At 72.0% G+C, this 55,356-nt stretch carries 61 protein-coding genes and 1 tRNA gene (2 of these 62 running past the window's edge); 44 read left to right on the top strand and 18 right to left on the bottom strand.

Annotated features, from left to right (window positions below):
* Both G339_RS0120735 and G339_RS0120730 read right to left on the bottom strand, forming a co-directional pair.
* Positions 1–325, bottom strand: partial view of a hypothetical protein gene (locus tag G339_RS0120735; protein ID WP_019632986.1) — the 5' portion only. 284 nt of this gene lie to the left of the window's left edge; only the first 325 of its 609 coding nucleotides appear in the window; its start codon is at positions 323–325; its stop codon lies off the left edge, out of view.
* Positions 326–378: 53 nt separating this feature from the next.
* Entirely contained in the window at positions 379–1,215 is an 837-nt protein-coding gene (locus tag G339_RS0120730; RefSeq protein ID WP_019632985.1) for an undecaprenyl-diphosphate phosphatase, read from the bottom strand.
* A gap of 390 nt (positions 1,216–1,605) precedes the next feature.
* Between G339_RS0120730 and G339_RS0120725 the strand changes: the two genes are divergently transcribed.
* Genes G339_RS0120725 through G339_RS0120715 form a run of 3 tightly spaced genes read left to right on the top strand, consistent with a single transcriptional unit; the run spans position 1,606 to position 3,796 of the window.
* Entirely contained in the window at positions 1,606–2,466 is an 861-nt protein-coding gene (locus G339_RS0120725) for an isocitrate lyase/PEP mutase family protein (RefSeq protein ID WP_019632984.1), read from the top strand.
* Entirely contained in the window at positions 2,463–3,500 is a 1,038-nt protein-coding gene (locus tag G339_RS0120720; protein ID WP_019632983.1) for a bile acid:sodium symporter family protein, read from the top strand. Before G339_RS0120725 ends, G339_RS0120720 begins: the two co-directional genes overlap by 4 nt.
* A complete protein-coding gene (locus tag G339_RS0120715; RefSeq protein ID WP_019632982.1) occupies positions 3,497–3,796 on the top strand; it encodes a hypothetical protein in 300 nt (99 codons plus the stop codon). Before G339_RS0120720 ends, G339_RS0120715 begins: the two co-directional genes overlap by 4 nt.
* Positions 3,797–3,845: 49 nt before the next feature.
* Here the strand turns inward: G339_RS0120715 and G339_RS0120710 are convergent, their stop codons facing one another.
* Together G339_RS0120710 and G339_RS0120705 are read right to left on the bottom strand one after the other, a co-directional pair.
* Positions 3,846–4,703, bottom strand: a complete 858-nt coding sequence (locus G339_RS0120710; RefSeq protein WP_019632981.1) for a haloalkane dehalogenase — start codon at positions 4,701–4,703, stop codon at positions 3,846–3,848.
* 13 nt (positions 4,704–4,716) lie between these two features.
* On the bottom strand, positions 4,717–5,151 hold the full coding sequence (locus G339_RS0120705) for a nuclear transport factor 2 family protein (protein WP_019632980.1): 435 nt from the start codon (positions 5,149–5,151) through the stop codon (positions 4,717–4,719).
* Between the two features lie 91 nt (positions 5,152–5,242).
* Here G339_RS0120705 and G339_RS0120700 point away from each other — a divergent pair, with 91 nt between their 5' ends.
* A complete protein-coding gene (locus G339_RS0120700; RefSeq protein WP_019632979.1) occupies positions 5,243–5,773 on the top strand; it encodes a MarR family winged helix-turn-helix transcriptional regulator in 531 nt (176 codons plus the stop codon).
* A gap of 1,048 nt (positions 5,774–6,821) precedes the next feature.
* On the opposite strand, the gene G339_RS0120695 is transcribed toward G339_RS0120700, so the two are convergent.
* The 4 genes from G339_RS0120695 to G339_RS0120680 all read right to left on the bottom strand — a co-directional run bounded on the left by G339_RS0120695 (position 6,822) and on the right by G339_RS0120680 (position 11,565).
* Entirely contained in the window at positions 6,822–7,718 is an 897-nt protein-coding gene (locus G339_RS0120695; protein WP_019632978.1) for a hypothetical protein, read from the bottom strand.
* Between the two features lie 63 nt (positions 7,719–7,781).
* A tRNA-Lys gene (locus tag G339_RS0120690) sits at positions 7,782–7,854 on the bottom strand.
* A gap of 165 nt (positions 7,855–8,019) precedes the next feature.
* Positions 8,020–8,886 (bottom strand): ADP-ribosylglycohydrolase family protein, encoded by an 867-nt coding sequence (locus G339_RS0120685; RefSeq protein ID WP_019632977.1) that lies wholly within the window; start codon positions 8,884–8,886, stop codon positions 8,020–8,022.
* Between the two features lie 18 nt (positions 8,887–8,904).
* Positions 8,905–11,565: a helix-turn-helix transcriptional regulator gene (locus tag G339_RS0120680; protein WP_019632976.1), complete on the bottom strand. Its 2,661-nt coding sequence runs from the start codon at positions 11,563–11,565 to the stop codon at positions 8,905–8,907.
* Positions 11,566–11,785: 220 nt separating this feature from the next.
* Here G339_RS0120680 and G339_RS39020 point away from each other — a divergent pair, with 220 nt between their 5' ends.
* On the top strand, positions 11,786–11,956 hold the full coding sequence (locus G339_RS39020) for a hypothetical protein (protein WP_019632975.1): 171 nt from the start codon (positions 11,786–11,788) through the stop codon (positions 11,954–11,956).
* A 79-nt stretch (positions 11,957–12,035) separates the two neighbouring features.
* Here G339_RS39020 and G339_RS0120670 read toward each other — a convergent pair whose 3' ends face one another.
* Together G339_RS0120670 and G339_RS40895 are read right to left on the bottom strand one after the other, a co-directional pair.
* Positions 12,036–12,512: a C40 family peptidase gene (locus G339_RS0120670; RefSeq protein WP_019632974.1), complete on the bottom strand. Its 477-nt coding sequence runs from the start codon at positions 12,510–12,512 to the stop codon at positions 12,036–12,038.
* A 994-nt stretch (positions 12,513–13,506) separates the two neighbouring features.
* Entirely contained in the window at positions 13,507–13,635 is a 129-nt protein-coding gene (locus G339_RS40895; protein ID WP_019632973.1) for a hypothetical protein, read from the bottom strand.
* A 234-nt stretch (positions 13,636–13,869) separates the two neighbouring features.
* Here G339_RS40895 and G339_RS0120660 point away from each other — a divergent pair, with 234 nt between their 5' ends.
* The 13 genes from G339_RS0120660 (at position 13,870) to arfB (ending at position 26,932) form a co-directional block, all read left to right on the top strand.
* Entirely contained in the window at positions 13,870–14,643 is a 774-nt protein-coding gene (locus G339_RS0120660; protein ID WP_019632972.1) for an SDR family oxidoreductase, read from the top strand.
* 8 nt (positions 14,644–14,651) lie between these two features.
* Positions 14,652–15,416: a crotonase/enoyl-CoA hydratase family protein gene (locus G339_RS0120655; RefSeq protein WP_019632971.1), complete on the top strand. Its 765-nt coding sequence runs from the start codon at positions 14,652–14,654 to the stop codon at positions 15,414–15,416.
* 146 nt (positions 15,417–15,562) lie between these two features.
* On the top strand, positions 15,563–16,633 hold the full coding sequence (locus G339_RS0120650) for a hypothetical protein (RefSeq protein WP_019632970.1): 1,071 nt from the start codon (positions 15,563–15,565) through the stop codon (positions 16,631–16,633).
* A 129-nt stretch (positions 16,634–16,762) separates the two neighbouring features.
* Positions 16,763–17,488: a response regulator transcription factor gene (locus G339_RS0120645; protein WP_019632969.1), complete on the top strand. Its 726-nt coding sequence runs from the start codon at positions 16,763–16,765 to the stop codon at positions 17,486–17,488.
* Between the two features lie 38 nt (positions 17,489–17,526).
* Positions 17,527–18,930, top strand: a complete 1,404-nt coding sequence (locus tag G339_RS0120640) for a sensor histidine kinase (RefSeq protein WP_019632968.1) — start codon at positions 17,527–17,529, stop codon at positions 18,928–18,930.
* Positions 18,931–19,133: 203 nt separating this feature from the next.
* Entirely contained in the window at positions 19,134–20,054 is a 921-nt protein-coding gene (locus tag G339_RS0120635; RefSeq protein ID WP_019632967.1) for a S1C family serine protease, read from the top strand.
* A 399-nt stretch (positions 20,055–20,453) separates the two neighbouring features.
* The gene (locus G339_RS0120630) at positions 20,454–20,780 is read left to right on the top strand and encodes a hypothetical protein (protein WP_157407919.1); all 327 of its coding nucleotides are present in this window, start codon (positions 20,454–20,456) and stop codon (positions 20,778–20,780) included.
* Between the two features lie 2 nt (positions 20,781–20,782).
* A complete protein-coding gene (locus G339_RS39015; protein WP_157407918.1) occupies positions 20,783–22,138 on the top strand; it encodes a WXG100 family type VII secretion target in 1,356 nt (451 codons plus the stop codon).
* Complete coding sequence (locus tag G339_RS34695) at positions 22,135–23,328, top strand: S8 family serine peptidase (RefSeq protein ID WP_019632964.1); 1,194 nt, start codon at positions 22,135–22,137, stop codon at positions 23,326–23,328. The genes G339_RS39015 and G339_RS34695 overlap by 4 nt, the downstream gene beginning before the upstream one ends.
* A 13-nt stretch (positions 23,329–23,341) precedes the next feature.
* Complete coding sequence (locus G339_RS0120615; RefSeq protein ID WP_157407917.1) at positions 23,342–23,806, top strand: hypothetical protein; 465 nt, start codon at positions 23,342–23,344, stop codon at positions 23,804–23,806.
* The gene (locus tag G339_RS38025) at positions 23,806–25,419 is read left to right on the top strand and encodes an alpha/beta hydrolase (protein ID WP_084693342.1); all 1,614 of its coding nucleotides are present in this window, start codon (positions 23,806–23,808) and stop codon (positions 25,417–25,419) included. The genes G339_RS0120615 and G339_RS38025 overlap by 1 nt, the downstream gene beginning before the upstream one ends.
* A gap of 35 nt (positions 25,420–25,454) precedes the next feature.
* On the top strand, positions 25,455–26,000 hold the full coding sequence (locus G339_RS39010) for a hypothetical protein (RefSeq protein WP_157407916.1): 546 nt from the start codon (positions 25,455–25,457) through the stop codon (positions 25,998–26,000).
* Between the two features lie 506 nt (positions 26,001–26,506).
* The gene (gene arfB / locus G339_RS0120600) at positions 26,507–26,932 is read left to right on the top strand and encodes an alternative ribosome rescue aminoacyl-tRNA hydrolase ArfB (RefSeq protein WP_019632961.1); all 426 of its coding nucleotides are present in this window, start codon (positions 26,507–26,509) and stop codon (positions 26,930–26,932) included.
* A 535-nt stretch (positions 26,933–27,467) separates the two neighbouring features.
* Here the strand turns inward: arfB and def are convergent.
* Both def and G339_RS0120590 read right to left on the bottom strand, forming a co-directional pair.
* Positions 27,468–28,001 (bottom strand): peptide deformylase, encoded by a 534-nt coding sequence (gene def / locus G339_RS0120595; RefSeq protein ID WP_019632960.1) that lies wholly within the window; start codon positions 27,999–28,001, stop codon positions 27,468–27,470.
* Positions 28,002–28,064: 63 nt separating this feature from the next.
* Positions 28,065–29,048, bottom strand: a complete 984-nt coding sequence (locus tag G339_RS0120590) for a DivIVA domain-containing protein (protein WP_019632959.1) — start codon at positions 29,046–29,048, stop codon at positions 28,065–28,067.
* 277 nt (positions 29,049–29,325) lie between these two features.
* Between G339_RS0120590 and G339_RS0120585 the strand changes: the two genes are divergently transcribed.
* The 5 genes from G339_RS0120585 (at position 29,326) to G339_RS0120565 (ending at position 36,906) form a co-directional block, all read left to right on the top strand.
* Entirely contained in the window at positions 29,326–29,850 is a 525-nt protein-coding gene (locus G339_RS0120585) for a gamma carbonic anhydrase family protein (RefSeq protein WP_019632958.1), read from the top strand.
* Positions 29,851–29,890: 40 nt separating this feature from the next.
* The gene (locus tag G339_RS0120580; RefSeq protein ID WP_026341631.1) at positions 29,891–34,363 is read left to right on the top strand and encodes a hypothetical protein; all 4,473 of its coding nucleotides are present in this window, start codon (positions 29,891–29,893) and stop codon (positions 34,361–34,363) included.
* A 184-nt stretch (positions 34,364–34,547) separates the two neighbouring features.
* On the top strand, positions 34,548–34,718 hold the full coding sequence (locus tag G339_RS39520; RefSeq protein WP_019632957.1) for a hypothetical protein: 171 nt from the start codon (positions 34,548–34,550) through the stop codon (positions 34,716–34,718).
* Positions 34,719–35,128: 410 nt separating this feature from the next.
* The gene (locus tag G339_RS0120570) at positions 35,129–35,746 is read left to right on the top strand and encodes a DUF47 domain-containing protein (protein WP_026341630.1); all 618 of its coding nucleotides are present in this window, start codon (positions 35,129–35,131) and stop codon (positions 35,744–35,746) included.
* Entirely contained in the window at positions 35,743–36,906 is a 1,164-nt protein-coding gene (locus G339_RS0120565) for an inorganic phosphate transporter (protein WP_019632955.1), read from the top strand. The genes G339_RS0120570 and G339_RS0120565 overlap by 4 nt, the downstream gene beginning before the upstream one ends.
* A gap of 74 nt (positions 36,907–36,980) precedes the next feature.
* On the opposite strand, the gene G339_RS0120560 is transcribed toward G339_RS0120565, so the two are convergent.
* A complete protein-coding gene (locus tag G339_RS0120560; RefSeq protein ID WP_205625597.1) occupies positions 36,981–37,586 on the bottom strand; it encodes a hypothetical protein in 606 nt (201 codons plus the stop codon).
* Positions 37,587–38,025: 439 nt separating this feature from the next.
* On the bottom strand, positions 38,026–38,274 hold the full coding sequence (locus tag G339_RS0120555) for a hypothetical protein (RefSeq protein ID WP_019632953.1): 249 nt from the start codon (positions 38,272–38,274) through the stop codon (positions 38,026–38,028).
* A gap of 249 nt (positions 38,275–38,523) precedes the next feature.
* Between G339_RS0120555 and G339_RS0120550 the strand changes: the two genes are divergently transcribed.
* The 8 genes from G339_RS0120550 (at position 38,524) to G339_RS34685 (ending at position 42,052) form a co-directional block, all read left to right on the top strand.
* The gene (locus G339_RS0120550) at positions 38,524–39,387 is read left to right on the top strand and encodes a helix-turn-helix domain-containing protein (RefSeq protein ID WP_026341628.1); all 864 of its coding nucleotides are present in this window, start codon (positions 38,524–38,526) and stop codon (positions 39,385–39,387) included.
* An 11-nt stretch (positions 39,388–39,398) separates the two neighbouring features.
* Positions 39,399–39,611, top strand: coding sequence for a DUF397 domain-containing protein (locus tag G339_RS38020; protein WP_338028942.1), 213 nt, complete (start codon positions 39,399–39,401; stop codon positions 39,609–39,611).
* A gap of 126 nt (positions 39,612–39,737) precedes the next feature.
* The gene (locus G339_RS0120545; protein WP_026341627.1) at positions 39,738–39,941 is read left to right on the top strand and encodes a DUF397 domain-containing protein; all 204 of its coding nucleotides are present in this window, start codon (positions 39,738–39,740) and stop codon (positions 39,939–39,941) included.
* 126 nt (positions 39,942–40,067) lie between these two features.
* Positions 40,068–40,271, top strand: a complete 204-nt coding sequence (locus tag G339_RS0120540; protein WP_019632950.1) for a DUF397 domain-containing protein — start codon at positions 40,068–40,070, stop codon at positions 40,269–40,271.
* Between the two features lie 186 nt (positions 40,272–40,457).
* The gene (locus G339_RS38015) at positions 40,458–40,658 is read left to right on the top strand and encodes a DUF397 domain-containing protein (protein ID WP_026341626.1); all 201 of its coding nucleotides are present in this window, start codon (positions 40,458–40,460) and stop codon (positions 40,656–40,658) included.
* Positions 40,658–40,900, top strand: coding sequence for a DUF397 domain-containing protein (locus G339_RS0120530; RefSeq protein WP_338028943.1), 243 nt, complete (start codon positions 40,658–40,660; stop codon positions 40,898–40,900). Before G339_RS38015 ends, G339_RS0120530 begins: the two co-directional genes overlap by 1 nt.
* Before the next feature lie 123 nt (positions 40,901–41,023).
* Complete coding sequence (locus G339_RS38010; RefSeq protein ID WP_084693341.1) at positions 41,024–41,269, top strand: DUF397 domain-containing protein; 246 nt, start codon at positions 41,024–41,026, stop codon at positions 41,267–41,269.
* 6 nt (positions 41,270–41,275) lie between these two features.
* Positions 41,276–42,052 (top strand): protein-L-isoaspartate O-methyltransferase family protein, encoded by a 777-nt coding sequence (locus G339_RS34685; RefSeq protein ID WP_084693340.1) that lies wholly within the window; start codon positions 41,276–41,278, stop codon positions 42,050–42,052.
* A 112-nt stretch (positions 42,053–42,164) separates the two neighbouring features.
* Here G339_RS34685 and G339_RS34680 read toward each other — a convergent pair whose 3' ends face one another.
* Entirely contained in the window at positions 42,165–42,797 is a 633-nt protein-coding gene (locus G339_RS34680; protein ID WP_019632945.1) for a TetR/AcrR family transcriptional regulator, read from the bottom strand.
* Positions 42,798–42,882: 85 nt separating this feature from the next.
* Between G339_RS34680 and G339_RS0120510 the strand changes: the two genes are divergently transcribed.
* The 6 genes from G339_RS0120510 to pstB all read left to right on the top strand — a co-directional run bounded on the left by G339_RS0120510 (position 42,883) and on the right by pstB (position 49,334).
* Positions 42,883–43,344, top strand: coding sequence for a nuclear transport factor 2 family protein (locus G339_RS0120510; protein ID WP_019632944.1), 462 nt, complete (start codon positions 42,883–42,885; stop codon positions 43,342–43,344).
* A gap of 913 nt (positions 43,345–44,257) precedes the next feature.
* A complete protein-coding gene (mshD, locus tag G339_RS0120505) occupies positions 44,258–45,121 on the top strand; it encodes a mycothiol synthase (RefSeq protein WP_051107908.1) in 864 nt (287 codons plus the stop codon).
* Positions 45,122–45,456: 335 nt separating this feature from the next.
* Positions 45,457–46,554 (top strand): phosphate ABC transporter substrate-binding protein PstS, encoded by a 1,098-nt coding sequence (gene pstS, locus G339_RS0120500; RefSeq protein WP_019632942.1) that lies wholly within the window; start codon positions 45,457–45,459, stop codon positions 46,552–46,554.
* Between the two features lie 101 nt (positions 46,555–46,655).
* Positions 46,656–47,651: a phosphate ABC transporter permease subunit PstC gene (pstC, locus tag G339_RS0120495; RefSeq protein ID WP_019632941.1), complete on the top strand. Its 996-nt coding sequence runs from the start codon at positions 46,656–46,658 to the stop codon at positions 47,649–47,651.
* The gene (pstA, locus tag G339_RS0120490) at positions 47,648–48,523 is read left to right on the top strand and encodes a phosphate ABC transporter permease PstA (protein WP_019632940.1); all 876 of its coding nucleotides are present in this window, start codon (positions 47,648–47,650) and stop codon (positions 48,521–48,523) included. The genes pstC and pstA overlap by 4 nt, the downstream gene beginning before the upstream one ends.
* Before the next feature lie 34 nt (positions 48,524–48,557).
* The gene (gene pstB, locus G339_RS0120485) at positions 48,558–49,334 is read left to right on the top strand and encodes a phosphate ABC transporter ATP-binding protein PstB (RefSeq protein WP_019632939.1); all 777 of its coding nucleotides are present in this window, start codon (positions 48,558–48,560) and stop codon (positions 49,332–49,334) included.
* Positions 49,335–50,048: 714 nt separating this feature from the next.
* Here the strand turns inward: pstB and G339_RS0120480 are convergent.
* The gene (locus tag G339_RS0120480) at positions 50,049–50,765 is read right to left on the bottom strand and encodes a winged helix-turn-helix transcriptional regulator (RefSeq protein ID WP_026341624.1); all 717 of its coding nucleotides are present in this window, start codon (positions 50,763–50,765) and stop codon (positions 50,049–50,051) included.
* A gap of 236 nt (positions 50,766–51,001) precedes the next feature.
* On the opposite strand from G339_RS0120480, the gene G339_RS0120475 reads away from it, so the two are divergent.
* The 7 genes from G339_RS0120475 (at position 51,002) to G339_RS0120450 (ending at position 54,557) form a co-directional block, all read left to right on the top strand.
* Positions 51,002–51,262: a MoaD/ThiS family protein gene (locus G339_RS0120475; RefSeq protein WP_026341623.1), complete on the top strand. Its 261-nt coding sequence runs from the start codon at positions 51,002–51,004 to the stop codon at positions 51,260–51,262.
* A 165-nt stretch (positions 51,263–51,427) separates the two neighbouring features.
* Positions 51,428–52,120, top strand: coding sequence for an LmeA family phospholipid-binding protein (locus tag G339_RS0120470; protein WP_019632936.1), 693 nt, complete (start codon positions 51,428–51,430; stop codon positions 52,118–52,120).
* Between the two features lie 60 nt (positions 52,121–52,180).
* Positions 52,181–52,606 carry a TlpA family protein disulfide reductase gene (locus G339_RS0120465; RefSeq protein WP_019632935.1) on the top strand — a complete coding sequence of 142 codons (426 nt, stop codon included), beginning with the start codon at positions 52,181–52,183 and terminating at the stop codon, positions 52,604–52,606.
* A 128-nt stretch (positions 52,607–52,734) separates the two neighbouring features.
* The gene (locus G339_RS41145; RefSeq protein ID WP_353819285.1) at positions 52,735–52,800 is read left to right on the top strand and encodes a putative leader peptide; all 66 of its coding nucleotides are present in this window, start codon (positions 52,735–52,737) and stop codon (positions 52,798–52,800) included.
* A gap of 109 nt (positions 52,801–52,909) precedes the next feature.
* Positions 52,910–53,347 carry a DUF4395 domain-containing protein gene (locus G339_RS0120460; protein WP_019632934.1) on the top strand — a complete coding sequence of 146 codons (438 nt, stop codon included), beginning with the start codon at positions 52,910–52,912 and terminating at the stop codon, positions 53,345–53,347.
* Positions 53,344–54,183 (top strand): sulfurtransferase, encoded by an 840-nt coding sequence (locus G339_RS0120455; RefSeq protein ID WP_019632933.1) that lies wholly within the window; start codon positions 53,344–53,346, stop codon positions 54,181–54,183. Before G339_RS0120460 ends, G339_RS0120455 begins: the two co-directional genes overlap by 4 nt.
* Before the next feature lie 65 nt (positions 54,184–54,248).
* The gene (locus tag G339_RS0120450; protein WP_019632932.1) at positions 54,249–54,557 is read left to right on the top strand and encodes a DUF1416 domain-containing protein; all 309 of its coding nucleotides are present in this window, start codon (positions 54,249–54,251) and stop codon (positions 54,555–54,557) included.
* A 64-nt stretch (positions 54,558–54,621) separates the two neighbouring features.
* Here the strand turns inward: G339_RS0120450 and G339_RS0120445 are convergent, their stop codons facing one another.
* A complete protein-coding gene (locus G339_RS0120445) occupies positions 54,622–54,951 on the bottom strand; it encodes a hypothetical protein (RefSeq protein ID WP_051107902.1) in 330 nt (109 codons plus the stop codon).
* A 155-nt stretch (positions 54,952–55,106) separates the two neighbouring features.
* Positions 55,107–55,356 carry the final stretch of a S8 family peptidase gene (locus G339_RS0120440; RefSeq protein ID WP_019632930.1) on the bottom strand. The gene runs 968 nt beyond the window's last position, so only the last 250 of its 1,218 coding nucleotides appear in the window; its start codon lies beyond the right edge, outside the window; it ends in the stop codon at positions 55,107–55,109.

Here is a 55,356-nt window from a genome sequence, read left to right as displayed (position 1 = left end):
TCGCGGCGTACAGCGCGGACGCGACCTCCTGCAGGTCGTCGGGCATGTCGTCGAACGACGGGTCCGGACTGTAGACGACGACGGCGGGCCGGTCGCCCCGGCCGGGCCGCAGCAGCGCCCGGTGCGCCTGGACGACGCTGCCCCACACGACGGTGCCGGTGGCGAGGAGCGCGTCGTGCCCGCGCAGGACGTCCCACAGCTCGTCGGCCGGGCGCGCCCGCAGCCAGAGCGGCGCGCGGACGCGCAGCGCGCGGTCCACCGGGCGCGGCGGCGGTCCGAAGCTCGCCCGGCAGCTTTCGATGATCTCGCGCCCCGCCCGCTTCATGACCCGGACATTAGCCGCCAAGTGCGGCCGAACCAGTTTCGGGGTGCCGGGCGTCAGGGGCTGAGCGTCCCGGCGGCGAGCAGCCCGGCGAGCACGGCGGCGACGCCGAGCCGGTACACGATGAACGCCGTGAACGAGTGGTGCGCGACGTACCGCAGCAGCCACGCGATCGAGGCGTAGGCGACGGCGAACGAGACCACGGTCCCGACCGCGAGCGCCGCGACGGAGGTGTCGCCGCTCGCCGCGTCCTTCAGCTCGTACAGTCCGGCCCCGGTCAGCGCGGGCAGCGACAGGAAGAACGACAGCCGCGTCGCCGCGGGCCGGTCCAGCCCGCGCAGCAGCCCCGCCGACATCGTCGCGCCGGACCGCGAGAAGCCGGGGAACAGCAGCGCGAGGATCTGGGAGGTGCCGATGATGAGCGTGTCCGCGGCGGTCGCGTCGGCCTCCGTCCGGCGGCGGCGGCCGAACCGCTCGGCGACCGCGAGCACGGCGCTGCCGCCGACGAGCGACGCGGCGACGACCCACAGCGACGCCAGCGGCCCGTCGATGAGCGGCTTGGCGAGCAGTCCCGCGACGACGATCGGGATCGTCGCGAAGATGATCCACCAGGCGAGCCGGTAGTCGTGGTCGTCGCGCGCGGCGGGCCGCGCGACGCCGCGGAACCACGCGCGGACGAGCCGGACGATGTCCGCGCGGAAGTAGACGAGCACGGCCGCGATGGCCCCGACCTGGATCACCGCCGTGAAGCCGACGACCGACGGGTCGCCGACGTCGATGCCCATCAGCCCCTCGCCGATCTTGAGATGCCCGGTGGACGAGACCGGGAGGAACTCGGTGAGCCCCTCCACGACCCCGAGCACGACGGACTGCCACACGCTGATACCGCTCACCGGGACGCCTTTCGCTGCCGACCGGTCGCCCAGTGAACCGCCTTTTCGCTGGTGAATTGACCGGAAAGCCGGGTGCGTCATGGTTTGTTGTCGAGGCGTTCATCCGCCGTTCACCGAAAACGCGCCGCCTCCCGTGATCAGAAAATCTCGGAAAGATGGGCGGGTCTTTTCCGTCGATGCCGGGACGAAGTCGGGCCATCCGCGCGAAGAGCCGAAGGCGAACGCGCCTGTTTTTGTAACGAACTAACGGTTCGATGGGCCAAGCTTTAGCCGGGGTATGGGTAACTGAGGTCGACGCGGAATGGCTTTGCAATCCGCGTTTCCGGGACGGGTTCCACGCCCTTTTCCCGATGGCCCCCGTCCGCGCAACGCGAGACCAAGGAGTGATCAGTGAATTACGGAGACGCGCTTCGCCGCGAGATCATGTCGGAGGGAGTGACCCCGCTCATCGGGGTCTTCGACATGTTCTCCGCCTCCGTCGCCGCAAAACACTACGACGGCCTCTTCGTGTCCGGCTTCGGATTCGCGGCCTCGCACTACGGCCTGCCCGACATCGGTTTCATCGCCTGGCCGGACATCGTCGCGTTCGTCCAGCGGCTGCGGCTCGCCTTCCCGCGCCGGCACCTGCTGGTGGACATCGACGACGGGTACGTCGACCCGGAGGTCGCCTGCCACGTCGTCGAGCAGCTCGAGGCGACCGGCGCGTCCGGCGTCATCCTGGAGGACCAGCAGCGCCCCCGCCGGTGCGGGCACGTGGACGGCAAGCGCGTGCTGCCGCTGCCGGAGTACCTGGAGAAGCTGGAGATGGTGCTCGCCACCCGGCGGGACCTCGTCGTCGTCGCGCGCACCGACGCCACCGACGAGGAGGAGATCCTGCTGCGCGCCAAGGCGCTCGCCGAGACCGACGCCGACGTCGTGCTCGTCGACGGCGTCCGCAGCGTCGAGTGGGTCCACCGGGTCCGGGACGTCATCGGCGGCAAGCCGCTGCTGTTCAACCAGATCGCGGGCGGCAAGTCGCCGCGGCTGTCGCTGTCGGAGCTGGCGGCGCTCGGCGTGAACGTCGCGATCTACAGCACGCCGTGCCTGTTCGCCGCGCAGACCGCGATGGACGACGCCATCGCCCGGCTGAAGGACGACGACGGGCGGCTGCCCGCGGTCACCGCAGGAAGCGTCGGCGTGAAGGAATCGCTCGAACTGCTGGAGCGCAATATCAGCCGGCACCACCCGAAGGCGGAAAAGGTCCTGGCGTGACCTTTCCCGAGGTCGTGGGGAGAGCGGCGCGGGGCATTTCCGCGACGCTGGCGCGACTCCGCGTCGATCCCTACATCGCGGCGATTCTCTGCACCGTGGGAATCGCCGCGATGTGCCCGGCGCGGGGCGTCACAGCGAACTTTCTCGACCGCGCCGGGACCGTCGCGATCGTCGTGCTGTTCTTCTTCTACGGCGCGCGGCTGTCCACCGCCGAGGCATTGCGCGGGCTGCGGCACTGGCGGCTGCACGCGGCGATCACGACGGTCACGTTCGCGGTCTTCCCGCTGCTGGCCGTCGCGTGCGCGCCGCTCGCCCCGGCGGTGCTGCGCGAACCGCTCTACGCGGGGATCGTGTTCCTGTGCGTGCTGCCGTCCACCGTGCAGTCGTCGATCACCCTGACGTCGATCGCGCGGGGGAACGAGGCGGGCGCGATCTGCAGCGCGTCGCTGTCGAGCGTCCTCGGCGTCGTGCTGACGCCGGTGCTCGCAGCGGCGCTGATGTCGGCGGGCGGCGGCGGGTTCTCGCTCGGCTCCGTCGGCGACATCACCGTCCGGCTGCTGCTGCCGTTCCTCGCCGGGCAGGTCGCGCAGCGGTGGATCGGGGACCGCGTCCGCGCGCGGCGGCGGCTGCTGTCGCTGTACGACCGGGCCGTCATCCTGCTCGTCGTCTACACCGCGTTCAGCCTGGGCGTCGTCGCCGGCGTCTGGCGCGGGCTCGCGCCGCGCGAACTGGCCGCGCTCGCGCTCGTCGTCGCGGCGCTGCTCGCCGTGGCGCTGGCCGTCGCGGCGCTGCTCGCGCGGGCCGCGGGATTCTCCCGCGAGGACCGCATCGCCGCGCTGTTCTGCGGGTCGCAGAAGAGCCTGGCCAGCGGCCTGCCGATGGCGTCGGTGCTGTTCGCGGGCGCGGCGCTCAGCACGGTCGTGCTCCCGCTGATGCTCTACCACCAGATGCAGCTCCTGGTGTGCTCCTGGCTGGCGCAGCGCTTCGCGGCGCGCCCGGCCGCACTGCCCGAACCCGTCCGCGCGGCCGCGTGACCGCCGCGCACCCGATCGAGAGGAATCCGTTCATCATGCTCGTCAAGGCGCTCGCGTCCGTGCTCGCCGCGGGGCTGCTCACCCTCGGCCCGGCGGGGGCGGCGGCCGCGGCGTCCAGTCCCCGCGACGTCAACATCCACGCGTTCAACTTCACCAACAGCGGTGAGGACGCGGGCAACGACAGTTGGCTGGAGGTCGACCGCTCGCTCAACCTCGCCAAGGGCGACGGGAGTCCGGGCAGCGACATCATCAACCGGACGACCGGGTCCGCGCCGGTGATGTCGCCCGGCAAGTAACTCTGGGCGCGGCGGCGTCCCGGGACGTCCCCGGGGCGCCGCCGCTCGTTCAGTCGCGGAGCCCGTGCCGCGCGGACCAGGCCGAGATCGCGGCGGCGATCTCCGCCGGGCGGTCCTCGGGCGCGTGGTGCCCGGCCGTGCCGCACGGGACGGTCTCCAGCGCGGCGATGTTCTCCGCGCACCACCGCGCGGCCGCCGCGTCGATGAGCAGGGACGGGGCGCCCTCGAACGTCATCAGCAGTTTCGGGACGTCCGTGCTCTTGGCGAGCCACGCGTCGTACGCCTCGATGCGGGCGACGAGTTCGGCGGGTTCGCCGCCGAGCGGGAGCTGGCGCGCCCAGGCGAGGATCGGCCGACGGCTCTCGCGGGTCGGGTAGGGGGCGAGGTAGGCGTCCAGGTCGGCGTCCGCGACGGGTGTGCGGACGCCGCCGGTGAACGCCGAGCGCAGGAACCGGTTCTCGTCCAGGACCATCGCCTCGCCCGCGGGGGAGCGGACCAGCTCGAAGCGCTCGCGCGCCTGCGGGGACAGGTCCGTCCAGCGCATGGGCCGGACGATGCTCTCCAGGAACGCCGCGCCGCGCACCCGGTCGGGGTGGCGGGACGCCCAGTCGAACGCGAGCGCGCCGCCCCAGTCGTGGCCGACGAGGACGACGCCGTCCAGGCCGAGCGCGTCGAACCAGGCGTCGAGGTAGCGGGCGTGGTCGGCGAACAGGTAGGGGATGTCGGGTTTGCCCGAGCGGCCCATCCCGACGAGGTCGGGCGCGAGACGGCGCACGGGGCCGACGTTCGGCAGCACGTTCCGCCACAGATGGGACGAGGCCGGGTTGCCGTGGAGGAACACGAACGGGGTGCCCTCGCCCGCGTCCTCGTAGTGGATGGTCGAGTCGAGCACGTCGACGGTCGGCATGGCGGGGGTCCTCTCAGCTCGCGGCGGGGACTTCGCCGGAGCGCCAGAGGCGGGTCGCCTCGACGCTCGCGAAGCGCCAGCCGTCCGGGGTGCGGACGGCGTCGAAGCGGTACACCTCGCCGACCGCGATCGGCGTCGCGTTCTCGCCCGGGACGAGGACGGCGACGAGGTTCGCGCGGACGGCGGCGCGGTCGCCGTCGAGGTCGACGGCGACGCCCGTGGTGAGGTGCTGGGTCACGGTGAAGCGGTCGTGGGCGCGGCGGGCCTGCGCGATGAGCTCGGTGCGGCCCTCGGCGCGGCCGCCGCCGGTGACCGCGACGGCGTCGGGGGTGAAGACGGAGGCGGTGAAGGCGTCGTCGTCGTACCGGCGCTCGTCCAGCCAGCGGCCCTGGCGGGCGAGGAGGTCGGTGAGCTCGGCGCGGTCGCGGAGGTCCTGGAGGGAGTCCATTGGGGGTCCAATCGTTCGTTCGACTAACGTTCGTGTTACTAATGAAGGTAGATCGTTAGTCGTCCGAACGCAAGCCGGTAGGATCGCCGTCATGCCCGACCCCATCGAGTCCCCTCCGCCCGGCTTCGAGGCCGGCGAGCGGGAAGACGCAGCGGTGGCGGCGTGCGCCGTCGAGCCGGGAGCCGGCGTACCGGGCAGCGAGCAACTGCGCGAGCTGCCGAGCCGCCTGCTCGGGCTCACCGCCGCGCTCGCGGACCGCATCGTCGGCGCGGGCCTCGCCGGCGTGGACGCCCGCAAATGGCACTACGCGGTGCTCGCGGTGCTCCGCGAGTCCGGCCCCGCGAGCCAGGCCGAGCTGAGCCGCCGGTCGGGGATCTACCGCAGCGACATGGTCGCCATCCTGAACGAGCTGGCCGACCGCGAGTACGTCCGCCGCGACCCCGACCCGTCCGACCGCCGCCGCAACGTCGTGACCCTGACCGAATCGGGCCGCGCCCACCTCACCCGCCTGGACGCCCTGGTCGCCGAACTCCAGGACGAGCTGCTCGCCCCCCTCGACACCGCCGAACGCGCCGAACTGACCCGCCTGCTGAACCGAGTTCTGGCCCACCACACCCACTGACCGGCCGCCCTCAGCGGTGGACGAAGTTGTGCAGCAGGCGCGTGCAGGCGTTCTGTCGTACGGCGTCGTTCGGGTATCTGCGGCGGCATTCGCCTTGGGCCCAGTCCGGCGCGTGCGGACGGGGCGGATGGGCTCGGGGTCTCGCGGGGCGCTGGTCGCGGTGGGCGCGCGGCCGCCGTGCCCGCCCGCCGGGTGCCGCCGCCTCACGGGAGTTCGGGCCGCCGGACGACGCTGTGCGGTGCGGCGGGTCGTCCCCGTTCGCCGACCGCCGGAATGAGTCCGCGGCGACATCCGCGCGGCTGCCGGGCGTCGGGGGTCCGAACGTCGGAGCGCGATCGGGAGCAGCGGTGCTCGGGCGCGCCGGTGTCGTACGCGCTGGTGCGCCGCTGAGCAGGAATCCCGCCGCGACTCCGACGATCATCAGTCCTGAGAACCCTGCCACCAGCCGCCGACCGAGCCACGCCCGTCGCAGCAGCCGCGCCGCAGCTCCCCGCCACAAGGCGGTCCTCATGCCGCGCCGCAGCCAGGTCCACGGCGTGTTCCACCTTCCGGCGCGCCGCGTGCGGCGGCGCTTGGAGCGCACCTCGCGCGGGCGCGCGGATTGAGGTTTGGCGCCAGGCTCATGCCGAGCCCATAGACCGCGGCGCAGCCGAGTCCACGGCATCGACCAGGCCCGCGATTCGCTGCGGCGCTTGATCCAAGGCTCAGGTTGGCACATGACCTGCGACTCGGGATTGCCGATTGCCAGCCCAGCGCGCGCTCTGGACCGCGGCTTGAGCCCCGGCTCGCGCTGAAGCTGCGGCTCGGCCTGCGGTTTCGGGCGGCGTCCGAACCGTCGCCGGGGCCGGGAAAGGAAGGAGACGAGCCCCCGCCGTCGTCCGTGTCGGGGGCGGAACGGCGTGCGGCGGCGCGGGGGGCGGACCCGCCAGGGCTCGTCCGCGTCGGGGAGAGCGCATGTCGGGGATTCCGGAGACCTGTCGTTCACCCGGCATGACTACCGTCGGCGACGTCATGAACACAATCCGCCGCGCCGTGCGCGGGCCCCGGCTCAGAGCGGCGGAAGCTCGGCGCCCAGGTCGGCGTACCCGTGTTCGGCGCGGAGCGCGCGGGCGGCGGCGAGGAGTTCGCCGACCGTCCGGCGGGGGCGGCCCACGGGATGGGTGCCGACCTCGATGGCGTCGTGGAACCGGCGGAGCAGGTCCGCCCGGACGTCGATCGCGCCGCCCTCGGCGATCCGGAGCAGGTAGCGGTCCTTCGCGTGCGGCGGGAGCGCGCCGATCCAGTCGGCCAGCGCGTCGGGATCGTCGGGCAGGTCGTAGCGCGCGGGGCTGCCCTCGGCGGCGACGGCGAGCAGCGCCGGGTCGAGGCGCATCAGCCCGCCCAACGCGAGCTGGCACGGGGTGAGCGCGTCGAGTCCGGCGGGCACCGGGGGCTCGACGCGGTCCATGTCGCCGTCGTCGAAGATGTCGTCGTCCTCCTCCCACCTTCCGTAGGCGGCGAGCCACGCGAGGTAGAGAGGACGCAGGTCCCCGACGATCAGTTCGGCGCGGACGCCCGCGACGCCCGCCAGCACGCCCTCGGTGTCCTCGACCCAGTCCCCGTCCTCGTCCTCGCTCGTCAGGTCGAGGATCAGGTGCGGCCCGTGCGTCCAGAACACGACGTACGGCGCGGCGAGGTACCGGTGGACGACGTCCGCGCCCGGGAACCCGCGGGGCAGCCGGAACATGAGGCGGTGCGTGCCCCAGTTCGTGACGTAGAGATGGGCGTCGTAGTAGCGCTCCATCATCGTGCGCGGATCGCCGTGGAAGTCGCTCGTGACGTACTCGTCGATGAACCGGATCGGCGTCATCCGCGCGCCGGTGGACAGCGCGCGGATCTCGGCCCGCTGCCGGTCGTCCAGCGGCCGGTCCAGCGCCATGAACTCGTAGTACTGGTACTCGTGCATCGCGGACCCATCATCGCCGCCCCGCCGGGCGCGCGCAGGCCAACGCGGACAAGGACGGGCAGGTGGGTCGCGTGGGACTCGAACCCACAACCTACGGATTAAAAGTCCGGAGCTCTGCCAATTGAGCTAGCGACCCTGGCGGACCGCCGCCCACCTGCGACGACGCCGTCCCGAGCGGGGTTCGGTCGTCGTGTACGGGTGGGAGCGCACCGGAATGTGCCCCGGCGGACCCGGCGCCAGTCTAGCCGAACGGCCCCGGACCGCCATCTCGATACCGGGCGACAACGGTACCGGCCGGGCGTCAGACGGGGTCGGCCCAGGCGGGGAGCGGCTCGGTCGCGGCGAGCCACGGAGCGGGCGGCGCGGCGAGGATGCCGCCGACGATCGCGCATGTGGTGTCCACGTCCCCGCCCGCCGACGCGGTCGCCCAGAACGCCGTCGCGTAGTCGTCGCGGTGCCGGGCCGCGACCCACAGGGTGAACGGGACGGTGTCGTGCGCCGCGACGAGCCGCCCGTTGCCGAGGACGCCCGCGACCGCGCGCGGATCGGACAGCGTGAGCAGCCGCCGCGCCTCCGCGACGCCGTCGCGGACCGCGCCCGCCGGGACGTGCGCGAGCACCGTGTCCAGGAACGGCCCCGGCGGGCGCGGCGCGTCGGCGGCGAGCGCCGCGGCGACGGCCACCGCGACCGCGCCCGCGACGGCCTCCGGATGCGGATGCGTGACCTCCGCCGACAGCGCGGCGTCGCACGCCGCGGCGGCGGGGTCGCCCGCGTGCCACGCCCCGATCGGCGCGACGCGCATCGCCGCGCCGTTGCCCCACGATCCCTGCCCGCCGAACGCGTCGCGGGCGAGGACGCGCCAGTCGCCGCCCTCCCGGACGAGCCGCAGCAGCCGCCCGGTGCCGGGCCCGTAGCCGCGGTCGAAGTCGTGGTGCTCGGCGAAGCTCGCCGCGAGCGCGTCCTGGTCGATGCCGCCGTGGTCGGCGAGGACGCGGACCACGGACGCGGCCATCTCGGTGTCGTCCGTCCACGACCAGGGGGCGGGCGGCAGGGCGCGGGAGTCGAAGGCGGCGCGGTTGGCGGGGACGAAGAACTGCGAGCCGAGCGCGTCACCGACGGCGAGGCCGCGCAGCGACGCCCCGGCGCGCGCACGGGCGGCGTCGGTCATCGTCCCTATTGTGGCGGTTCAGGACGCCATTTCGGCTAGTTCCAGTTGGGCCAGTTCCCGTCGCGACGAGACGCCGAGCTTCGGATACGCCTTGTAGAGGTGGTACTCGACGGTGCGCGGGCTGAGGAAGAGCTGCGCGGCGATCTCGCGGCTGGACGTCCCGGCCGCCGCGAGCCGCACCACCTGCCGCTCCTGCGGGGTGAGCCGGTCCAGGACGTCGCCGTTGACGACGGGGGACGCGCCGGGGTCGCCCGCCGCGCGCAGTTCACCGCGCGTCCGGTCCGCCCACGGCGTCGCGCGCAGCCGCTCGAACGTCTCCAGCGCGGACCGCAGCGGGACGCGCGCGTCGGCGCGGCGGCGGTGGCGGCGCAGCCACTCGCCGTACAGCAGCTCGGTGCGGGCGCGCTCGAACGGCCGCGTCGCGCGGGTGTGCAGCGCGGCGGCGCGCCGGAACGGCTCCTCGGCGTCGTCGAGCAGCGCGGCGCAGCGGGCGGCGAGCGCGAGCGCCCACGGCTGCCCGGTCGCGTCCGCCCACGCGCGCAGCCGGGTCGCGTCGGCGCGGGCCTCGTCGGGCGTCCCGGCGCGCACGGCCGCCTCGACCAGGTCCGCGACGGACGGGATCAGCCCGCCCGCGTGCCGCCGCCGGCCGCGCACGACCGGGCCGAGCCGCCGCAGCGCCTCCTCGGGCCGTCCCGCGCCGAGGTCGAGCAGCGCGAGCGCGGCGCTCGCGAACGCGCCGCCGGGCACCGCGTCCAGCGCGGCGCGGACGCGGTCGGCGTCGCCCTCGATCGCGGCGAGCCGGGCGAGCGTCCCGTCCAGGCGTCCGGCGCGGCGGGCCGCGCCGGTGTCGCGGGCGAGCGCGGCGGCCTCCGCGACGGACGCGGCGGCGTCGCCGGGCAGCCCCCGGTCGAGTTGGACGCGCGCCTGCGCGTGCAGCAGCGCGGGCAGCGCGCCGACGAGCCCGTGCCGCCGGTGGTGCGCGATCTCCTCGGCGGCGAGGTCGGCGGCGGCGTCGTCCGCGCCGATCGCCAGGGCCGCCTCGACGGCGGCGGCGCGTTCGGCGGACCCGGGCGGCGCGGCCCCGGCGGCCGCGACGGCGGCGGCCAGCGCGGGCGCGCCCGCCGCGTAGTCGCCGTCGGCCAGCCGGGCGAACCCGGTGACGAGCCGGTCGTCCGGCGCGAGGTCGGCGGCGGCGCGCACGGCGTCGGCCGCGCCCGCCGTCCACCCGTACAGCGCGGCGGCGCGCAGCAGCCCGGGGTCTTCGGCGTCGCGGCCGCGCTCGACGAGCATCCGCGCGGCGGCGCGCGGGTCGCCGCGCTCGTACTCGACGGCGGCGCGGACCCGCGCGAGCCGCGCGCGGACGGCGGGAACGGGCGCCAGCGACTCGGCGCCCGCCGCCTGCTCGTCCGCCTCGGCGGTATGCCCGGACAGCAGGTCCAGCTCGGCGGCGGACGCGAGTCGGAGCGCGCGGTCCGCGACGACGGGCGTCAGCTCGGCGGCGCGCCGGTACAGCGCGGCGGCCGTGCCGAGTCCGCCGCGCGCCGACGCCCGCTCGGCGGCCGCGACCAGCGCGGCGGCGACCGACTCTTCGGGGACGAGCGCCGCCGCCGACCGGTGCCGCACCGCGCAGTCGGGGGTTTCGGCGGCCGCGGCGAGGGCGCGGTGCGCGGCGAGCCGCTGGTCGGCCGTCGCGCCGTGGTAGGCGGCGGCGCGGATCAGCGGATGCCGGAAGACGATCAGGGTGTCCGCGACGGTGACGAGCCCCGCTTCCTCGGCGGGACCGAGGTCCGCGAGCGACGTCCCGAACCCGACGGCGGCCGGGAGCAGCGCGGGCATGTACCCGCGTCCCTCGGCGGCGGCGAGCAGCAGGATCAGCCGGGTGGCGTCCGGGAGCGCGGCGATCCGCTGGCGGTATCCGGCCAAAACGCGGTCGGCGACCGGCAGCGGGCCCGGCCCGCCCGGCGCGTGCGCGTCCGGCAGGTCCCGTCCGGCCGCGCCGAACTCGATGAGCGCGAGCGGGTTCCCCGCCGACTGCGCGATGACGGACGCGCGCCGCGCCGAGGGGAGCCCGCGTTCGGCGAGCAGCCGGTCGGCGGCGGCGTCGTCGAGCCGTCCCACGGCCAGTTCGGGCAGTCCGGTCGCGGGGAAGCCGGGCCGTCCGCCGGGCGTCGGCGCGTCCGGCCCCGCGCCGTCGCGGGCGGCGACGAGCAGCGCGACGCCCTCGGCGGCGAGCCGCCGCGCCGCGAACAGCAGCGTCTCGGCGGTCGCCTGGTCGAGCCAGTGCGCGTCGTCCACCAGGACCAGGACGGGCTCGGCCGCGGCCAGTTCGGCGAGCAGCGTCAGCAGCCCGAGGCCGCAGGCGAACCGGTCGGTCGGCAGCACGGGCCCGAGGCCGAGGACGCCGCGCAGCACGCCCGCCTGCGGATCGGGGAGCAGCGCGTCGAGGCGTTCCCGGATCGGCCAGAGAAGCTGGTTCAGCCCGGCGAACGCGAGCCCGGACTCGGCCTCGACGCCCGTCGCGCGCAGCACGCGCAGGCCCGGTTCGACGGCCGCGTCCAGCAGCGCCGTCTTGCCGATGCCCGCCTCGCCGCGCAGTACGAGCACGCCGCTGCGTCCGGCGCGCGCGGCGGCGACCAGTTCGGTGATGCGGCGTCGTTCTTCGTCCCGCCCGTAGAGCACCCCTTCAAACTACGGCCTCAGCGAGAGCGACACCGACGAGCTCTACGGAGCGCTCCTCGCGGCCGTCGCCCCGTACGGGCTCGCCTATCTCCACATCTTCGAGCTGGGCGACCGGGCGCGGACGCGGCGACTCCGCGCGGCGTGGCCCGGAACGCTGCTGCTGAACGCGCACCCGACGCCCGAGGACTTCCCGTCGCGGCCGGAGCTCGGCGCGGACGCGGTGACGGACGGCACCGCCGACGCCGCCGTGTTCGGGGAACTGTGGCTCGCCAACCCGGACCTGCCCGAGCGCGTCCGGGCGGGCGGTCCCTACAACGCGGCGGACCGGGCGTCGTTCTTCGGGGGCGACCACCGGGGCTACACCGACTACCCGGCGGTCGACGGCGCGTGACCGCGTCCGCCCGCGCGTGCGAGCGGCCCGGAACCCCGCACCGGGTTCCGGGCCGCTCGCACGTCGGCGCTCCGGCGGGTCAGTACCCGGGCCGGACGGCGCCGCTGAAGTTGCGCTTGTAGTAGCTCGTGAGCTTGATCTTCTTGACGCGCTTGCCGGAGCTGGGCGCGTGGATCATGTAGCCGTGGCCGACGTAGATGCCGACGTGCGACCGTCCGCCGTAGAAGAACAGCAGGTCGCCCTTCACGGCGCCCTTCCACGACACCTTGTACTTGACCGCGCGGTAGATCTGCTGCGTCGTGCGGGGAAGCTTGACGCCGGCCTTGCGCCACGAGCCGCCCGCGAGTCCGGAGCAGTCCCACGAACCAGGGCCGGTCGCCCCGTAGCGGTACTTGTCGCCGATCTGCTTGTAGGCGTACTTCACGGCGTAGTCGGCGCGCTTGCGCTGCTTCGCCTTCTTCGCCGCCGAGATCTTCGTCTTGGCCGCGACGGGCGCGAACCGCGGCGCGGCCGTCGTCGGGGCGGCGTCCGCGCCGTCCGAGGCGCCGATCGCCACCAGGGCCCCCGCGCCGAGCAGCGCGGCCGTGGCGGCCGTCGCGATCCGGGCGCGGAACGTGCGGGCATGGGTGTTCGCGGTGAATCGGGGGGTATGCAGGACGACTCCTGACCTAGCGGGCGGTGCCTACCGGCGCGGCCGGCCACCCGGGCAGGGCTGTGCCCGGGACGGCTTGCGGTGGTCGCGACGCGGCTCGGGTCCGTCGCGCCGCCCAGGGACGGGACGGCGGGACGCCGGGCTCGCGGTACCGGCTCCGTGCTTCCTGACCGCACGGACGCGGCTGCCGACGCGGCGGCGATGGTCGGGGCGCCGCTTCTCGCGCGTCGGTGGTGCTCTTCTGTTGTGATCGGCGGCGATGCCGGGCCTCTGCCGAGGTTGCCTCGCGTCTCTGGCGAGGGACCTGTCGACGGCGTTGTCGGGCGGCCCGTGCCGCAGGGATCGCCAGGAACGTAGCCATAGGCCGGGATATCTGGCAAATCACGGACGGTGTTTTCCGGGGCGGCGCGGGGCCCGCCGGGGTCCGCGTTCCCGGCGCTGCCTGGGCTGATCTCGGCTCCGTGATCTGGGTCACAGAGAGCCGTGAATGGCCGTTCTGTACGGTTTGTGTGGCCTCGGGGTGAGCAATTCGCGGGCCGTCCGGGCGGCGGAGTTGATCACGTCGGGTAGCCGCCGCCGGGGTCCGCGCGGGGACGGCGGACTCACTCCGCGGGTAGATGTTGCTGGCCGGAACGTGGCGCATGTCTCATCGGAAGGCTTGGCCGTTCCGTGATCTGTATCCGACGACTACGCACTGTTACAAGATTTCGGACATAAAGGTTGATGCTTTACCGGCGTGTGATCTCGGCCATGCCGGGTCCGGCGGTTCACCGCGATCCGAGGCCGGACGTGGCCACCGCGCCGAAAGAATTCCGGAAATGTGCGCCGGTGATCAAAGACGGCCGCCCGGTTCCTTCTCCGGACGCACGATCCGCGCATGGCGGTTTCCGGTCGGTGTTCAAAGGTTGACGGAACGTTCCACGATCTGCTCCGCCACCCGCCACCCGCCGCCCGCCGTCGGCACGTGCGCGGGGTAGGGGCGCGCGTCGCGCGTCGGGTGCAAGGCGGCGCGGGAGGTCTTCGTCACGGCGCCCTCGGCTGGGCGTACTCGCCCGTTGCCAGGAATCGGCCGAGGACCGGACGGGTATTACTCAGCCCGCGCCGGGTCGTCCGGGCCGCCGGGCGCGGGCGGGCGCGGCGCGGTGCGGCGCGGGTCCGGGCGGGGCCACCCGGATGTCGGAGCGCGAAAACATTCCCCGTATTGTGACCTGTGGGTAACATCACCCGAACCACATTCGGTCCCTGACGTAAGGTGCTGCTTATGGACCTGAACGGAGTTTCCGCCGTCGTCTCCGGTGGTGCGAGCGGTCTCGGTGAGGCCACCGTCCGCGCCCTCGCCGCCGACGGCGCCAAGGTAGTCGTGGCCGACCTCAACGAGGACAAGGGCAAGGCCCTCGCGGACGAGATCGGCGGCGTGTTCGTCAAGACCGACGTGTCCGACGAGGCGCAGGTGCAGGCCGCCGTCCAGGCCGCCGTCGACACCGGCGCCCCGCTGCGCGTCATCGTGAGCAGCGCCGGCATCGGCTGGGCGACCCGCACGGTCGACCGCAACGGCAACCCGCACGACCTGGCCACCTTCGAGAAGGTCGTCCAGATCAACCTGATCGGCACCTTCAACCTGCTGCGCCTCGGCGCCGCGGCCATCGCCAAGACCGAGCCCGCCGACGCCGACGGCCTGCGCGGCGTCGTCATCAACACGGCCTCCGTCGCGGCGCTGGAGGGCCAGACCGGGCAGATCGCCTACTCCGCGTCCAAGGGCGGCATCGTCGGCATGACGCTGCCCGCCGCCCGCGACCTCGCCGCCATCGGCGTCCGGGTCAACACCATCTGCCCCGGCATCATCGACACGCCGATCTACGGCGAGGGCGAGGCCGCCGAGGCGTTCAAGGCCAAGCTGGCCGCGCCGGTGCCGTTCCCCAAGCGCATGGGCAAGGCGTCGGAGTTCGCCCACCTGGTCGTCTCGCTGATCGAGAACGACTACATGAACGGCGAGACCATCCGGTTCGACGGCGGCATCCGCTTCCAGCCGAAGTGAGGCACTGAATGTCCGAGGCTGTTCTCACCGAGGAGGACGGCGCCGTCCTCATCATCACGATCAACCGCCCGGAGGCCCGCAACGCCGTCAACGGCGAGGTGGCGAAGGGCATCGCGGCGGCGCTGGACGAGCTGGACTCCCGCAAGGACCTGTCGATCGGCATCCTCACCGGCGCGGGCGGCACGTTCTGCGCGGGCATGGACCTCAAGGGCTTCCTGACCGGCGACAACCCGGTCGTGGAGGGCCGCGGGTTCGCGGGGATCGTGGAGCGCCCGTCGGCCAAGCCGCTGATCGCGGCGGTCGAGGGCTACGCGCTGGCCGGCGGCTGCGAGGTCGCGCTGTCGTGCGACATGGTCGTCGCGGCGAAGGACGCCCAGTTCGGGCTGCCCGAGCCCAAGCGCGGCCTGGTCGCGGCGGGCGGCGGGCTGCTGCGGCTCCCGCAGCGCATCCCGTTCCACATCGCGATGGAGATCGCGCTGACCGGCGACAAGTACCCGGCGGAGCGGATGGCGGAGCTGGGCTTCGTCAACCGGCTCACCGAGTCCGGCGGCGCGCTCGCGGCGGCGAAGGAGCTGGCCCTCAAGGTCGCGGAGAACGCGCCGCTGGCGCTGGCCGCGACGAAGAAGGTCATCGTCGAGTCCGCCGACTGGTCCGCCGACGAGGCGTTCGCCAAGCAGCAGGAGATCGTCCTCCCGGTGTTCGGCTCGGCCGACGCGATGGAGGGCCCGGCGGCGTTCGCCGAGAAGCGCAAGCCCGTCTGGAAGGGCGAGTAACCGCACCCTTCAGAACGCCCGGAGGCAGGAGCGCCGCCTCCGGGCGTTCCTGTTTTCATCACTTCGGCATAAGCCGCCTCTTACCCGCGGGTAAGTCTTCCCGTACTCTTTTGCGTCGTCGGGATCTGAGCTTGGGGAGACGATTGATGAGACGCAACGCGCTGCTCGCCGGGGCCACCGCCCTCGCCCTCGGCACCGGGGTGCTGCTCGCGCCGCCCGCGCTGGCGGCGGGCTGGCGGAACATCGCCAGCACGGCCCTGAACTACGACGGCAGCCTGGACCGCGTCGACTTCGCGAGCAAGAGCGCCGGCTGGGCCGTCGGGTCGAGCGGCGCGCTGTGGTCGCCGACCGCGCGGATCGTCCGCTGGGACGGGTCGGCGTGGAAGGCGCAGACGAGCCCGGTCGGCTTCACCCCGACCGACGTCGCCGCGGCGAGCGCGAGCAAGGCGTGGATCGTCGGCTTCAACCTCACCGGCCCGGTCAGCCTGTACTGGAACGGCACGAAGTGGGCGACGGCGAGCTACCCGATGGTGGGGCTGCCGACGCAGGTGTCCGCCGCCGCGGACGGCACCGCCTACTCCGTCACCGGCATCGACGTCAGCTCGGGCGGCCCCGCGTCGGTGCTGCGCTGGACGGGCTCCGCCTGGACGGACGCCAAGGTGACGCTGCCCGCGTCCACCTCGATCGTCGCGGTGGACGTCCGCTCCAAGAGCGACGTGTGGCTCGCCGGGACGACCAGCAACGGCACCGGCGTCACCGGCCTGGTCGTCCACTACGACGGCAAGACCTGGAAGCAGATCAAGGTGCCCGGCTCGATGGGCACCCCGACGAACCGCGCCGTCTTCACGCGGATCGTCGCCAACTCCGCCACCAACGTCTACGTCCTGCGCGCCAAGCAGAACTCGCAGTCCACCAACGCGCTGCTGCGTTACGACGGCACGACGTGGAAGACGGCGAACACGCCCGGCTCGCAGACCCCGGCGGGCCTGTCGTCGGACGGCAAGTCCGGCGCGATCGTCACGCCCGCGACGTCGTCCGGCAAGGCGACCTACTACCACTACAGCGGCACCGCGTGGACGACGGTGTACGGCCCGGCGCGCTCCGGCACGCTCGCCGTCGCGGACGCCGACGCCCGCCCGGGCACGACGGGCGTCGCGAGCGTCGGGACCGCGAGCACCGGGTCCAAGCGCGTCCCGTTCATCGAGTACTTCGGCTGACCCCCACGAACGTCCGTCCCCGGCGCCGCACTCCTCCCGGCGGTGCCGGGGACGGCCGCTTCCAGCTCGCGGTCAGGCTCCCTTCAGGTTCCCGTGGCAGCCTTTGCCATGATGGGAGAAGGGGGACCATTGGCCGAGACCACGGGCTCGGCGGGCGGCCGGACGCCGGAGGCGCGGCTGCTCGTCGTCGAGGACGAGCCCAACATCCTGGAACTGCTCGCCGGAAGCCTGCGCTTCACCGGCTTCGACGTCGTCACCGCGACGAGCGGCGCCGACGCGGTCCAGGCCGCCCGGCGGCACCGGCCCGACCTCATCGTCCTGGACGTGATGCTGCCCGACATCGACGGGTTCGACGTCGCCCGGCGGCTGCGCTCCGGCGGCGACCGCACGCCCGTCGTCTTCCTCACCGCGCGCGACTCCGTGCAGGACCGCGTCAAGGGCCTGACCATCGGCGGCGACGACTACGTCACCAAGCCGTTCAGCCTGGAGGAGGTCATCGCCCGCATCCGCGCCGTCCTGCGCCGGTTCCGCGGCGGGGCCGCCGAGCCGCAGCCGCGCATGGTCTTCGCCGACGTCGAGCTGGACGAGGAGTCGCACGAGGTCTGGCGCGGCGGCTCGGCCATCCAGCTCTCGCCGACGGAGTTCAAGCTGCTCCGGTACTTCATGGCGAACGCGGGGCGCGTCCTGTCCAAGGCGCAGATCCTCGACCACGTCTGGAACTACGACTTCCGGGGTGACGCCGGGATCGTCGAGTCCTACGTGTCCGCGCTGCGCCGCAAGGTCGACAACGCCGAGCCCCGGCTGATCCACACGCTGCGCGGCGTCGGGTACGTCCTGCGGGAGCCCCCGTCCTGACCGCGCTGCGCCGTCTCGCCGCCCGCACGCCGCTGCGGGTGCGGCTGATCGCGGGCGTGCTGCTGCTCGTCGCGCTCGGGCTCGTCGTCATGAGCACCGCCAGCGTGGGCGTACTGCGCAGTTATCTGGTCGGGCGCGCCGACGAACAGCTCCGCGACAACGTCGCGCGCGCCGTCAAGCAGGTCGCTCCGCAGCTCGGCACCGCCGAGGACCGCGTGTACGTGCGGCTGCCGAGCGAGATGTTCATCGCCGTCCGGGGGACGGACGGGCAGGTCCGCGAAGGCGATCCGCCGCCGTTCGGGACGGCCGGGCGGCCCCGGCTGTCCGCGCGCGACTACGGGCGGACGGGCGAGCCGTTCACCTCGTCCGGCACCGACGGCGGCCGGACGCCCTGGCGCGTCATCGCCGAACCATTGCCGGACGGGAGCGTGCTCGTCCTGGCCGTCAGCCTCCAGGAGGTCGAGCGGACGGTCGGGCGGCTCGCCGGGATCGACGCGATCGTCGGCGTGCTCGTCGTCGCGGGCATCACGATCCTCGGCGTGTGGGCGGTCGCGGCGAGCCTGCGGCCGCTGCGCGAGATCGAGGACACCGCCGGGGCCATCGCCGCCGGGGACCTGTCGCGCCGCGTCCCCGACGCCGACCCGCGCACCGAGGTCGGCCGGCTCGGGCTCGCGCTGAACGGGATGCTCAGCCAGATCGAGGCCGCGTTCGGCGCGCGCGCCGTGTCGGAGGCGTCGGCGCGGCGGTCCGAGGAGCGGATGCGCCGGTTCGTCGCGGACGCCAGCCACGAACTGCGGACGCCGCTCACCGCGATCCGCGGGTTCGCCGAGCTGTACCGGCAGGGCGCGGCGCGGTCCCCGGAGGAGTTGGACCGGCTCATCGGGCGGATCGAGGACACCGCGTCCCGGATGGGGCTGCTCGTCGAGGACCTGCTGCTGCTGGCGCGGCTCGACCGGCAGCGGCCCGTCGAGCGGCGGCCGGTGGACCTGCTCGCGGTCGCGGCGGACGCCGTCCGCGACACCCGCGTCGTCGCTCCGGACCGTTCCATCGACCTTTCGGTGGACGGCGGCGTCGCCTACCAGGTGCTCGGGGACGAGCCCCGGCTGCGGCAGGTCCTGGCGAACCTGCTCAACAACGCCGTCGCCCACACCCCGGCGGACACGCCCATCGAGGTGCGGCTGCGGCCCGGCGAGCTGGCGGGCGCGCCCGCCGCCGTCTGCGAGGTCGCCGACCAGGGGCCCGGGCTGAGCCCCGAGCAGCGCGAACGCGTCTTCGAACGGTTCTACCGGGCGGACGAGGGCCGCACGCGCGCCGCCGCGGGCGGCACCGGGCTGGGGCTCGCCATCGTCGCCGCGCTCGTCGCCGCCCACGACGGACGCGTCGAGGTCGAGTCGTCGCCGGGCGAGGGCGCGGTGTTCCGGGTGATCCTGCCGCTCGACTGACATGTGCGGCGAAGGTTGCGCGTCCTTTCAGGCCGTCTCCAGGTCGGCGCGGTCTGCTGGACCCACAGGGCGCGCCCCCGCTCCCGCCGGACCGGGGACCGCGCCCTGTCCACGTCTTCAGGCGATGTTCAGGTACGGCTCAGGGACGACTCAGACGGGTCACCGATATTCGGAGGCAGGCAAGACAAACAGGGGGAACCGACATGACCGAGCCGAACGCCGCAGGGGGCGGGGAACCGCGCCCGCCGTGGGAGACGCCGCAGCCGATGTTCGCGCCGCGCTACGCGCCGGAGACCGCGCCGCGCCGGACGGGCTGGTCGCCCGGCCGCAAGATCGCCGCGGTGGGGGCCGCCGCGATCGTCGCGCTCGGCTCGGGGGCCGCGGGGGCGGCCGTCGCGCTGACGGCGACCGGGGGCGAGACCGTCTACTCCAGCCCCACCGCCGTGTCCGGCGCGAAGAACAGCGGGACGACCGCGCAGGTCGCCGCCGCCGTCAGCCCGAGCGTCGTGTCCATCTCCACGCAGTCCGGCTCCGGGTCCGGCGTGGTGATCCGCTCGGACGGCGTCATCCTCACCAACGCGCACGTCGTCTCGGGGGCGACGCGGCTGACGGTGAAGTTCAGCGACGCCAAAACCGCTTCCGCCACCGTCGTCGGCGCCGACACCTCGCACGACCTCGCCGTCGTGAAGGCCTCGGGCGTGTCCGGGCTGAAGCCCGTCACCTTCGGCGACAGCTCGTCCGTCGCGGTCGGCGACCCGGTGCTGGCGATCGGCAGCCCGCTCGGGCTCGACGGCTCGGTGACGTCCGGGATCGTCAGCGCCCTCGGCCGCGACATCCAGGAGGGCTCCGACGACGACCAGCAGCAGCTTCCGCCGTTCCTGCGCGGCCAGATGACGCAGCAGGAGCAGACCGTCATCCGCGACGCCATCCAGACGGACGCCGCCATCAACCCGGGCAACTCGGGCGGCGCGCTGGTGAACGGCGCGGGACAGCTCATCGGGATCAACACGGCCATCGCGACGTCGGGCAGCGGCTCGTCCGGCAGCATCGGCGTCGGCTTCGCGATCCCGTCCGCCACGGCCAGGCAGGTCGCCTCCAAGATCCTCTCCTCGGGATCGGTCTGAGGCATCAGGACTCACCGGTGGCCCCGCGCGGTCACGGCTCCGGGGGGAGCGGGCGGACGAGCGGCCGCCACCGGTGATGAGGGTCGTGCGGGGCCGGGCCGGGCCCCGCGCGACCCGGCATGGGAGAGCACGGCCGCGTGATCGAATCCCCGTGGATCACGCGGCCGTGTTTCCGTTTGCGGGGGTGCTGTCCACTTCTGCACTGAAGCGCACGAACATGGCGCCACGCCCGCCTGGAGCGATGCATAACCCGCCCCGCTCCCATTCGACTTGACTGATCACCCGCGCTCGGTAAAGGATTCGTGTCGACCCCGCGCTCCCCGGACACACCCATGCCCGAAAGGTGAGCCAATGGCGGGACCAGGCACGTCACGCTACGACCACGCCAAGATCAAGGACGTGGCCAAGAAGATGCAGCGCGAACTCGACCAGCTCACGGGTAGCGGGAGCGTCTCCGACGTGGAGTCGCGCGGCAACGTACCGGCGTCGGCGTTCGGGACGTGGGATGCGGCCCAGTCGTTAGCCGCGACCGTGGTGGCGGGAAATCGGAACATCGCCCGCCTATACGACGAATTCGTCTCCAACCTCGCGGAGTTCGCGGCGGCGTTGTCCAAGATGGCGGACAACTACCGCGAATCCGACGAGAAGATGCTCGCGGACATTCGCTCGATCAACCCGTCCAGCGGCCCCGCCCCTACCCGTTCGTCCGTCAAGGCGGTGGAGTAGCGATGACGCAGTACCAACTCAGGACGGGGACGGCGCCGAGCGGGAACCCGCACGCCTACGGCGACGTCGACAAGATCCGTGCCCTCCTCGACGCGACGGACGCGGATGCCATCGCCAAGGCCGGAGAAGCCCACAAGGCGGCGTCCGAGCATCTCGCGCGGCTGCGCGACGTCCTCGCCCACGCGGCCAGGACGCTGACCGACGTCTGGGACGACGAGGCCGCGACCGCGACCCAGGCGGCGCTCAAGAAGCTCCACACCACGGCGGACGAACTGTCCACCGCGACTGCCAAGGTCGGCGGAACCCTCGACTGGTACGGGGCGGAGATCCTGCCCTGGTACGTCAAGCACAAACCGGGCGCGGGTTGGATCAAGACCGGCGGCGATGACGATTACGCCCGCGAGTACATGAAACGCCTCAACGGCCGCATCACCGAGGCGTGGTCCCGACTGCCCGAGTCGGTCATGGTCCAGAAGGGGCTGAGAATCGTCGACGACCTCCAACCAACCGGCGCTCCGCCACACCCGATGGATCGGGCGGCGGCGAGCGGGCAGCCGACCCAGGCGGCCCCGGGCATTTCGGGCGGCAGTCACGGCGGCCGGGAGCCGGCTGGCGCCTCAGGTGCGCCAGGCAGCTTGAGCGGCCCGCACGGTGGGGGCGGCGTCGGCAGCTCTCCTCCCGGCCAGCATCCCGTCGGTGTGTTTCCTCACGACACCGAGCTTGCGGGTGTGGGCGGTAGCACTGGAATGGGTTCGCCGTTCTCCGGCCCACCCGGTGGGTTCGGTTCCGGAGGCGCTCCAGGAACGTTTGGCGGCCCGGGATCCGCCGTGATCGGTGGTCCTTCAGGCTTGCCTCCGACGCCCGGTGGGGCTCCAGGCAGTCTCGGCCCGCCTGACGGAGGCGCTGGAATGCCGCCTAACGCCGGTTCGGCGGGCGCACGGACAACGTTGGGACGGCAAGCGTCTACGGGGCTGCGCGGAACAGGCCCGATGGGTTCCGGCGGTATGGGGGCAGGTGGCAAGGGCGAAGCGCAAGAGGAACGGCGCCGCGATTACTGGCTCGCGGAGGATAAGGAGAGCTGGGAGGGAGAACCTGCGGTCACACCGGTGATCGGGGCCGAACTCTCGGCCGTCATCGAGTCTGACGAGGACGGTTGGCGCATGGACTCCGCTACCGAGGTCTGGGGCATGGAGCCGGTACCGGAGCCGAACGTGGGCGGTGCGCCGTCCGCGCCACGAGGAGAGCAGGAAGAGGAGTTCTCGCAATCCTCGACCAAGTGTTCCTGCGGTTGTGGAAAGGCGGCTGACGAGCGGCCCGGTCGGTTGGATGCCCCACCGGAACTTCGAGGTGACGGATGATCCGCCTCTCGCGAGCACTGCGGTCGTTCGTCGCGGTGTGTCTTACTGCGCTTCCGCTGCTCGGTCCTGCCGTCGCGTCAGCGGCCGCAGCCGCTCCGCGCCAGGAGGAATGGTGGTTCACGACCTGGAGCGTCCAGCAGAAGGTCTGGCCGGTGTCCAAGGGAGCCGGTGTCACGGTGGGCGTGATCGACACAGGCGTGGACGGGCAACTCCCCGAGTTCGACGGTCGGCTCCTCCCCGGTTGGGACACAGAGGGAAACGGAACCGATGGGCGGACCGACACCGACACCCAGAAAGACATGTTCGATAAAGGCGGCTTCGGTCATGGGACGGGGATCGCAGCGTTGATCGCCGCGAACGGTGCTCGCACCGGCATGATCGGGCTCGCGCCGGACGCCCGGATCCTTCCCGTCGCCGTCCGCGACATCTCGGGCTACATCGCGGGTATGAACTGGGCGGTCGACCACGGAGCGAGCGTCATCAATATTTCCGCTGCGTGGCACGGGAACCACGGCGAGGGCCGCTGCTCGAAGGACCTTCAGGATGCCGTCGACAAGGCGCTGGAACACGATGTCGTCGTGGTGGTCGGTTCCGGTAATTACGCAGGTCGATACTTTATGGAACCGGGCGACTGCCCTGGCGTCCTGACGGTCGGTGCCGTGGGCGCCGACATCAAGCCGTGGTCCGACTCGACACGGCATCCATCAGTCGATCTCGCCGCACCCGGAGTCCAAATTGGAACTCTCGACCGGACCGGAAAGGTCGTTCGGGTCAATGGAACGAGCGCATCGACGGCGTTCGTCTCCGCCATCGTGGCGCTCGTCCGTTCCAAGTACCCCCAGATGTCGGCGCGGGAGGTCGTGCAGCGGGTCCTCGCCACCGCCAAGGACGTCGGCCCCGCAGGGAAGGACGAGCAAACCGGCTACGGCCTGGTGATGCCCTATCGGGCGCTCACCGCCAAGGTCGCGGCCGATGCCCCGAACCCCGTGTACGCGGAATGGGATCGTCATCGCGCGGAGGCCCCGGCACCGACCGTCTCGGCGCGGCCCGTGGCCGAGAGCGAGTCGAGCGCGGTGTTCACACCGAAGAGGCTCGCGCTGATCGGCGGCGGTGCCGTCGTGCTGCTCGCAGTCGTCGGCGGGGGAGCGATCCTGATCGGCCGGTCTCGACGGCGAACCGGGATCGGTTGAGGGAGCACCGCGAATGACCGAGAACACGATCAACCAACTGCTCAATCCGCAGCCGCAGAAGCCGCTTCCCCCGGATGTAGAGAAGTCGCTGCCACCGTGGATGCAGACGCCGAAGCCGCAGACGACTCCACCCGCAACGCCGGGCCAGCCGCCCGCCGGCGGAGGCGGAATGTCCGCGATGGACCCGTCCGCGCTACGGGCCGCAGGCGCGTCGGCCGATGATTCGGCGGAACACGCGCGCCAGGCATCCAAAGCCTTCCCGGCCGAAACGGAAAAGGCGGCCGGGATGCTGAGCGGCTGGGCGACGGCCGCCGAGATGGAGAACGTCGCCCACGCCTGGTTGACGGCGCTGCAGCGAATGTCCGACGAGGTCGAGTTCCTCGGCGACGCGGTCCGCAAGTGCGCCGACAACCGCCAGTCGGCGGAAGCCGAGATGAAGCAGCAGATCACCGCGATCCGAACAGGACACGCTCACTAGTGGTTTCCTTCACCCAGTTACGCGACGCGAAGCTAGACGGCCTCGACGCGGCCTGGCGCTCGTGGCGAAAGTCGGTAGAGCAGCTCGAACAGGCCGAAGACGTCTACCGCGACAAGTTCCTCCAAGGCGTGCGCCGCTCGAAGTGGACCGGCAAGGACGCCGAAGCCGCCCTCCGCACGCTCGTCCCCGTCCAGGAACGCATCCGAGTCGCCTCAGCCGAAGCCGCGTCGATCGCCAGCGTGCTGAACAGCGCCCAGAAAAAGTTCCAGGCGGCGCAGACAAAGCTTCTGAACGCCATCAACAACGCCCAGATGCGCTACCTGAAGGTCGGCAGTGACGGTTCAATAGATTTTCCTGACGTACTTCCTCCCGCCTACGGTAATTGGGGTCAGTTCAAGCAGGTGGCCAGTGGAATCCAGCGGGAGTTTGTCGATGCTTTGGAGGATGCGCGGAAGGCGGACCGGGAGATCGTGGCGGCCCTCGGCAGGCTGACGCCTGATATTCTCGACTCAGGGCGTCCGCTCGCGGGCCTTCGTGACGACGCACGCATGGCAACCGATCTGGCCGGGTTCGAATCGGATGAGATTCCGCCTAAGAATGTCAGGACTCCGAAAGAGGTCGCTGATTGGTGGAAAAATCTTCCGGAGGAACAGCGCCATCTGTTGATGGGCGCTTACCCGAACTCGATAGGCTGGCTTGACGGGATACCGACTGAAGACCGAGACGAAGCCAACCGGATCGACCTGCAGCATCGCCTTTCTTCCATTGAAGCTCATGGAGGACCGCGGACCCCGGCCGAGAGACGGCTCTTTGCGTTGCAGGAGCGGTTGGATTTTTATGGCATGGGTGGGTCGGATCGTGGCCTCGTGCGCGATTCTCGGGAAGTTTACCTGCTGGGACTGCGCAACGATGGCGACGGCCGAGCCATTGTTGCTTTTGGTAACCCCGACAAAGCAAAAAATACTGCGGTTTACGTACCGGGAACGAAAGACGATCTCGATCGCTTCCCTGGAATCATGCGAAGAGCCGATCGTCTTTGGGAGGCGTGCAATAAGCTCGCACCCGGTCAGACGTCGACCATTGCCTGGCTTGGTTACGATGCGCCTGATTCGGTTTTCCCTGCCGCCGTCGGTTCTGGTTATGCGGTGCATGGAGCGCCCAAGCTCGACGGGTTCATTGACGGTCTCCGCCAGTCGCACGCCGACGCCGGGTTGCCGAAAGGTCACGTCACGGTGGTAGCGCACAGTTACGGCAGTGTCGTGGCCGCAGAGGCTGGGCGCCAGGGCAATGGCCTGGCGATTGATGACATGGTCACCGCTGGAAGTCCCGGTATGAGAGTGGGGCATGTCAAGGACCTCCACATCGACGGTCGGCATTTCTGGAGCCAGATGGATGGGGGCGATGTCACCGGCTGGGCGGGTCGGATGGTCCACGGCGGTCCAGGCGGGGTGATTCCGGGGGACAGAGAATTCGGTGGTAACTCGACCGTGACCGACACCGAGGGACACAGCGGTTATTGGAATCGAGGTAGTGAGACGCTCAAGAACCAGGCGAGAATCATCGTGGGCGACTATGGGAATGTTTCGCTCGAATGGGGAAGGCCCCCGGGATGAGTGGTAGAAGGCTGGGGCTCGCGATCTACCTGGTCGTGCTGCTGGTCACCCCCTGTGCTGGTTGTCACATTGTGGGAGTCGAGATGAAAGATTTGCCAGTAGTTGATGACAGGGTTGCGGCGGCGAAGCTCAACCAATTCTTTGACGAAGTAATTCGCGGCCTCGCGCTGCCGCAACAGCATACCGGGCGCAGTGGAAGCCCCGATTCCTGTGGGAATGATTCCGACGTTGAGTATTTTTCCAACGGGGACTACAGCCCTTATCAGCTCGTAATATTTTCGCGAATCGAAGGGGTGCCTCGGACTGATATATTGCCGGCGCTCAGGCGGCTGAAGGTGTTCGCCGAGAGTTCCGGCTGGGCGATCTCGAAATTTGGCCCCAGTGGGAGCAAGCCCGAAATCAACGAGCTGTCTGGAATGGACCCGTCGAGTGGTTACGGTTTCACCATCGACGCCCTGTATGAACAGGGAGCCATCGCTTTCAGTGTTGGATCGCCTTGTCTGCTCGATCCGCGCGATTCGCGCGCCAAGAGGGGCGGTCGGTCAAGTCGCGGTACGCGGGAGCAGCCGGGTGCCGACTGAGAATTGAAGAGGCGAGGTCATGATGGAAGCGGACGGTCACGATGACGTCGTGGCGTCCGGGGCGTCCCGACGCGAGCGACGAGCCGGCCGGGGAGTGCATGTGAACAAACCAGAAGGGAGAAGCGATGAGTGGACTGTTCGGCTGTTACTTGTGGGCGTGCTGTTCCCCATGGTCGCCAGCCCGGTACTTTTCTTCCTTGGTCCGCACATCGCGGCGATCGACACCCACGCCGACTGGGTTTTCATCTACTTCCTCCCCTCATGCACTGCGGGTGTCGCCGGGATCTGCGGTTTCGCGCGGCTGGTGACGCGTGTCCCGAGTCCAGGGGCTCTGGGGGTCGCGTTGGTGACCATCGCCTGCGGAGTGGCGACGATCGTCACGTTGGTGTTCGGCTCCCTGTGCTTGCTGGGGGCTTCAATCGGTGAGGACGACGGGGGCTGGTTGCCTTCGGAGGCCGGCGGAAAACCGGGAGACTCGGCTGGGGGCTCGTGGGGATAATGGCGGTATGCCTGACCACGTTCGTGTCCGTGACTCGGTCTTGATTCCCGAGGCCGAGCTGAGTTGGCGGTTCTCGCGGTCGTCCGGGCCTGGCGGGCAGCATGTCAACACCAGTGCCACGGCCGCCGAGTTGTCGTTCGATGTCGCCAACTCGCCGTCGCTGCCCGAGCCGTTGCGCGATCGAGCGTTGCAGCGGTTGGCGGGGCGGCTCGTGCGCGGGGTGCTCACCATCCGCGCGGAGGAGTACCGGTCTCAGCAGCGGAACCGGGACGCCGCTCGGGCCCGGCTCGCTGCCATTCTCGGGGACGCCATCGCGCCGCCGCCGAAGAAGCGCGTCCCGAAGAAGATCCCGCGCGGGATCAACGAGCGGCGGCTGGAGAACAAGAAGCGCCGCTCGGACGTCAAGCGTCAGCGGTCCGCGCGCTGGAGCTGAGCCCCGGTTCTGGCGGAGCGCCGCCGGTCATCGGCTCCGGCGACCAGGCTGGTCCCCTGCGCGTCGTGCGGCGTCAGCCGCTCGTCCTGTTGCGCCCATGAGTTGGATCAGTCAGCCGCGCGTGGTGCGGCGTCAGCCGCGTGCCCTGCAGCGCCTGTGAGCTGGGTGAGACAGCCGCGCGTCGCGGGAGTTCAGCCGCGTGTGCCGCTGCGCTTGTGAGCTGAATGGGTGAGCTGCGGGTCGCGTGGCGTCGATCGTGTGTCCTGCTGCGCCCGTGAGCTGGGTGAGACGCTCGTGGGTCGTGCCGATTCAGCCGTGTCCGCTGCGCTTGTGAGCTGAATGAGTCAGTCGCGCGCCGCGTCGCGTCAGTCGTGTGTCCTGTCGCGCTCGTGGGCTGGGCGAGTATGCCGCGTCGCGCGCAGTCGGCCGTGGGTACCGCTGCTCACATGAGTTCGGTGAGACGGCCGGGAGTCCTGTCGAGTCGGTCGCGCGGTGCGGGATGGGTTGGGCTCAGGAGTCCGGGACCGGGCGGGGTTCAGCCGCGGGTCATGCGGATGGCGCGCATCGCCTCTCGGCGGGAATCGCCGGAGAGGGTGTCGATGTAGACGGAGCCGTCCAGGTGCCCGCATTCGTGTTGGAGGCAGCGCGCGAAGTAGCCCGTGCCCTCGACGCGCAGCGGCGCGCCGGTGCGGTCGGCGCCCGTGACGACGGCGCGCGCGAAGCGCGGGGTGGGGAAGCGCAGGCCGGGGACGGACAGGCAGCCCTCGGCGTCGGTCAGGGTCTCGCCGTCCGCCTCGACGAGGACGGGGTTGACGACGTGCCCGACGCGGCGGCGGCCCCGCGCGTCCGAGCAGTCGTAGACGAACACGCGGAGCCCGACGCCGATCTGGTTCGCGGCGAGCCCCGCGCCGTCCGCCTCGTACATCGACGCGAACATGTCGTCGACGAGGCGGCCGAGCGCGGCGTCGAACGCGCGGACCGGGTCGCACGCGGAGCGCAGCACCGGGTCGCCGAGGAGGCGGATCGGGCGGACGGTCCCGTCGCCCCCGCCCCGTCGCCGGGACGCCATGCGGTCTCTCCTTCGGTCGCGGGACGCGGTCCGGCGAGGCGCGCCGGACCGCGTCCCCAGGCGTCAGGCGCTTTCCGCGGGCCGTTCGGCGGGCCGGTGCTGGACGCTCTCGGCGTCCGCGTCGGGCCGGGCGGCTGCGGCGGCGGCCGCGGGCTTGGGCGCGGCGGCCGGGGCGGGCGCGTCCGCGACCGTCGCGTCCGGGTCGGGCCGGCCCATCGCCTGCGGCGGCGCGCCGGCCGCGCCGGCCGGGGCGGGCGCGGCGTGCCGGGCCGCGGCGGCCTTCGGCGCGGCGGCGGCCGGCGCGGGCGCCGGGTTCGCCGGCTGCGCCGGGGCCTTGCGCGGGATCGGCTGCTTGACCGCGTCCTCGACCATCTTCTCCAGCGGCCCCGCCTCGTTCTCGGCCGTCAGCAGCCGGTGCAGGGTCTCGCTGATCTCGGTGAGGCGCTGGAGCGCCTGCGTGTGGTTGCGGGTGAGCTGCGTCAGCCGCTGCGTCGCGCCCTCGTTGATGACGCTGGCGCGCCGCTCCGCCGACGTCAGGGTGCGCTCGGCCTCCAGACGCGCCGTGGTGACGGTCTGCTCGGCCTCCTGCTTGGCCGACGTCAGGACGCTGTCGGCCTCCTTCTTCGCCGACGCGAGGACCTGTTCGGCCTTCTCCCGGGCCTGCCCGAGGTCGCGCTCGGCGTGCGAGCGGGCCTCGTCGACGATGCGCTGCGACTCGCGCTCGGCCTCGTCGCGGATCTGCTCGCCGCGCGCCTTGGCCTGCGCGACCTTGTCCTGGGCCTCGTCCTCGGCGAGGTTGATGATCTGCTTGAGGCGGTCGCTGAGGTCGTCGCCGGTCGGCTTGCGGGCCTCGCGGACCTCGGCCATCTCGCGGCGGATGGCCTCGTTCTCGCTGAGCGCCCGCGCCAGCCGGACCTCCTGCTCGCGGAGCTTGCTCTGGCAACGGGCGATGTACTCGTCGACATGGCGGCGGTTGTAGCCGCGCATGACGATCTCGAAGTTCTCCTCGCGCTGGAGGTTCGGCAGGATTTCCGCTTCGTTGCTCATGATGCCTTGGGGGTCGTCGGCGGGGGGATCACCCCGCCAGGGTTCGGTTGCGGTCCTCGCCGCCCCGCCCGCGATCCACGCCGCCCCTGCGGGGCGGACACGATTGAGAGAACGGCACCCTCGACCTTGTCCGGTCCACCCCTATTCGCGCAACCGGAACACCGTTCTTGCTGCCGTTTCTTCATCCGGGACGTGTCCGCAAACTAGCGAATTTCCGTAGATCTCGCGTGCCGTCCCGGCGTGGGGGCGCGGCGCGGCGGGTCCTACGATCGCGTCCATGAGCGGCTACGTGGGTTCTCTCGACGACGACGCGCCCGACATCCACCCCGGGGCGTGGATCGCCCCGAACGCGGTGGTCGTCGGGAAGGTTCGGCTGGGCCGGCGGTCCAGCGTCTGGTACGGCTCGGTGCTGCGCGCCGAGGACGCGGAGGTCGTCGTCGGCGACGAGGTCAACATCCAGGACCTGAGCTGCCTGCACGCCGACCCCGGCTTCCCGGCCGTCCTGGAGGACCGCGTCAGCCTGGGCCACAAGGCGATGGTCCACGGCGCGCACATCGAGACGGGCGCGCTGATCGGGATCGGCGCGGTCGTGCTGAACGGCGCGCGGATCGGCGCGCACACGCTCGTCGCGGCGGGCGCGCTCGTGACGCCCGGCAAGAGCTTCCCGTCCGGCGTGCTCGTCGCGGGCGCGCCCGGCAAGGTCGTCCGCGAGCTGACCGACGACGACCGGCTCGTCCTGGAGTACACGCCGAAGGTCTACATGGAGAAGGCCGAACGGCACGCGCGCGCCGTCTGGAGCTGACGAAAAGGGGCGAGTCCGGCGCTCTGGCTACGATGACCGGGTGGTGTGGGGACCGGGCTATGGCAGTGCTCCGCCGCCCAGCCCCCGTGCGGGGGGCGACGCGTTCGCGGCGGCCGAGGCCGACACGCGCGCGCTGGTCGCCGCGCCGTGGTGGCCGACGGCGCCCCTGCAGCAGCGCCAGCAGCTGATCGCGGGGCGCGTCCTCGTCCTGCCCGAGGGCACCGGCTGGGTGTTCGGCGCGTGGGCGCGCTGGTACCGGATGAACCCGGGCGGGCGGCAGTGGTTCCTGTGCCCGCCGCCGCTCAACCCGGCGACGCGGGCGGCCGCGCGGCCCGCGAGCGAGGTCGGCGCGGTGTTCCCGCCGCTGCCGCCGCACGTCGTCCCGGCCAACGGCGGGTTCGAGACGCCGCCGCCCGCGCCGCGGCCGTTCCTCGGCACCGGGTTCGCGCCCGCGCTGACCGACCGCGTCCGCGCGACGGTCGAGGCCGCGGCGGCGCTGCCCGCCGCCGACTACCCGCACGCCCGCCCGGAGTTCGCGCGGCACGTGCCCTCGACGGTCGTCGCCGCGTGGGACGTGCTGCTGTTCTGCTGCGTCACGCCCGTCTTCGACGCGCGCCGCGACGCCGAGATGCTGGACCTGTGGGGCCCGTACCGCTCCCGGCCGCTGCCGAAGGTGGACGGGCCGCGCTGGCTGACGCCGCCGACGCTGGAAACGCTCGTCCGCCCGTACACCGAGCGGCTGCGCGCGAGCCGCGTCGAGGCGGCCATCGTCGTGCTGCGGACGATGTGGGCGGTCGCGAACGCGCTGCGCGAGGACCCGCGGCTCCGGCTGCGCGCCGACGCGCTGCTGGAGATCCTCGCGCCGACGCTCGGCAGCCCGACCGTCGACTACGGCGCGCTCCCGTACGGCGACGCGGCCGTCGCGCAGCAGTGGATGACGCGCTGCCCGTGGCGCGCCGTCGCGTCGCTGCGCGGCGAGATGTCGCCCGGCGACGCGTTCCGGCACGAGTTCTACTCGACGGCCGAGGCGCTGGCCGACCACACGGGCGACCCGGCCGCGCCCGAGTTCGTCGAGCCCCGGCTCGTCGCGGCGGCGCTGCTGGCGGCGGACCTGTCGGTCGTCCGCGCGAACGTCGTCACCGAGACGGCCCAGTGGCTCGACGCCGAACTGCGCTACACCGTCGAGGCGGTGCTGGCCGGACCCGGCCATCCGCTGCGGCGGCTGTGGCCGGACGACATGCGCCTCGCCGAGCCGCTCGCGTCCTCGGTGCGGCGCGGCGGGCAGGCCGCCGAGGAGGCGCTGCTCGCCGCCGTCTACGCGATGGACCTCGCGTGGTGCCGCGCGGCCGGGATGCCCGCGCGGCCGCGCGGCTTCCCCGTCCCTACGGCGATCATCGCGGGCATCGTCGGCCGGGACCGGGCGCGCGCCACCGCGCGGTCCACGACCATCACGCCGCCCGCGCCGCCGAAGCCGCCGCAGCAGCCGCAGAGCGCGCAGTCGCGGCCGGGGTTCGCGCCGGGGACGCCGCCGCCCCCGGCCGTTCCGGACCAGCCGGGCCGCCCGTTCGTGCAGCCGCCCGTGGCGGGGAACCAGCAGCCGGGGCTCGTGCCGCCGCCGGGCGCGGTGCCGCCGGGGCCGGCCGCCGAGCCGGGACGGGCGGAGTTCGGCATGCCCGCGCCGGGTGACGCGCCCGGGTGGGCCGGGTACGGCGCGCCGGGGGCCGGGGCGCCCGGCCAGGACGGGGCTGGGGCGCCCGGTTACGGGGTGCCTGGGGCCGGGGTGCCTGGTCAGGATGGGCTTGGCGCTGCGCCGGGTTATGGCGTGCCTGGTCAGGATGGGTCTGGCGTCGCGCCGGGTTATGGCGTGGCCGGTGCGGACGGGCCTGGCGCTGCGCCTGGCTACGGGGTGCCTGGGGCGGGCGTTCCGGGTGCGGACGCGCCTGGCGTTGGCGCGCCCGGTTACGGCGGGCCTGGTCAGGTCGGGCCGGGGGTTGGAGGACTTGGCCAGGGGACGCCTGGTTCCGGTGCGCCCGGTCATGGATCGCCTGGTCGCGGGCCGGGCGCGCCCGGGGCCGGGGCATCCGACGCGAACGCGCCCGGCGCGGAGGCGACGCGCGAGGCCGGGGACGGCGGGTTCGCGCCGCCTTACACCGCGCTCGGCTTCGGGCGGTCCGGCGGTGCCGCGCCCGACCGGCCGCCCGTCGCGGCGGGGCCGCAGCCGGAACCCGAGCCCGAGGGCGACATCGCGCCGCCGTACACGGCGCTCGGCTTCGGCCAGCCCGGCCAGCCCGGCGCGCAGCCCGGCCAGCAGCACAGCCATCAGTCCGGCATGCCGTCCGGCCAGCAGCCCGGCGGGCAGCCGGGCCAGCCCGGCGGACCGTCCGGTCAGCCCGGTCACCAGCCCGGCGTGCAGCAGGGCCGGCAGCCAGGCGGGCTGCCCGGTCAACAGGGCCGGCAGCCCGGCTATCAGCCTGGCGCGCAGCAGGGCCAGCCCGGCCAGCCCGACCAACTCGGCGACCAACCCGGCGGCCCGTCCGCGCCCCCGCAGTACCTCCAGCAGCCCGCGCCCGGCACGGAAGACGACACCGCGCCCGACGAGCCGTTCGACGCCGACGGCACCCGCGTGGACGGCCCCCCGCGCGGCGCGCCCGTCCCGCCGCGCCCCGGCCCGTCCGGCCCGCCGCGCACCCGCGTCCTGTCCGGCGGGGCCCCCGACGAGGCGGGCGTCGAGCCCGCCCCGCCGACGACCCGCGAACCCCCGCCCGGCACGCGGATCATGTCCGAGACGATGATGGGCAGCTTCGATTTCCTGGACGACACTCCCGCCCCGGAGACGCCCGTCGCGGAGATCCCGCCCCCGCGCGACCGCAGCGAGCGCCGCGTCGTGGAGCGTTACGGCATCGTGTTCATGTCGGGCCCGGAGGACGCGGCCGTCCTGCTCGGCGAGGTCCGCGAGCAGGTCGAGGCGTGGAACGCGCTGGCGGGCGACGACGGCGCGGGCACCCGCGTGGACGGGCGGCCGGGCGTGCGGTCCGGCGTGCCGAGCGTCCTGCTCGTCGGGGCGCCGCACACGGGGCAGCGGCGGCTGGCGCGGCTCGTCGCGCTGACGATGGCCGACGCGGGCCACGGCGACGGCGCGCTGCGCGCCCACGAGGCCGAGGACGTCCGGGACGCGCCGCCCGACCGCCTCGCCGCGCTGGTGTCGGGCGACGGCCCGGCGGTGCTGTTCGAGCGGTTCGACGCGGCGGTGACCGGTTCGGCGGACCCGGTGGCGGCCGCCGCCGCGGTGCGCCGCGCGCGGCGCGATCCGACGAACGCCGTCCCGCTCGTCGCGACCTGCGACCCGCGCGCCTACCAGCGGCTGCGCCGCGACCATCCCCGGCTGGCCGAGGCGTTCCGCGTCTACCGCCTGCCGGACTTCACCGGCGTCGATCCCCGGATGACGCTGCTCAACCTGCTCGCCGACGAGCGCCGCGTCACGGTCGGCCCGGACGCCCTGGAGGCGGCCCGCGCCGACCTGGAGCGGCTGCGCGGCCCCGGCGACCTGGTCAACGCGCGGCTCGTCGAGGCGTACCTGGACCAGGCGTGCCGCCGCCATCTGGAGCGCGCGGGCGCGTCCCGGGACCGCCTGGTGCTGTCCGCGCAGGATCTCGCGGGCGTCGCGGAGAGCATCGAGCCGGCGCTGCGCCCGCCCGGCGACATCGACGGCTACCTGTCGCGGCTGGACGCGCTGACCGGCTTGGAGGACGTCAAGGAGACCGTCCGCGACCTGGTGGAGCGCGCGGAGACGGCGGCCGGGCGGCGTCGGCACGGCGTCGGCGGCGGCGAGCCGCTGCACCTGCTGTTCACCGGCGCGCCCGGCACGGGCAAGACGACCGTCGCGGGCCTGCTCGGCGGCATCTACGCGGCGTTCGGGCTGCTGGAGTCCGGGCACGTCGTCGCGTGCCGCCCCGTCCACCTGGCGGGCCGCGACCGCGCGGACACCGAGGCGCGCGTCGCCGCGATGGCCGACCAGGCGCTCGGCGGCGTCCTGGTGGTGCAGGAGGCGGACCGGCTGGACCGCGCGCCCGCCGTCGTGGACGAGCTGCGCGCCGTCCTCGCGGCCCGCGGCGACCGGTTCATGCTCGTCTGCACAGGCCCGTCCGCCGAGATGGACGGTTTCCTCGCCGGGAACCCGGTCTTCCGCGGCGAGTTCGCGCGGCGGCTGGAGTTCACCGGCATGGGCGACCGCGACCTGGTCCTGCTCTTCCAGCAGTACGCCGAACGCGACCTGTACGTCCTGGACGAGGAGCTGCGCGCCGAGCTGCTCAACCGCTTCGAGGCGATGCGCGGCGATCCGGCGTTCGCCTACGCGCGGACGGTCCGGACGCTGTTCGAGCAGACCGTCGCGCGGCAGGCGGCCCGGCTCGCGGGCGCGGACGTGAACGCGGCGACGGTAGCGCGGCTGACGGCGTCCGACCTGCCCGCGACGCCGCTGGAGCGGATGCTGGGGGACTTCCACCAACGTGGTTGACGTCCGATTTGACTGGTTGACGGTGGCCCGTCCGGACCATGCCGCCGCCCGCCCGGGAATGGCACTCATGGGCCATGTGCGCGGCGCGGACCGGCGCGTAGCCTGACGTTCAGGAGCGCCCCGGGCGGCGGGCGCGCCACCCAGCGCCCCGCGCGACGGCGGGGCCGACCAGGAGGTGGACGCGATGCACCGGCAGAACCTCGATCTGCGCGTCCACGACCGCGTCGCCCTCGACGAGATCGAGCTGTACGCCGAGATGCTCAGCGCGGTCGCCGAGGCCGAGGGTCCGCTGACCCTCGCCGAGATCGACTCCGTGCTCGGCGTCGTCGAGGAGGGCGCGGTCGTCGCGCGCTGACCCGTCCCGCGCCGCGGCGGCCCGCGCCGCCCGGCGGCGCGGCCGGTCCCGGTCCCACCGGAACGGCGGCCGGATGCGGCCGAAATCCCCCGATCCGCGGCCCCGCCGCCGGGTGCCGCGAACGCCCGCGAGGACCGGTCCGCCACGCGCGTCCCGCACGTCCCGCGCCCACCGCCGGACGGGGTGTAACCAATCTCACCTGTGCTCGCGCGGACTCGTCGGCGCGACGGCGTTTCGGCGCGGCTCGCGCGCACCGGGGGGAGCCGCCGGGGTGTGCCCGGAGTGATCTAGGGCAGTCTTGTAGGTGGAGAGGTCGGTGGACACCGGTCGAAGCCAGGGCAAAGGTTCTTTTTACGGCCGGTAGCGCCTACGATCCTCTGCGGACTGTTCCGGCACTTCAGGAGAACGACGTGCGCTTGCGTCTCACGCCGCGTGAGGACAGCTTCTACGACATGTTCGCCGACTCGGCGAACAACCTGGTCACCGGCGCCAGGCTGCTCGTGGAGCTCATCAGCGACGGCGCCGATCGTGCGGCGATCGCCGAGAAGATGCGCGCCTGCGAGCACGCGGGCGACGAGGCGACCCACGCGATCATGCGGCGGCTGAACGAAACGTTCATCACGCCGTTCGACCGCGAGGACATCTACCAGCTCGCCTCGTCCATCGACGACGTCATGGACGAGATGGAGGAGGCCGCCGACCTGGTCGTCCTCTACAAGATCGAGGAGTTCCCCAAGGGGATCGTCCACATGGTGGAGGTCCTGGAGCGCGCCGCCGAGCTGACCGCCGAGGCGATGCCCCGGCTGCGCTCCATGAAGGAGCTGAACGAGTACTGGATCGAGATCAACCGCCTGGAGAACCAGGGCGACCAGGTGTACCGCAAGCTGCTGGCGCACCTGTTCAGCGGTGAGTACGACACGCTGACCGTCCTGAAGCTCAAGGAGGTCATCGACCGGCTGGAGGACGCGGCCGACGCCTTCGAGCACGTCGCCAACACCGTCGAGACCATCGCGGTCAAGGAATCGTGAGCGCCGGGAAGTCGCCGGGCTCGGTGGCCGATCCGCCCGGACCGCCCGCCCCGCCGGAGCCGTCGCTCGCCGAGCAGGCCCGGCGGGGGCCGCGTCGCTTCTGGCTGCTGCTGCCGGTCGGCGTGCTGCTGGTGATGGCGCTCGGCGCGCTCGGGCTCCGCTCGGACGCGCAGGCGGCGGTGCTCGTCCTGGTCGTGGTCGTCGCGCTCGTCTTCGACTACACCAACGGGTTCCACGACGCCGCGAACGCCATCGCGACATCGGTGTCGACGCGGGCGCTGCGGCCCAAGGTCGCGCTCGGCATGGCCGCCGTGATGAACATGGTGGGCGCGCTGCTCGGCGTCGAGGTCGCCAAGACGATCAGCGACGTCATCACGCCGCCGAGCGGGCTCCACGGGCTGACGGTCGTCGCGGCCGGAGTGCTCGGCGCGATCAGTTGGAACCTCATCACCTGGTACTTCGGGCTGCCGTCGTCGTCGTCGCACGCGCTGATCGGCGGGGTCGTCGGGGCGGGGCTCGCGTCGTCCTCGTCGGTGCGGTGGAGCACCGTGGTCGACAAGGTCGCGGTGCCGATGGTGGTGTCGCCCGTCATCGGGTTCCTCGTCGCGTACGGGGTGATGGTGGCGATCCTGTGGATCTTCCGGCGGGCGAACCCGAGCCGTGTCGTGCGGCGGTTCCGCATCGCGCAGACGGTGTCGGCGTCGTCGATGGCGCTCGGGCACGGGTTGCAGGACGCGCAGAAGACGATGGGCATCATTGTGCTGGCGCTGGTCGTCACGGGACATTCGGACGGGCAGTCGGTGCCGCTGTGGGTCATCGTCGCGTGCGCGGGCGCGCTGTCGCTCGGGACGTACGCGGGCGGCTGGCGCATCATGCGGACGCTGGGCCGCAAGGTGATCGAGCTCGATCCGCCGAAGGCGTTCGCCGCTGAAGCGACCTCTTCGCTGATCCTGTACTCGGCCGCGTACCTCTGGCACGCTCCAATCTCCACGACGCACACCGTCACGGCCGCGATCATGGGTTCGGGGGCGACCAAGCGGCTGTCCGCCGTCCGCTGGGGCGTCGCGGGCAACATCCTCGTCGCGTGGGTCCTGACGATGCCCGCCGCCGCCCTCGTCGCGGCTGTCGTCTATTGGTTGGTCCACCTCTTCGGTGCTTGATCCGGCGGGCCGCCTCCGGGCGGCCCGCCGTCTCGTTAACTCGGCGGGTTCGCCCGGCGCGGCCCGCCGGTCCGTCACACGACGGGGACGAGCGTGTACTCGTCCAGCCGTACGAGGAGCTGCGCGGCGCGCACCCACGGCAGCCGGCGATCGCCGTACCCGACCGACGCCGCCTCGACGGCCAGCCTGCCCCGCCCGTCCGGCGTGTGCAGGATGCCGTGGACCCCGGCGAGCGCGAACCGCTCCGCGCGCAGGGCGACGTGGCCGGGCCGCAGGTGCGGGCACGAGCGCACCGCCCGCCGGGCGCACGGGACGCAGATCGGCGGGTGCGCGGTGACGATCGGCGCGGGCCACGGGTTCTCGGTGTACTCGGTGTCGTTCAGCAGCCACAGCGGCCCGCCGTCGTCGGTGCCGCAGGGCATCGCGCACACCTGGCACAGGAGGCGTCGCATGGCGCGCCGCTGCCGCAGGTGGTGGACGCGCCCGAACTCGGGCCGACCCCGGCCCGGACTGTTCCCCGTCCGGACCCACAGGACGCCGTCGCGGTCCCGGTCGAGGGGATTCTCGTCGGCGTAGGCGATGCGGTTCCCCCGGACGACGAGCCGGTACGGGGGTGTGGTTTCCGACGACCACGCGGCGATGTAGGGGACCGGGCCGCGCCCGGCCGTTGGAATCTGCATCGGTGCGGCGGGGAGCGGCGGCTTCCAGGACTGTTTCTGCGGACAGGCGGACATGGTCGGGGTTCCTCGTCTCGGGGCGGCGGACGGCTTCGTCGGCGTCCGCGATCGGACGGACGGTGCGGGGCCGGAGCCGCGCGGGCCGGGTGAGCCGCGCGAGTCCGGCGATCGGTGGGGCGGGTAAGACAGGGCGGGCGGATGGTCAGTGCTAGCCGGGTCGGGACAGGATCAGACGTCCCTAGACAGGCCAGGCTGAAGTCGTGGCTGGCTGGCTAAGCAAGGTCGGCTGGCCGGGACGGTGGAGTTGAACTAGGGCGCGCCTGGCCAGGCCCGGTGAGGATCGGCCGGGTCGGTCGAGCGGCTGGACGGGCTGGCCTCTCGCGGCCGAGCGCGACGACCGGACGCGAGGCGGGTCGGCGGACGGCCCGGACGTACGGAGCGGTCAGGCGGGGACGCGCCGCGCCGGGTTCGGACGCGGTTCGCGGTCCGTCAGCTCGATGGACTCCTGCGCTTCGAGCTGGGCGCGCAGGTCGTCCGGGCCGTTGGCGACGAGCGTGGCGGCCAGGCCGCGCCGGGAGTCGTGGTCGGTGAGGTAGCGGCGGCGGGTGGCGCAGATCAGCGCGCCGTGTCGGCTGGACCAGAAGGACCAGCCGGGCCAGACGGCCCGGAGGCCGGAGAGCGCTTCGCACATGGTTGCTCCTTGGCTGCTGGACGCCCCGGCCGCGCCCGCGCACGCCACGGCGAGCCCGCAGGCGTCACCGCAACCACACGACCAACCCGGCCGGGACCTCGGTATGCCCCCAAGCATGAGAGCCGTAGAGGAAATTTTCAAGACGATAGTTTCAACGCGACTGAATCATGTCGATATGACCGCATCGCAGGGTCGCGGCAGAGGTGGCAAGCTAGATCGCTGACTCAACGTGAGCGGAGGAGACAACTCATGGCAGGGCGACGTAATAGCCCCACGCTTCGGCGACGCCGCTTGTCGGCCGAGCTGCGGGCTATGCGCGCCCAGGCAGGCTTGACCAGCGCCGAAGCGACAAAGCGCCTCAACTGGTCGGGCGGACGACTGACGAAGATGGAGCGCGGCGAGTGGACCCGCCCGAACCCGCAGAACGTGCGGGATCTCTGCGACCTCTACGGCGCGACACCCCAGCAGCGTGAGTACCTGCTCGAACTGGCGCGACGTGGTCGAGAGAAAGGATGGTGGCACGAGTACCGGAACATGCTCAGCGAGGACTACACGACGCTGATCGGGTTGGAGGCCGAGGCCGCCACCGTGCTGACCTTCGAGCCTCTGATGTTCCACGGCCTGCTTCAGACGATCGACTACGCCCGCGCGGTCATGACGAACGGGCCTGCGGAGCTGCCGGAGGATGTGATCGAGAAGCGCGCCGCGATCCGCGTCGAACGCCAGAAGCTCCTCAACGGCGATGATCCGCTCCGGCTCTGGGCCATCGTCGATGAAGCCGCGCTCCACCGGCAGATCGGAGGGCGTGACGTACTGCGCGACCAGCTTCGACACGTGCTCCAGGTAGCGTCCGAGATGCCCAAAGTGACCATCCAGGTCGTGCCGTTCGCGAAGGGATCGCACCCCGGGATGTCGGGGGCGTTCGCGATCCTGGAGTTTCCGGAGCCGATGGACCCGGATGCTGCGTACACCGAGAACCTCGCTGGTGAACTGATGGTTGAGGAACCCGAAGACGTCGCCCGCTTTAAGGTCGGGTTCCAGCACCTGCAAGGTGTCGCGCTCGATCCGAGCGATAGCATGGCGGCGATCTCCGCTGCGGCGGAGCGACTCTAGGGCACTAGGAGATGCAAGACATGCGCCATCCGCAGCACCGTAGTCACGAGTGGCGGAAAGCAACAAGGTCGAACGAGACCGGCTCTTGTGTTGAGCTGGCCGACCTCGTGTCGGGCGTGGGCGTTCGTGATTCACAGGACCCAGATGGTCCAGTGCTGATCTTCGTTCGCAGTGCTATGGCTGACCTCGCGGTCCATATCCGCAACGGCTTTCACGACTTGTAGCGGTTTCGTGAGTGTTCTAGCACCCTCAATCTCGACTCCCGACCCCCGCGTTAGTATCCGACTCGACGTTTCGGTCGCATCAAAGAACCAGCAAGCCGTAGTCGAACGGATGCCCAGGGAGTGAACATGTCGGAGTCGCAGTACGTACGGGCGCAGTGGCGCAAAAGTAGTAGGTCAAACCAGGGCGGTGCTTGCGTGGAACTCGCGGCGCTCGCTGGTGAGATCGGCTTCCGCGACTCGAAGAACCCGGCTGGGCCGGTGCTGGTGTTCGGTCGCGGTGCGGTGACCGACCTCGCGGCCCGCATCCGCGCTGGCCTCCACGAGCTGTAGCGGTTTCGCGAGTGTTCTAGCACCTCCAGTCCAGCAGTAGATCCACGCGCTAGCGTCAGCCCGTCGCTTCGGCCACGTTAGAGAACGAGCAATCTGTACGCGAACGGTTACCTTACGGGAGCGAACGTGCCGAAGCAGCAGTATGTTCGGGTGCAATGGCGTAAGAGCAGCAGGTCGACGCCAAGGGGGTCGTGCGTCGAGTTGGCCGACTTCGGATCGGGTGTCGGTGTTCGTGATTCGCGGGACCCGGATGGCCCGGTGCTGTTGTTCGGCCGCGCCGCGGTGGCCGACCTCGCGGGCCGCATCCGCGACGGCATCCACGAGCTGTAGCGCAGGCCGTCCCAGCGCTCGCGGGCGCGTCCATGCGCGCTACTGAAGGTATCCGCTGGGGCGTCTCGACTCTTGGCCGTGGGTCGTGATGTGCTGGATCGGGGATGGCGCTCGGGCTGAGCGCCATCCACCCCCGGTGCTCTTCGCGAGGCCAACGGCTGGTCTCCAGATCGCGGAGGTGTTGGCGTGCCCGATGGTCGCAAGGCCACGAACTGGCGGAAGGCCACTCGCTCACTTCAAAAGACCGCGTGCGTCGAGATGGCAGATATCGCGGGCGCTGTCGGAATCCGTGACTCCAAGGCTCCTGAGACTGGCGTGATCAAGCTCGACCGCGCCGCCTTCGCGGCTGTCGTGAAGGACGTCCGCACGGGCAACCTAGACCTGTGATGGCGGCACTTCGGCCGTCGATGACCGAGAGGCATACCAAGATGCCGGACCAGCGGCTCCATCACGTTTGGCGGAAGTCCAGTTACTCCAGCAACACTGGCGAGTGCGTTGAAATAGCCGACCTCGTGTCCGGCGTGGGTGTCCGTGATTCGCGTGATCCGGACGGCCCGGTCCTCGTATTCGGTCGTGGTGCGATGGCAGACTTGGCCGCCCGCATCCGCGACGGCCACCACGAGTCGTAGCGCAGGTCGTCGCGGTGCGCGCGAGCGTGTTCGGCGGCGTTGCTGAAAGCCCTCGCCGGGTAGGTCTCGACTCGTAACCGTGGTTCGCTTGTTCGGCGATGGCACCCGAGTCCAGCGTCATCTATGGGGTCGACCGTTTGGGCTTCAGATCACGGAGGGTTTGTCGTGCTCGATAATCGTGAGACGGTGCATTGGCGGAAGGCGAGTTACACGACTCAGAATGGCGCATGTGTTGAACTCGCGAGAACTTCCGACATGATTGCGATCCGTGACTCGAAGTCCCCGGTAATGGGCATGATAAAGCTGGACCGCGCCGCCTTCGCGACTATCGTTGAGCGCATCCGCAAAGATGGTTTCGATGTCCTGTAATCGGTCATGCGGCGTGAAATGACTGCGGGTCCGGTGATTTTTCCTGCGCTTCCCGCTGTTGATCGCCGTGTTTTCATCCCGGATGACATCTGGCTCCTGACGGATGGGACGTGGCGGCGCGTGTCGCGGCGGGACGACCCGGCCGTGTGGAATCAGGTCGTCGTGGCGGACGATGCCGTGGTCACACAGCTCAAGGACGGTATCTGGCCGTCGTCGTCCTCGTCGGCGCCGACCGTGATGGCGCGAATGATCGCGGCGTTGCGCTTGGAGCCGGGCATGAGGGTCCTGGAGATCGGGACCGGGACCGGCTGGAACGCGGCCCGCCTCGCCGCGCTCGGCGCCGACGTCGTCTCGGTGGAGATGGACGGCGACATCGCCGCCCAGGCGCGCGCGAACCTGCGGAATGCGGGATACGGGAACGTCCTCGTCGTCGCCGGTGATGGAGAGCACGGCGCGCTCGACCACGCGCCGTTCGACCGCGTCATTTCCACGGCGGCGGTCCGGCGCCTCCCGTTCGCGTGGGTGGAGCAGTGCGCCGAAGGCGGCCTCATCGTGACCCCCTATACCGGCGAGGGGCACGTGGACGCGCTGCTCGTCTTCACCGTGTCCGCGAACGTCGCTCGCGGCCGAGTGCAGGGCAACGCGTACTTCATGCCCCTGCGTGGCCACGGAGTCCCGCAGGCTGAGCAGCGCGCGACCGAGTCCCACGACGAACTGCGCATCGAGGTCACCAAGGAAGGACAGCACCTCAGCTACGGCGAGCGGCAAAGCTCAACCGGGTAGCCGTCGCTTCTACGGATGAGGCCATGTTCCGTCCCATGCCCGTGTGTAGCCTTCCCGGCCCCCTGGAATCCGTGACCGGCGCTTCGTGCGCCCCTGCGGAACCCGGTTGTTCTCAAGGCGTGCCGAAGTGGCCGGGGCAGGCCCGGCCGGGGCCGTGGCGGTGCTCCCGGCGGGGGTAGCGCCCCGCGTTGAGCAGGGCTGCGGCGGCTGTGCGGGCGTGGTGGGCCGGGGCCGGGTCGGCGGTGATGCCGGCCGTCACGATCGCACCTTCGGCGAGCAGGAAGATCGGCTCGGCCTGGCGCGCGCCGGTGGCGCGGACCCATTCGGTGATCTGGTCGTGGAACGCCTGCTTGTGGGAGCGGACTTCGGCCAGCACCGCCGGGGACGACGGGCTGAGTTCTCCGTGCGCGTTTATCCACGCGCAGCCGCGGAAGCCCGGCTCGGCGAACCAGTCGGCCAGCCACTCGAAGACCCGCAGGACTCGTTCGCGGGGGTCCTGCGCCTGCTCCACGTAGGTCGCCAGGTTTCCCCGCCAGCGCTCGTCCCGGCGTCTGAGCACGGCCACCACCAGATCGTCCTTGGCGGCGTAGAGCCGGTAGATCCGCTTGAGCGGCAGGCCCGACGCCGCCCGGACCTCGTCCATGCCGACCGCCTGGATTCCCCGCTCGTAGAACAGCCCTTCTGCCGCGTCCAGCAACGCTGCGCGGTCGAGCCGTGTCTGCTCCTCGGTGATCGGCGCGGGCATCCGAAGCTCCTTGACGTTGAGAACGGGCGTTCTCTACCTTAGTCGTCTCACATCGAGAACGATCGTTCTCAACCTAGGGGGAGCTGTGCCCGAAGATCGTCCGCCCGTCCCACCATTCACGCGCGAAACCGCCCAGCAGAAGGTCCAAGCCGCTGAGGACGCGTGGAACACCCGCGACCCGCACCGCGTCGCATCGGCCTACACGCCGGACTCCCAGTGGCGGAACCGGGACACGTTCATCAGCGGCCGGGACGAGATCATCGCCTTCCTGATCCGCAAGTGGGCACGCGAACTGGACTACGCACTGCGCAAGAGCCTCTGGGCGTTCGATGACGACCGGATCGCCGTCCGCTTCCAGTACGAGTGGCACGACGCGGACGGGCAATGGTGGCGGAGCTATGGCAACGAACTCTGGGAGTTCGACGAGCACGGCCTGATGCGACGCCGTGAGGCGAGCATTAACGACGTCGCCATCGAAGAAGCAGACAGACGCATCCACGGTCCCCGCCCGCAGACCGAACGCGAGATCGACATCCCGCTTCAATAGCCCCCGCCAGCAGCGCACCTGGCGGCTTCGAAACGCCGCAAAACCCCTGACCGCCGCCCCGCCTCGTCGCCCGAAACGGCCACCGCCCCTCCGCGACTCGCGGCTCGATCCAACAAACCCAGTCCGGGATCTGCGCAGCGGCTCGGCGCTGGACGGGGGCCATCCGACACCTCCCGACCTGACCCACCGCAGCTTGACCCGGCCCGGCGCGACGCGGGCGGTCCGGCTCCGCCCAGTCAGGCCCCCCAGTCCGGCCCGGCGATCCGGTCCAGTCCGGCACTGTCCGGCTTGGTGTGGTCCTGTACGGTCCGGCGCGGCTTGTCGCGGTCGGTCCGGTCCGGCGCCGCTCAATCCGGCACTGCGCGGGTCGGTTCGGCGCGGTTCGGCTTGTCGCGGTTCGGTCGGCGCGGCGCGGCGCAGTGCGGCGCGGTCTAGCGCGGCCCGCCAAGCCCGGCACGCCGCGACCCGGCCAGGGCGGCGCGATGCGGCCCGGGGCATTCCAGTGCCCTGCAGCCCGGCGCGGCGCAGGGGCGCCCCGCCATCACCACGCCGCATGGCCGCCGACCGTCCGGACCGCGCGGCACGGCCCGCGTGGCGCGGCCCGGCCCCGGACGTGCGGCACGTCCGGCCCGGCCCGGCCCGGTGGCGCAGCCCGGTCCAGCGCGGCCCGGTCCAGCGCGGCCCGGACCGCGTAGCGTGGTCCAGCCTCGGACGTACGGCGCGGTCCGGCGCGGTCCGGCGCGGTCCGGCGCGGTCCGGCGCGGGGCGAGGCGGCGGGGGGCGGCGGGGGGCCGGGTGGTCCGGGGCGGTGCGGGGGATGCTGCGGGGTGGGCTGGGGTGGTTGGGCGGGTTCGGGATGCGTGGGGTGGGCTGGGGCGGTTCGGGACGGAAGGGCGGGCGTAGGGTGGCGATCATGGCTGAGGTTCGGGGGCTGCGGGCGGACGAGACCGACGACGCGCTGGCGCTGGCGGGCATCGCGGCCGCTGTGGACGGGGTCGGGCCGCTCTCGGAGCACGCGATGATCGCGCTTCGGGGCGGGCGGCCGGGCCGTGTCGTCCTGGAGGACGGCGCGGTCGTCGGTTACGCGCATCTCGACCCGGCCGCGGACGGCGAGGACGCGTCCGCCGAACTCGTCGTCCACCCGGCGCACCGCCGCCGCGGCCACGGCCGCGCGCTGCTGGACGCGGTTCGCGCCGACGCGGGCGGCCCGCTGCGCGTCTGGGCGCACGGCGACCTTCCGGCCGCCGCCGCGCTCGCCGAAGCCGCCGGGATGGAACGCGTCCGCGCGCTGTTCCAGATGCGCCGCCCCGCCGCCGACGCGCCGCCGACGCCGAGCCTCGCCGAGGGCGTGACCGTACGCACGTTCCAACCGGGCAGGGACGAGGAAGCCTGGCTCGGCGTCAACGCCCGCGCGTTCGCCCACCACCCCGAGCAGGGCTCATGGACCGCCGGCGACCTCGCCGACCGCGAGGCCGAGGACTGGTTCGACCCCGCCGGGTTCTTCCTCGCGGAACGAGACGGCGACCTCGTCGGCTTCCACTGGACGAAGATCCACCCGGACGGCCTCGGCGAGGTCTACGTCGTCGGCGTCGACCCGTCCGCGCAGGGCCTCGGCCTCGGCCGCGCCCTGACCCTCGTCGGCCTGCACCACCTGCGCGACCGCGGCGTCCCGTCCGTCCTGCTGTACGTGGACGAGTCCAACGCCGCCGCCGTCCGCCTCTACGAATCCCTCGGCTTCACCCGCCACGCCGTGGATGTCATGTACGGAACCCCCTGACGAGACCGGTCGGTCGCCTCCGCGATCCCGCCGAGCCGCCCGGCCCGCCGGAGGCCGGAGCGGGCCGCAGGTGTGTCCCCTGAGTGTCTGGAACGTAGGGAAATCGGGGGGTTCGTGGCGGTCTGAGCTGGGCGTTCATCTGGCGGTCACGGGACGGCGGGGCATTCTTCGGCGGCCTCGCGGTTTCCGTTCATGTCCCGTTCATCTGGATCGGGGGGTCTGGTCACTTCGCCTGCTTAGCGTCCTTTGTGACGGCGCACCCCGGCCGCGGACACCCGTCCGCAACCCGCCCCGGAGGCGCCGCTGACGAAGCAGACTCAAGAGGAGACCCTCCGGTGAAGAACGGTTCCCGGCTCGCCGCCCTCGGCGGCGTCGTCCTGGCGGGGGCGCTCGCCCTGACCGCCTGCGGCAGCGACGACAACGGCGGCACCACGGCCGCTCCCTCGGGCGACATCGACTGCGCGAAGGGCACCGTCAACGCTGCCGGGTCCAGCGCGCAGAAGAACGCGGTCGAGGAGTGGACGAACGAGTACGCGCGGCAGTGCGCGGGCGCGGGCCTCAACTACAACGCCAACGGCTCCGGCGCCGGCATCCAGCTCTTCAACCAGGGCCAGGTCGCCTTCGCGGGCTCGGACTCGGCGCTGAAGCCGGAGGAGGCCACCGCGGCCAAGACCCGCTGCGCGGGCAACGACGCGTGGAACCTGCCGATGGTCGTCGGCCCCGTCGCCGTCGTCTACAACCTCGACGGCGTGGACGGCCTGAAGCTGTCCCCCGAGACGATCGCGGGCATCTTCGCCGGGAAGATCAAGACCTGGAACGATCCCGCCATCGCCAAGGAGAACGCGGGCGCCAAGCTGCCGAGCACGGCGATCAAGACCGTCTACCGCGCGGACGAGTCGGGCACCACCGAGAACTTCACCAAGTACCTCAAGGCCACCGCCCCCGGCGTGTGGACCTGGGAGCCCGCCAAGAAGTGGCCGAACGGCACCGGCCAGGGCGCCAACAAGTCCGACGGCGTCAGCGCGCAGGTGAAGGGCACGGCCGGGACCATCTCCTACGTCGAGATGTCCTACGCCGAGAACAACAAGCTCCAGACCGCGCAGGTGAAGAACGGCGCGGGCGAGTACACGGCGCTGTCGGCCGACAGCGCGTCCAAGGCCGTCGCCGGCGCCCAGGTCGTCGGCACCGGCAACGACCTCGCGCTGAAGATCGACTACACGACGAAGGAGGCCGGGGCCTACCCGATCGTCCTCGTCACCTACGAGATCGCCTGCTCCAAGGGCCTGCCCGCCGACCAGGCGAAGTTCGTGAAGTCCTTCCTCACCTACACCTCCGGCGCCGCCGGGCAGAAGGCGCTGACCGGCCTCGGCTACGCGCCGATCCCGGACAGCGTCCTCACCAAGGTCCAGGCATCCGTGAAGGCGCTGTCCTGACCGAGGGGACCGGCGACCGCCGCCCCGCCGCCGCCGACGGACCGTCGGCCGGGCGGCGGGGCCGCGGGCCGTCACCCCGCCGGACCGCAGAAGGAGATCCCGTGACCAGTGAGACCGGCGTGGAGAGCAGCGCGGACCGGGCGGAGTCCGTCCGCGCCGGGCACCGCGCGCGCATGCCGAAGAGCACCGGGCGCGTCGGCGACCGCGTGTTCGCGTCCGCCGCGCGCGGCTCGGGCGCGCTCGTCCTGGCGATCATCGTCGCCATCGCCGCCTTCCTGGTCTGGAAGGCGGTCCCCGCGCTGCAGAAGGACCAGGCGAACTTCCTGACGTCGCAGGCGTGGGACCCCAACGCGGCCACGCCCCGGTTCGGGATCGTCCAGCTCGCGTTCGGGACGGTCGTGTCGTCCCTGCTCGCCATGCTGATCGCGACGCCCGTCGCGGTCGGCATCGCGCTGTTCATCGGGTTCTACGCGCCGCGCCGCCTCGGCGGCCCGCTCGGCTACGTCGTGGACCTGCTCGCCGCGGTGCCGAGCATCGTCTACGGCCTGTGGGGCCTCGCGGTCCTCGCGCCGCACATGGAGGGCGTCAGCAAGGGCCTGAACGCCGCGCTCGGCTGGATTCCGATCTTCGGCGGCGACAGCCCCGGCAAGAACTCGGTCTTCACCGCGTCGATCGTGCTGGCGATCATGATCCTGCCGATCATCTCCTCGCTGTCGCGGGAGGTGTTCCTCCAGGTCCCGCGCGCGCACCTCGAAGCGTCGCTCGCGCTCGGCGCGACGCGCTGGGAGATGATCAAGATGTCGGTGCTGCCCTACGGGCGATCCGGCGTCATCGGCGCGTCCATGCTCGGCCTCGGCCGCGCGATGGGCGAGACCATCGCCGTCGCGATGGTCCTCACCTACGCGCCCGGCGTGAACATCCACCTGCTGGAGGACGGCGGCGCCACGTTCGCCGCGAACATCGCCAACAGCTTCGCCGAGGCGTCCGAGACCGGGCGCGGCGCGCTCATCGCCTCCGGGCTCGTCCTGTTCGTGATCACCCTCGTCGTCAACATGGCGGCGCGCGCGGTCGTGGCGCGTCGCAAGGAGTTCGCGTGAGTTCCTCCCTCGGGACGGTCTCGCCGGTCCGCCGGATCAAGGACCGCGCCGCCGCCGCCTTCGTCTGGATCGCGTTCGCGCTCGCGGTGATCCCGCTGGTGTCGGTCCTGTGGACGGTCGTCGCGCACGGAATCCACCGGCTGGACCCGACGTTCTTCAACTTCTCCATGAACGGCATCGCCGGCCGCGACGCGGGCGGCGGCGCCTACCACGCCATCATCGGGACGCTGGAGCAGGTCGCGATCACGACCGTCATCGCCGTCCCGATCGCCGTGCTCACCGCGATCTACCTCGTCGAGTACGGCGGGAACAGCCGATTCGCGCGCGTCGTGCGGTTCTTCGTGGACGTCATGACCGGCATCCCGTCGATCGTCGCGGGCCTGTTCGTCCTCGCGCTGTGGCTGCTGACGTTCGGGTTCCAGTACAGCGGCTTCGCGGGCTCGCTCGCGCTGACGATCCTCATGATCCCGACCGTCGTGCGGGCCGCCGAGGAGATGCTGAAGCTCGTCCCGAACGACCTGCGCGAGGCGTCGTACGCGCTCGGCGTGCCGCGCTGGCGGACGATCTGCTTCGTCATCCTCCCGACGGCGTTCACCGGCATCCTCACCGGCGTGATGCTCGCCGTCGCCCGCGTCATGGGCGAGACCGCGCCGCTGCTGCTGACGATCTTCTTCACCAAGGCCATCAACACCGACCCGTTCTCCGGGCCGCAGGGCTCGCTGCCCACCTTCATCTGGGACCAGGCGAGCGACCCCAACCAGAACGCGGTGAACCGCGCGTGGACGGGCGCGCTCGTCCTCATCGCGCTGATCATGCTGCTCAACCTCGCGGCACGGCTCGTCGCCCGCCGCTTCCGCCCCGCCGGTCGCTGACCACCCGAGCCCACCGAACAGGAGTCCCACCCCCATGGCCAAGCGGATCGAAGTCTCCGGGCTGCACGCCTACTACGGCGGCACCCTCGCCATCGAGGACATCTCGATGACGATCGAGCCGCGCTCGGTGACGGCGTTCATCGGCCCGTCCGGCTGCGGCAAGTCCACCTTCCTGCGGACGCTCAACCGGATGCACGAGGTCATTCCCGGCGCGCGCGTCGAGGGCAAGGTCATGCTGGACGACGACGACCTGTACGGCCCGTCCGTGGACCCGGTCGCGGTGCGGCGGACGGTCGGGATGGTCTTCCAGCGGCCCAACCCGTTCCCCACGATGTCGATCTACGAGAACGTCGCCGCCGGGCTCCGGCTGAACGGCGTGCGCGGCAAGTCCAAGCTCGACGACGTCGTCGAGGAGTCGCTGCGCGACGCCAACCTGTGGAACGAGGTCAAGGACCGGCTCGGCAAGCCCGGCGCGGGCCTGTCCGGCGGGCAGCAGCAGCGGCTCTGCATCGCGCGCGCCATCGCCGTCCAGCCGCAGGTGCTGCTGATGGACGAGCCGTGCTCCGCGCTCGACCCGATCTCCACGCTCGCCATCGAGGACTTGGTGGCCAAGCTGAAGAACCAGTTCACGATCGTCATCGTGACCCACAACATGCAGCAGGCGGCGCGCGTCAGCGACCGCACCGCCTTCTTCAACATCGCCGGGACGGGCAAGCCCGGCAAGCTCATCGAGATCGACGACACCAGCACGATCTTCACCAAGCCGCAGGAGCAGGCGACCGAGGACTACATCACCGGCCGCTTCGGCTGACCCGCCGCGCCGCGAAACGAAAGGCGCACGGCTCCGCCGCGCGCGGAGAAGCCAGCGCCGGGCGGGCCGGGGAAGCAGGACCGCGTGCGGTGCCCGCGCCACGAGGCTGCGCGCTTCGGAAACCCAAGCCGCATCCTTAGAAGGCGGCTGCCGCGAGACGCACGGCTGCGCTTCTGAAGCGCGCGTGTCGCTGAGGACGCACGGCTTCGCCGCGCGTGTCGGGGACGCGTCGGGAAGCAGGGCCGCGCGGGGTGTCCTCGCCGCTTGTCGCGCACGGCCGCGCGCGTCCGAAAGATCAGGGCCGCGCCGCGAGAAGCGCGTCCGGGAGCCCAGGGCTGCGCCGCGACAAGCGCGTCCGGGAGCCCAGGGCTGCGCCGCGACAAGCGCGTCCGGGAGCCCAGGGCTGCGCCGCGAGAAGCGCGTCCGGGAGCCCAGGGCTGCGCCGCGAGAAGCGCGTCCGGGAGCCCAGGGCTGCGCCGCGACAAGCGCGTCCGGAAGCTCAGGGCCGCGCCACGAGAACGCGTCCGGGAGCTTGGGACCGCGCCGCGAGAAGCGCGTCCGGGAGCTCAGGGCCGACGCCGCGAGAAGGCCGTCGCCGAGCCGCAGGGACCGAGAACCAACCCCCGTCAGGGCGTCGTTCGCCGCCGGGACGGCGATGGACCGTTCCGGGACCGCGGACCGGCGGTCCGGGCCGACCCGGACCGCGGGTCCGCGTCAGGTCGCGACCGGAGTCGCCTCCTCCGCCTCGCCCGGCCGGTGGTCCGGGACGAACCGGTAGCCCACGTTGCGCACCGTGCCGATCAGCGACTCGTACTCCGCGCCGAGCTTGGCCCGCAGCCGCCGGACGTGGACGTCCACGGTCCGGGTGCCGCCGAAGTAGTCGTAGCCCCACACCTCCTGGAGGAGCTGCGCGCGCGTGAAGACCCGGCCGGGATGCTGCGCCAGGTACTTCAGGAGCTCGAACTCCTTGAAGGTGAGGTCGAGGACCCGGCCGCGCAGCCGCGCGGTGTAGGTGGCCTCGTCGATCGTCAGTTCGCCGCTGCGGATCTCGCCCGGCACGTCCTCGGCCTCGCCGACCGCCGCCGCGCGGCCGACCGCGAGCCGCAGCCGCGCCTCGACCTCGGCCGGGCCCGCCGACTGCAGCAGCACGTCGTCCAGACCCCATTCGGGGCTGAGGGCGGCCAGGCCGCCCTCGGTGACGATCGCCAGCAGCGGGCAGTCCAGTCCGGTCGTGCGCAGCAGCCGGCACAGGCTCTTGGCCTGGACCAGGTCGCGGCGGGCGTCCACCAGCAGGACGTCGGCGGGCGGTGCGTCGATCAGCGCCGAGCCCTCCGCCGGGGCCACCCGCACCGAGTGCAGGAGCAGGCCCAGCGCGGGCAGGACCTCGTCGGAAGGTTCCAGTGCGTTGGTCAGCAAGAGCAAGCTGCTCAAGTGCCGCCTCCTCGCCGTGAAGGACGTGGCGTCCGGGCGGCTCATCCTCGGCCCGGCACGCGTGGCACTCGGCGCGAGGCGGGGTGGCCGTGTCGAGGCCGCGGATGAACTCCGTGGCCTCATCGCCCGGACACCTCAGCCCCGAGCATATCCGAGCGCCCCATCCGGGCAATGGGGTGCATTCCGATTGAGGTCACCCGGCCGTCACCCGGCCACCGGGATGAGATCCTGTGATCATGGCCAGCGGAACGATCCGGTACTGGGCGGCGGCGAAGGCCGCGGCGGGCACGGCGGAGGAGCCCTACGACGCCGCCACGCTCGCGGACGCGCTCGCCGCCGCGGCCCGCCGCGCCGGGCGGGACGACGTCTTCGCGCGCGTCGTGGCGCGCAGCTCCTTCCTGGTGGACGGCGACCCGGTCGGTTCCCGGCCGCACGCGTCGGTGGTGCTGCCGGAGGGCGGCGTCGTGGAGGTGCTGCCGCCGTTCGCGGGCGGCTGACCGCCCGTCCGCGGGTGGCCGACGTCACACCGGAATGGTCCCGCGAACCCATCGCGGCCCGCCGCGTCTCAGTCTCCGGGGTGACGCCCCCCGCCGGACGCCGCGCATAGGGTGTGGCGACCAGCGCCGCCGTCCCCCCGAGGACACACAGCCCCGAGGAGAGTCATGCGCAAGTTCCTGCTGGTCCTGCTGGTCCTGGTCGTGATCGGGCTGGTCGCGGCCGACCGCGTCGGCGTCCATGTCGCCGAGGACCAGATCAGCGACCGGGTGCAGGCCGAGTACAACCTGTCGTCGCCGCCGGACGCGACCATCCACGGCATCCCGTTCCTCACCCAGGCGGTCGGCGGGAAGTACGGCCACATCGAGGTGAAGATCGGCGACTGGACGCAGGAGGGCGTCACGGTCTCGGACGTGACGGTGGACATGGAGGACGTCCACGCCTCGCTGGACGAGCTGGCGGCGGGCAACGCCAGCAACATCGTCGCGGACAAGGCCACGGCGTCGGCGGTGATCCCGTACGCGGCGATCCGGAAGGAGGCGCCGAAGGAGGTCACCGGCATGAAGCCCGAGGGCGACAAGCTGAAGATGGACCTCCAGGGCGAGGTCCTCGGCTTCCGCCTCACCGGCGACGCGACGGTCAAGCTGAAGGCGACCGACAAGGGCATCGTGATCACGCCGGTGTCGTTCGGGAACAGCTCGCTGCAGATCCCGGTCGCCGCGCTGAGCTGGACGGTGCCGGTCACGAACCTGCCCGTCGGGTCGCGGATCAGCGGCGTCAAGGTGACGCCGGAGGGGCTGCGGGTGTCGGCGACGGCCTACCACGTGAACCTGTCCGAGGTGGAGAAGCAGGCCCCCTGACCTCGGTTGCATACCCTTCTTGTCGGGAACATCCCGATTCGTTGAGGGGTTGCACCGGGCATGACGGGACTCGTCGTGGCGTGCGCCGTGCTGGCGGCCGCCACGGTCTTCGGACTGGTGCGCCGCCGCCGCGACGGCGTGCTCCGCGAACGGACGGGAAGAGGAGCCGTGCCCGCTGACCGCGTCGCCGCCGCCGACCTCGGGGCCGAACTGGGGGAGCGCGCCACGCTCGTGCAGTTCTCCAGCGCGTTCTGCGCGCCGTGCCGCGCGACGCGCCGCGTCCTCGGGGAGGTCGCGGAGATGGTCGACGGCGTCGCGCACGTCGAACTCGACGCCGAGGAGCACCTCGACCTCGTCCGCCGCCTCAACGTGCTCCGCACGCCGACCGTCCTGGTGCTCGACGCGGCCGGGAACATCGTCCGCCGAGCCGCCGGCCAGCCCCGCAAGGCCGACGTCATCGCCGCCCTGGGTGTGGCCATCCAGTGAGACGGCCGTGAGTCGGCGCCCGCTGACCTGGGAGAAGTCCAAGATCTTCTGCTCGGATGCTGAGATGGAAGTGACAGAGTCCCGTTTGTCGGCTTACCATCGTGCTCGTGCGTTACTGGACAGAGCAGATGCTCACGAAGCGTCGCGCGGTCGACTTCTGCCGCGTGGCCGCCTCGCTCTGTCGTATGGCCTGAGGCTTCGAGCCCGCCACCCCCGAGCACCTCGCCCTTCGCCGACATCCGCCCGCATGCCGGGCGGCGGAGAACGAAAAGTACGCACCTCCTACCGCGCCGGGAGTCACTGATGCAGGTCGATCCGCGCGGGCAGCGCTTCGCCGCCGCCGTGACGTCGGTCGTCCTCATCGCCGTCCTGGTGAACGGGAATCCGGTGCTGCTCGCCGCTCAGGCCCTGGTGTTCGCACTTCCGACGATCTTCGGTCTGCGGTTCGCCCCGTACGGACTGGTCTTCAGACTGCTGGTCCGGCCCCGCCTGGGGCCGCCCGCGGAGACGGAGGACGCCCGGCCGCCCAGGTTCGCCCAGGGCGTCGGACTCGTCTTCGCGCTGACCGGCACGGTCGGATACGCACTCGGGATTTCCTGGCTCGGCACCCTCGCCACCGCCCTCGCCCTCGGGGCCGCCTTCCTGAACGCCGCGTTCGGGTTCTGCCTCGGCTGCGAGACGTACCTGCTGATCCGCCGTATCACCACGAAGAATCACTCCAACAGGGAGGTTCCCGCATGAGCCGCTCCGACGTCCTGGTGGACGCCGACTGGGTGGACGCCCACCTCGACGACCCGGGCCTGGTCCTGGTCGAGGTCGATGAGGACGTCTCCGCCTACGACAAGGGCCACATCCGCGGCGCCGTGAAGATCGACTGGAAGACCGAGCTGCAGGACCCGGTCCGCCGCGACTTCGTCGACAAGACGGGCTTCGAGCAGCTCCTGTCCTCGAAGGGCATCGCCAACGACGACCTGGTGATCCTCTACGGCGGCAACAACAACTGGTTCGCGGCCTACGCCTACTGGTACTTCAAGCTCTACGGCCACGAGAAGGTGCAGCTCCTCGACGGCGGCCGCAAGAAGTGGGAGCTGGACTCCCGCGAGCTCGTCGAGGACGTCCCGAGCCGGCCGGCCACCCAGTACCAGGCCAAGGACCAGGACCTGTCCATCCGCGCCTTCCGCGACGAGGTCGTGGACGCGATCGGCAAGCAGAACCTGATCGACGTCCGCTCGCCCGACGAGTTCAGCGGCAAGCTGCTCGCGCCGGCGCACCTGCCGCAGGAGCAGTCGCAGCGCGCCGGGCACGTCCCGACCGCGCGCAGCATCCCGTGGTCCAAGGCCGCGAACGACGACGGCACCTTCAAGTCCAACGACGAGCTGCGCGCCCTCTACACCGAGGCGGGCGTGGACCTCGGCAAGGACACCATCGCGTACTGCCGGATCGGTGAGCGCTCGTCGCACACCTGGTTCGCGCTGCGCGAGCTGCTCGGCCTGGAGAACGTCAAGAACTACGACGGCTCCTGGACCGAGTACGGCTCGCTGGTCGGTGTGCCGATCGAGCTCGGCGAGCCCAAGTAACACCCCTTTTCCCCGCGTCCCAGCGGAGTTCGTCCCGCCGTGCCAGGCGGAGAAGGAGAAACGTCATGACTCAGGGTTGCGCAGCGCCCGCGCAGACGGCGCACCTTCCTGCGACCGTCGACCTGAACAACGAGGCCGTCATCCAGGGCACCGTCACGCGCGACGGGGTTCCCGTCTCCAGTGCCTACGCCCGCCTGCTCGACTCGACCGGTGAGTTCACCGCCGAGGTCGTCACCGGCGACGAGGGCGTGTTCCGGTTCTTCGCCGCCGACGGCGACTGGACCGTGCGCGTGCTGGCCGCCGGCGGCGTGAGCGTGGACAACGCCGTCACCGCCAAGACCGGGGAGGTGGCGGCCCTGCAGGTCGCCATCTGATCCGCCGCCGCGAGGCATCGGGCCCCGTCCTCTCCGGAGGACGGGGCCCTTCGCGTTCCCGGGGTCAGCGGGAGATCTTCAGCTTCACCTCGTGGTCGGTGACCTTCTCGGCGGTCACGCGGAACGGGCCGATCTGCTGCGTCTGGCCCTGCGCGACGATTCCCTGGTCGCTGTTCACGCGGATCTGCGCCTGCGTTCCCTGGACGGCCTGGACCTCGACCGAGGCGTCGCCGAGCGAGTCGAGCGTCGTCGCGCCCGCGCCGTCCTTGAACGTGACGGTGCAGGACCCGTTCACGCAGGTGTGCGAGGTGCAGCTCGCCGCCGAGCTGAGGACGCCGCCGAGCGCGATGGCGGCGGCCACGGTGAGGTTGAGGGCTCTTCTGGGGTTGGCCATGCGCCGGGACGCTACTGGCCGGTCCGGCGTGGGGGCAATGAAATGGCAGGTTTTAGCCACTTGGGGCGGCGTTCGGGCTGAATCGTCGCTTGGCTGTCGTCAGCGCGCGGGCGACGTGTCCGACCGGCCGGTCCGCGAGCACCGGTCGCCGCCGATCAGCGGAAGCGGGACTCGTGCGCCGCCGCCTCGTCGGCGATGACGGCCCGGCCCGGCCGCCAGCCGCGCCGCCGCCCGAGCGGCAGGACGAGGCCGACCGCGACGACGACCCCGGCGAGGCCGATGCCGCCGCCCGCGATGCCGAACGCGATGCCGCGCGCCGTCGCGTCCACCTTGTCCGGGCCGATGACCTGCACCGGGGTGCCCGCGCCCGCGCCCGTCGTGCCGCCGCCCGCCGGCCCGTCGCCG

It is taken from the genome of Actinomadura atramentaria DSM 43919 (genome assembly GCF_000381885.1).
Lineage (GTDB): Bacteria > Actinomycetota > Actinomycetes > Streptosporangiales > Streptosporangiaceae > Spirillospora > Spirillospora atramentaria.
Note: the sequence above shows the minus strand (reverse complement) of the source record. Positions and strands in the feature narration are given on the sequence as shown.

Bases quoted from the DNA above. Each gene is read 5' to 3' on its own strand.
- G339_RS34685 (WP_084693340.1), top strand. From the start codon at position 41,276: ATGCGGCGTGAAATGACTGCGGGTCCGGTGATTTTTCCTGCGCTTCCC.
- G339_RS0120705 (WP_019632980.1), bottom strand. From the start codon at position 5,151: ATGGACTCCCTCCAGGACCTCCGCGACCGCGCCGAGCTCACCGACCTC.
- G339_RS39015 (WP_157407918.1), top strand. From the start codon at position 20,783: ATGACGCAGTACCAACTCAGGACGGGGACGGCGCCGAGCGGGAACCCG.
- G339_RS0120695 (WP_019632978.1), bottom strand. From the start codon at position 7,718: ATGCACGAGTACCAGTACTACGAGTTCATGGCGCTGGACCGGCCGCTG.
- G339_RS0120560 (WP_205625597.1), bottom strand. From the start codon at position 37,586: ATGCAGATTCCAACGGCCGGGCGCGGCCCGGTCCCCTACATCGCCGCG.
- arfB (WP_019632961.1), top strand. From the start codon at position 26,507: ATGCCTGACCACGTTCGTGTCCGTGACTCGGTCTTGATTCCCGAGGCC.
- G339_RS0120710 (WP_019632981.1), bottom strand. From the start codon at position 4,703: ATGCCGACCGTCGACGTGCTCGACTCGACCATCCACTACGAGGACGCG.
- G339_RS34695 (WP_019632964.1), top strand. From the start codon at position 22,135: ATGATCCGCCTCTCGCGAGCACTGCGGTCGTTCGTCGCGGTGTGTCTT.
- G339_RS0120590 (WP_019632959.1), bottom strand. From the start codon at position 29,048: ATGAGCAACGAAGCGGAAATCCTGCCGAACCTCCAGCGCGAGGAGAAC.
- G339_RS0120685 (WP_019632977.1), bottom strand. From the start codon at position 8,886: ATGACCGACGCCGCCCGTGCGCGCGCCGGGGCGTCGCTGCGCGGCCTC.
- G339_RS39520 (WP_019632957.1), top strand. From the start codon at position 34,548: ATGCACCGGCAGAACCTCGATCTGCGCGTCCACGACCGCGTCGCCCTC.
- G339_RS0120555 (WP_019632953.1), bottom strand. From the start codon at position 38,274: ATGTGCGAAGCGCTCTCCGGCCTCCGGGCCGTCTGGCCCGGCTGGTCC.
- G339_RS0120470 (WP_019632936.1), top strand. From the start codon at position 51,428: ATGCGCAAGTTCCTGCTGGTCCTGCTGGTCCTGGTCGTGATCGGGCTG.
- G339_RS0120450 (WP_019632932.1), top strand. From the start codon at position 54,249: ATGACTCAGGGTTGCGCAGCGCCCGCGCAGACGGCGCACCTTCCTGCG.
- G339_RS0120445 (WP_051107902.1), bottom strand. From the start codon at position 54,951: ATGGCCAACCCCAGAAGAGCCCTCAACCTCACCGTGGCCGCCGCCATC.
- G339_RS0120635 (WP_019632967.1), top strand. From the start codon at position 19,134: ATGACCGAGCCGAACGCCGCAGGGGGCGGGGAACCGCGCCCGCCGTGG.
- G339_RS0120455 (WP_019632933.1), top strand. From the start codon at position 53,344: ATGAGCCGCTCCGACGTCCTGGTGGACGCCGACTGGGTGGACGCCCAC.
- G339_RS34680 (WP_019632945.1), bottom strand. From the start codon at position 42,797: ATGCCCGCGCCGATCACCGAGGAGCAGACACGGCTCGACCGCGCAGCG.
- G339_RS0120655 (WP_019632971.1), top strand. From the start codon at position 14,652: ATGTCCGAGGCTGTTCTCACCGAGGAGGACGGCGCCGTCCTCATCATC.
- G339_RS0120545 (WP_026341627.1), top strand. From the start codon at position 39,738: ATGTCGGAGTCGCAGTACGTACGGGCGCAGTGGCGCAAAAGTAGTAGG.
- G339_RS0120615 (WP_157407917.1), top strand. From the start codon at position 23,342: ATGACCGAGAACACGATCAACCAACTGCTCAATCCGCAGCCGCAGAAG.
- G339_RS0120465 (WP_019632935.1), top strand. From the start codon at position 52,181: ATGACGGGACTCGTCGTGGCGTGCGCCGTGCTGGCGGCCGCCACGGTC.
- G339_RS0120650 (WP_019632970.1), top strand. From the start codon at position 15,563: ATGAGACGCAACGCGCTGCTCGCCGGGGCCACCGCCCTCGCCCTCGGC.
- G339_RS0120585 (WP_019632958.1), top strand. From the start codon at position 29,326: ATGAGCGGCTACGTGGGTTCTCTCGACGACGACGCGCCCGACATCCAC.
- G339_RS0120700 (WP_019632979.1), top strand. From the start codon at position 5,243: ATGCCCGACCCCATCGAGTCCCCTCCGCCCGGCTTCGAGGCCGGCGAG.
- G339_RS38020 (WP_338028942.1), top strand. From the start codon at position 39,399: ATGCAAGACATGCGCCATCCGCAGCACCGTAGTCACGAGTGGCGGAAA.
- G339_RS0120660 (WP_019632972.1), top strand. From the start codon at position 13,870: ATGGACCTGAACGGAGTTTCCGCCGTCGTCTCCGGTGGTGCGAGCGGT.
- mshD (WP_051107908.1), top strand. From the start codon at position 44,258: ATGGCTGAGGTTCGGGGGCTGCGGGCGGACGAGACCGACGACGCGCTG.
- def (WP_019632960.1), bottom strand. From the start codon at position 28,001: ATGGCGTCCCGGCGACGGGGCGGGGGCGACGGGACCGTCCGCCCGATC.
- G339_RS0120460 (WP_019632934.1), top strand. From the start codon at position 52,910: ATGCAGGTCGATCCGCGCGGGCAGCGCTTCGCCGCCGCCGTGACGTCG.
- pstB (WP_019632939.1), top strand. From the start codon at position 48,558: ATGGCCAAGCGGATCGAAGTCTCCGGGCTGCACGCCTACTACGGCGGC.
- G339_RS0120475 (WP_026341623.1), top strand. From the start codon at position 51,002: ATGGCCAGCGGAACGATCCGGTACTGGGCGGCGGCGAAGGCCGCGGCG.
- G339_RS0120530 (WP_338028943.1), top strand. From the start codon at position 40,658: ATGGCGGCACTTCGGCCGTCGATGACCGAGAGGCATACCAAGATGCCG.
- G339_RS38010 (WP_084693341.1), top strand. From the start codon at position 41,024: ATGGGGTCGACCGTTTGGGCTTCAGATCACGGAGGGTTTGTCGTGCTC.
- G339_RS0120550 (WP_026341628.1), top strand. From the start codon at position 38,524: ATGGCAGGGCGACGTAATAGCCCCACGCTTCGGCGACGCCGCTTGTCG.